Genomic DNA, 57427 nt, shown 5'->3' with positions numbered 1-57427 from the left:
TAAACTTAAACAATTAGCAATGAACAAAGGATTGGACATTGTAGAAAACACGATCACAATCAATGAATCTGGCGTTGACTTTCAAGTAGCCTACGCCAAAGATCAGAACGACGATAAATGGATACTAAGAATTCCACGGAGACCAGAGTCAATGAGACATGCTCAACAAGAGAAAAAAGCGTTAGATATCATTGGTCACCATGCTAGCTTTCAGGTTCCGGATTGGTCGATCTTCTCTGAAGATTTCATTGCTTATAAGCAACTAAGCGGTGTGCCTGCGGCGACGATTGACGTGGAGCAACATAACTATGTATGGAGTTTTGATGAAACCAATGTGCCATCAGCGTATTATCAGTCATTAGGAAAAGCACTAGCAGACTTACACTCATTACCCCACGATGAATTCAAACCTAGCGGTGTTGAAATTCTTCGTGCTAGTGACTTAAGGACTTCCATGAAACAGCGAATGGAACGCGTAAAAATTCGTTACAATGTCAATCCAACTTTATGGGATCGCTGGCAAGCATGGCTAGCCGAAGAGTCCCTTTGGCCCTCCCATGTAGGGGTAAAACACGGTGACCTACATCCAGGTCATATCCTCATTAATCAAAATCATCAAGTAACTGGTCTCATTGACTGGACAGAAGTCGGGATTGCTGATGTGTCTGTCGATTTCATGTCACATCACCTCCTTTTTGGAAAAGATGGACTATCTAAATTAATCGACGCTTATGACAATGCCGGTGGAAAAACATGGTCAAGAATGGATGAGCATATTGTGGAACTTCTAACAACAAGGGGCATCACCGTAGCTGAATACGCTGAAATTTCAGGCCTAGAAGAGATGCATGACACTGCTGCACACATGCTTGCAAGTGACATGTAATGAAACGGACTGGTCGTTAAGCAAAGGACTGGCGATCAGTCCTCTCCTTTTTAGGGACACTTCTACTGCCCCCTATTCTATCAAGATTCTTTGATCCAAAGTTACCGAGCAATTTTCGCACTACATCTGTTAACTCTGTGCTTATTAGTTGATTTCGAGACACCCACGGTTAAAACCAGTTATACCATCACCTGTCCTTCATCGGCCTTATGAAGGACATTTCCACTGCGATTTCCGCCTACTTTGTCCTTCATCGCCTTTATGAAGGACTTTCCACTGCAATTCTCACCCCTTTTTGTCCTTCATCTCCCTTATGAAGACTATTTCCACTCAGATCCGGGCACCTTTTGTCCTTCATCTTGTACGCCACTCGCATCCACACCAAAAGCGGTAACGTATGCTACCGCTCCTATTTTAATAAATTTCACTCCAATGATTTAATTACTTTTTGAAATTCTTCCTCATCTATTCCTACTGATACAATCCTATAAAATGGATACCAGTCAATTTCGGTTTTTGGAATTGCTGGAATAAACTCATAGCTTAAGTTTAATCCATTTACATGATCATTAAGCTTATATTCTCCAACAAAGTTATCAATCATTTGATACGATAAGTCAGGATTTGCTTCATAAGGATCTACACCCTTTTCGGTATATTCTAATAATCGTTCTGAATGTAAGGCCCTTGCATATTGTCGTTGACTGATTTCAACATACGAAGTGTTATCAGCATTTGAATAAGTTAGAAGAAATAAGTCACCTTCATAGATAACTTGTTCTAATTCGAATTCAGCTGGTATATAGCTCGGAACAAGTACATCATATTCTAACTCTTCCACTGCTTTTGTCATTACATCTTCATTACTGGAACAGCCCGCAATCATTATGGATAAAACCATAAACACCAACAAATGGATCCGCTTAAACTTTCTTTTCATTTCTGCTATCTCCTTTAGTAAAAAAACGTACTAAAAAGGTCAATCAACTTCTCAAACTCTATGCAACTTTACTTAATTGACCAAACCGGTTAATAAGATATTTATGCTGACAACTAATACAAATCCAGAAGAAATGAAAGAAATAAAAGCAGTTCCTTTTCGCTTCCCTTCTATTTCAACAATCCCTATAACGAAAAGCATGAGCCCTAAGAGTAATTGTGTATAAGGCATGATTCCATATTCACCCGTTATTAAACTATAAGCTGATAATATAACTACTATCATTGCTAAAATAACTCTTAATATTTTCATTAATCCCCCCCCTTTCATAATGGATGTTTTCACTTTTGCTAAAGGAACTGCCACGGAAATTGCTTCTTTCTATTCATTAAAAGAATATATTTTTAAGATACAGAATCCCGTATAGTAAGGCTCCACAAATCACGATAAACAGCCCAACCATTACAAAGCCATACACAAAACCTTTACCCATTGACAATAAATCTAAGAACATATTTTTAATCAGATCAACTATCTTAACCATCATCTTCCCCTTCTCACTATACGATTACCCACATTCTACCATAAGTTGAATGTGGCTTACTAAAGTCTATGACATTACCACAATAGAAAAAAGGCAACCCCCTACTCTCAAAAGGGTTGCCGTTCACCATTGGAACGCAGTGACAGCCTCTATAATGTATGATCCGTGATCACCTCAATACATCGATATAGAACTAACTGCATGACGTATGATTTACAGACATGGAATTCTATTTATTTCCGTTTGAAAAGCTTAGGTCATCAATCGTGGACATTACTCGTTATTGAAAGTCTTCGTTCTTTTTGTCTGTCACAAACATATGACCAGGAGCGTGTGTGATGATTCTTGGGATTTTTGTATTAACAGCAGCGGCTTGCGGGGTTACGCCGCAGGCCCAGAATACTGGCGTTTCATCTTCTTTCACCTCGACAAATTCACCGTAATCAGGGCTACTAATGTCTTCAATCCCAATAACTGCTGGATCACCGACATGAACAGGTGCACCGTGCATGTTAGGAAAACGCGAGGTTATCGCCTTGGCTCGTTCGACTTGGTTATTTTTGACCGGTCTCATGGATACAACCAATGGTCCGCTAAACTGTCCGGCTGGTTCAGTCGCGATATTTGTTCGGTACATTGCGACATTTTTATTTTCATCAATATGACGGAGCGGTATTCCTTCTTTGATTAGTGCACTTTCAAATGTGAAGCTACAGCCGAGCAAGAAGGATACAAAATCATCCTGCCAAATACGAGTGATATCGGTCATTTCTTCTACGAATTGACCATCCTCATAAATGTAATAGAGCGGAATATCTGTGCGAATATCCGAGCCTTTAGCTAGACGAGATTCGATTTGCCCAGCTTCTAACACATCAATTACCGGACAAGCTTTGTGATTACGCTGTGTATATAGCAGAAAGTCAAAGGCATATTCTTTCGGAAGAATCACTAAGTTCGCTTGAGCAAAATCGTTACAAGCACCTGTCGTGCTTTTTACGAACTCTTCGTTTCTAATTAATTCTCTTAGTTCATACGGTTTCATACTCTCACATCCTAGTTAATTGAATTTCTGATCCATATTGGGAAGAACAATGTTAGCGTCATCATACTAGACAACCCCTGCTCCTGAAGGATTTTCCCCCGTTACTTTCATAACTAATCCGCTTTTCAAAACACTAATTATCAATCTATTATTTCTCCATCAGTATTTAGTACGTACATAGGTCCACTCCTATCCTTATCCCGTACATAATACTGAGACATTTTCCCAGCCATAAGCAACGTCTTCTACTACTATTTCTCCAAACTCACTCTTCCTACGAAGGTATTCTTTCCCCCCCATCCGTTCATAAAAACCAAGCCCTGATTTATTTCGTTCCATTACCCACACGATCATTGAAGAAATGCCTTTTTCTAAAAAGTGCTTGGCAATAGCTGAAACTAGTTGTCTCCCAATACCTAACCCTCTACATTCTTGTAACAGATAAAGGGCGTACAACTCTCCGTCAAAATTTTCGTCATCAATGCTTTTACCTGATGCAAATCCAACAACCATTCCCGCATCATTCATTGCAACATAAATAAATGGTTCACTTTCGTGATTTAAAAAGTCAAGCCACCTTTGCTCGGCCCCTTCATACGATAACCTATCCAAATAATCGTCTGGTACTAAACCTTGATAAGTCGTCCTCCAACCATCAACATAAACCCTAGCTATTGATTTAATATCTTCTTCACTTGCTTTTCTAATCTTCAAACAAACCACCTCTATAGTTCTATATCAAGGTTATAACCACATTTATTGCATCATATAGGGGCTGACTCTGGCCAAATCTCTTCCGACCGAAGACTTTTCAGCTAACACTAATCTTTTACTCATCAAAACACCCTCTCAAGGATCATCTGTGCTTAACTATAACATAATTATACGATCGTCACTTCCTTTTAAAGCTACAGAAAACATGTAACTTAAGGCCAAACGACCTCGCTTCATAACCCTTTTATTTCCCAATTCAAAAATTAATTATTACAACAATTTCATGTTTACGCTTACACATATTTACGAACACTACAAATTAGGCTAATATAATTTAGCTTACATTGACTAAAGTTAAGGAGAACATCAATGGATATTATCGAACAAATTACACATTTACAATTACTTAATCAATTTTGGATCTTATTATTCTTTTTAATCCCAATGGTCCTCATCTCTAGAACAATTGTTGCAGGTACGAGGTATTCACCAATTCTAATCATTGTGATCTTTGGGCTTACGATGGGATATGTGTTAGTAAGTAGTGGTGTTGCAACACCTGGGCTTGTTGAATTCCCATTTGTTGATTTGGTCGCAAACACAACGATTATAGCATTAACCGTATCTTTCTTTGTTGGTGGACAAGAACTGCGGAAGATCCTTGGAAATAAGAACCTGGAAGTCGACGATATCGTCGCGCCTTCAGACGAAGAAACCGTTTTAGGAACGAGCAGAACACAATTTGTGTTTATTATTCGATCTTTCTTCCTTTTACTTGGTATTGAAGGATTAGCCCGCTTAATTTTAGGAACTGATTCCGGTGATTTATTCAGTAGGTATTACCCGCTCATTGCCTATATTGGTCTTGTTGGAGCTATTATTTTAATTGATAATAAAGCCAAGATATCCAATAAACATTTGTATATTAGAAAAGGACTTATTGAAATCGTAGGAATTGTCGGTGTCTTAATAATTTCATACCATATTGCCACTTGGATGAGCTCAATCATTGCATTACCACAAATTTTCTTTGCGATGATGATTGCAGCTGGATTAGGGGCGATTTGTTACAATTGGACGTTTGGACCAACGATTCGTGCCTTATTATTTGCCGGTATTCCGATTGTGTTAGCTGCTAACTTCATGATTGGTGGTTCGAGAATCGGCGATGCTTTTACAATTTCTGGTATGAATGCCGTATTAGCCTACGGATTTTTCGGTCAACTTTTATGGATGTTTGGTGGAATCGCACTCCTTATGTATTTTGCCAAGACAGCGAATACTAGGAACCTAGCCCCTGGTATGGCAGGTGCATTGTCACATTCAGGGTTAACAGGTGCTTGTACAGCAGGAGACTTCGGGAAAACCGCAGCTCAACGTGCACCAATCATGATTAACATCCCATTTTTTGGCCATATCTTTGTATTCTCAGTCCTTGCCATTAGTGCCGAACGTGGTGCCATATGGGTCGGTCCATCTACATTGATCGTAGCTATTGGAGTTATTTTAACCATTTTAGCGCTTAAAAATTTAAGACAAGCTAATGGTGACGACCGTAAAGAAGTTAAAGCTTTAATGCAGTTTTCATTCGGTTGGCAAATATGTGCCGTATTCGGCGGGTTATCGTTATTGAGTTTAAGTGCGATGTCGATCGAGTATGCGGCGATGACGCAAACATCAGCGATTTCCCATTTTGGTCTATTTGCAGCGATTCAAGGTGGCATGTTCGGTGCTGATGCTGCCTTATTGATTCCGTTCATATTCTCAATGCCATTCCTTGTTCATCCACTCGTCTTCTTTATGTATGGTAAGGCGATGGAAAATAATGGTGAAATGCCAGTAAAGCCGGTTTACATTTTAACTCTTATCGGTATACTCGGTGTCATTTACTCTTTATTTACTATATAAAGTAGCCAAAGGTGTGTAGAAAGATGATTTTTCTCTTTTTACACACCTTCTTTCATTTTAGTTAGTTGAAGGTGCGACTATCCCCAATAAAAATAGTTTGTCTATTTTTATGAAGGACTTTTCCCTTGGGATTCTCGACTACTTTGTCCTTCATCGCACCGATTAGTGAAGCTTAATTAAAGCTTATTCATAAAAGATAGCACATGATTTTTAACTTTTTCCTCTTCTTCCTCTGTCATATTTTCCAATTGAAAATGATCAACCGTCTCATCTGGTAGTAGGATCGTTGACGGTTCTTGAAGTTCTTCTTTTCGTTCATCTCCATCTTCTACATTCGTCACCTTAGACCTGTTAAATTCAGAATGGATGATTTCCGTTTTAATATACCTACCATCTAAATCATAAAAATCCTCAATGGCTTTGATATCGGTTGCTATATGATTGTTTCCTTCTTCAATCGTAGTGATCACATTTACCTTCTTAAAGCCAGTTGTCTCATAATAACCCTCATCGTTTTGTTCTGATGTTTCAGTTACAAAAACTTCAATATGCTGAAATGTCTCCGTACGACCACACGCACTTAAAAGAAAAACGATCAACACCAAAAAGGTCATCTGCATAAACTTTCTCTTCATTTCAGCTATCTCCTTTAGTGAAAAACGTACAAAAATCCAATCACCTATTTTACTTAACCAACCACATCGGTTAATAGAATAGTTATATTGACAACGAATACAAACCCAGAAGAAACGAAAGAAGTAAAAGCAGTTCCTTTTCGTTTCTCTTGTATTTCTATAATTCCTATAACTAAAAGCATGAGCCCTAAAAGTAATTGAGTATAAGGCATGATTCCATATTCACCCGTTATTAAACTATACACTGATAATATAACTACTATCACTGCTAAAACAACTCTTATATTTTCATCAACGAGCCCCACTTCATTTTGAATGTTTTCCTATTTATTTGCTTATAAAAGGAGCAACGATGGAAATTACTTCTTTCTATTCGTTAAAAGATTACATTTTTAAGATACAGAATCGCGTATAGTAAAGCTCCACAAATCACGATAAACAGCCCAACCATCACAAACCCGTACACAAAACCTTTCCCCATTGACAATAAATCTAAGAACATATTTTTAATCAGATCAACTATCTTAACCATCATCTTCCCCTTCTCACTAACGATTACCCACATTCTACCACAAGTTGAATGAAACTGACTGAAGTCTACAACATAACCACAATAAGAAAAAAGACAATCCCTGCTCTCAAAAGGATTGCCTTTCACCATTAGTACTCGAGTGATGCTCGATCATAATAAAATTAAACCGTTTTATTTTACTGCCTTTCAGCTAGTTTCCTTACCCATCCAATCCATAGCCTAGTTAATAAAGATTTAATGTTTAGACTAATAAAAGAATGATACCATCTCCATCCCCGCTTAAATTTGATTAAACCTGTTTTTCGTTCAGCATAAAGTTCAATCAAAATCATAGGAATTGTGAAATAAAATAGCTTTAAAAAGATCACCAATGGCTTGTCTTTTTCTGTTAGCTGATTATAAATAATCGTTACAACAGGATATAATAAAAAATCAAACAAAATATTTGTTTTAAACATTTTAGGCAGTAGTCGGACAGGATACTTTACTGTATTGTAAGAAACAACCACCTTATCAATGATTCCATTGGTAACTGCGTTCCAGAGAAAGACCAACAGCCAATCTTTTATTGGTGGTTTCCTCAGCATAATTGGTAACAACACGAATCCAAAAGCAAGAAGGCTTCCTAAAATACCCTTATCAATTTTATTTCTCTTCATCATACAGGCACCCCCTTTTGCTGTTAGGATGTGCTACTTATGGAAATTTTATTTGTCATGCTTCTTGGTTTCTTTAAAGTACGGAAGGCTAGCATCCGTTCATAACCCATACTATGAGCCAACTTTGGCCACACCCAATGCGAGGTGTTCCCATAGAACCTCTTCTACTTTCTCCACCAATTCATTGGGACACTCAACCACTAAAACAACCTCTGACTTTTTTCCCCTAACCACTTTCTTCCTTTTATGAATCATTTTAAAAATGATGTAATCGATGATAAATCCAATCATAAATCCACTTGCAGCACCGATTAACCCCCAATAAATTGGCCCCCACTCTAATACAAACCCAACACTTGCTCCAATAACAGAAAAGGCAGTCCCAATGGCTGCACCTTTATCAAATAGGCTAATCCCATCTGCACGGTGAAGCGTATCAAATAGCCTTCTTTCTTCGACCCGGTTGATAAGTGGGACAGCAAGGATATGCTCTTTTTTTACTCCTATTTTTTCCAATGACGTGATAGCTAGCTCCAGATACGTTGAGTGCTCAAAGGTAGAAAAGATTTGCATTTTATTTCACCTCATTTACTGATGCTGGGAACCTTACACGGAGCTGTTGATAATGGTTTTTCAAAAATTTTCTTTGTTCACTTTCATATAGCTTATTGTTTTCAACCGTATTAACATAAGAATCATATACAGCAAATCCAACATGAGAAGGTATAAACATGAACCACTGCGGATCGATCACTTGTGTGGCTTGTGCAATTTCTCCTAAAAACAGATAGTGAATCGCAACAAGGATTTGAGAAGAGTACACAAAAACAATCATAAACGCCATTGTAAAAATAGCGGTTAGTACTCGATGAATATATAGTTGCCCCAAACCAGGAGTAAAGAGTGACCATATCACTGCCATCAATGGCCTTCTTTTATCTAAATAATTGACTTCAAAAGCACCAATTGTGTATGTAGGAAAATCAGCATTCTCCCTTTCTGCCAACATGAATACTTTATTCATATCAACCGTTGTTCGATAACTATCCCATATTCCAAAGAGGTATACGGGTATATACAAAAGCAGCCACCTTGGGTCAAGAACTTCTTTTGCCATACCGATATTCCCAGTGAAAGAATAGACCATCGCATGATTTAAGTTAGCCATATTATTAACGAGAATCTCCCACAGAAAAAGGGCATAGCCCCTTAAATATTTTGATAATAAAAGATGACCAAACCCCGGGAAGGCTGCTGACCACCAAGCAATGATATATGGATTACGTAAATGTAGCTGTGTAGTACCAATGGAACTGACGTATGCTTTAAATCGACGTTCCTTATTTGTTGGGTTAAAGTTATTCATCGTGTATACCCCTCAACTTTTTTAAGTTAAGGTTAATTTTTACTATATTTGGAATTTCTATTCATAGTGAGCTCGACCACTATCATTTCTGAAGGAAGCAAGGAAGACAACTGCTTATGTACATTTAGCAACAGCAGTACCTACCATATGTAATTCTAATTTGAACATTCTCTTGATCATCAAGTCTAATCTGTTATGTCGTAAGAAGTTAGATGCTCGGTATACTTGGCGTCCTGTATATCAAAGCAATTTCTGCAATTAACTCGTCACTGATGTGCACGAGTACAGTTAATGGTTCTTCATCATCGATTGTTTGCAGAACGTCTTGTGGAAGGTCGGTTAAATTCGCTCTTACTCGTTCACTAACCGTACCTGTTATATCCGTTCCCTTGATTTCAAAATGCACCCGATCATCTCTTGTAAGCCGATATTCTTCAAGGAATGAGGAATGAAACGATACTTTTAAGTGCCCGTATGTATCCACCGCGTTATCAGTTTCGTTAAAAAATTCTATGGTAGCACCTACTCCAATACTTTCTTGTGAAGGGTCTGGCTCATATTTAGCAAACGGAAGATGAAGGTCATCCACCGATGGTCCTGGTTCTGCACATGCAGCTATCGTAGAAAGGATTACGATAAACATTGCATACTTTTTCATTAGCTTAAACAAAAACAAATTCCCCCTTTTATGACTAGGTATCTTCATTCCATTGCAACGATCGCACTTTCACTTTTGCCTTAAAGATTGCACAACAAAGTATACTCCTATAATAACTAACAAGGTAGCAATCAATAACGGCAACGTTCCTACTTCTCTTATTGCAGTACCGAAAATACCGTAGCGACCATCCCAACTTGTCTCAGCTAACGCTTGAGCATAGATAGACGCTGAAATTAAAGTGGCCCCGTAAAGAATTGCACTTACAAAGAAGAGAGATATTCCAATATGTATATTTTTCATTTCCATCAACCTCCAAATCTTCAGTATTTCCCCCATAAACGATCAACACGATAAACGGCAAGAACCACACCCACCTTTGTTAAGGTTGACATGGATAAGAAGACTAATAGATAAGAGTTTTCGTTATAATCCACACTATTGGCTCCTTCAAAATTGGTGCCCATACGTTCTACAACTGCATCTCTGCTCGTATATGGTGGGAACATGGTTGCAGATTCTTATGTTAAATTGACCTTTATTGGCTCCATCAGTCATTGAGTGGATCGCCTGCCCTAGATCTTCATTAAAGATTACTTTACTACTTTCGTACATCCAAATAAAAGCCGATAATACGGCAAGAAGGGTGATTTTTTTCATCTATGTTCTCCTATTTCTTTTCAATGAATACAATTCTTCTAATGGATATTTTTCATCGTTGGCTGCATTAGCTATTGTCGGTCATGAAACCTGTCTTGCCCCTTTTTTCCATTCATTTGGAGTTTAACACCTCATATCTACTCTTCAATGGAAATACCAATCAATAAAAAATGATCTCAGAATCCTTCACACCACATTGTTTTCCCCCCTTCCTGTGATACTAAGCCTGTTGACCTGAACGATGATTAGCTACTAAACTGCTATGATACATTTTTGTTTATTTAATCTTAAAAAAGGGCTGGGACAAAAGGTAAAAACCAACCTTTTGTTCCAGCCTCCATTACCTTATTTAGGTTAGCAAACTCCCTCTTAACCAAGCGCGTGGACGGTATGGTCCGATAGGAATTTGGATCAAGCTAGTTTTTCCTTTCGAATCGATCCTGTAGAGCTCATCACATTGGTTTACATCGAATCCTAACAACGGATGCCCCCCCATTCCTAAAGCACACGACACCAAGAGCAGCCTTTGCACGATAATGCCCGCTTCCATTTGTTGGATACGGTATCCTCTATACCCCAATATTTCTTTGAGGTGATCCTTATCTCCAACTACATGAAAACAGAGTGGAACTTGATACAAATTCACATTGGGCATGGTTAATCCAAATTGTAAAAACTCCCGGTAATCCCCCTTCGTTATTCTCCGAAGTGCATGATTGTTATTGTCATAAGAATAGGCACCATTAGGGATTCCCTCTACATTATAAAAACTGCCATATAAAGAGACACGATTCTCAACCTGATCCTGTGTATCATCAAGATCATTTTCATACGAGAAAGTAAATGTCTCTTTTAATAAAGTAGATAATTGTGTCTGACTTACTTTTCCTAAGATGAAATCGCTATCAGGAGAATACCGCTTCCTGCAAACAGATGCGAGATCGTACGAAAAACACTCCGTAAATGGCAGCAAAACCATCTCCCTAGCTAAGGATAGTTTTTTCGCACAATTATTTTTTTTTATTTTCATAAATGACTGCGTTGTGTCAAACATCGATGCTTCATTAAGTTTTCTCAGCATCGGATAATCAAACACTCTCTTTGAACGATGATAGGTATCATGTCTCAACACTGGGACTTCCGAACACAATTCAGATGCGGAAATTATTTCTTCTCTTTTTTGGTTTTTATCAACACAAGTAATGGATGGTTTTATACTTAATGCGATAGCCGCATATACACTTTCCTCTTGTTCGGATAACCCAAGCAAATGATTAATAGAGCGGTCAAGAAACTGATAGCATACCCGTGTAGAGAACCCAATCCGATTGGCCACTTCTAATGACTGCCCCATTAACACACCTGCATCTAACCCTTGGAGTCTATAGGAAAAATTATTGTATTTATAAAAATTCTTCCAAAAAACGGTTGAGACAAAAACGATGCAAAAACAATCCATAAGAGGAAGACCATTGTCAATACTTCTAGATAAGTAGAAATCGTAGTTTCCCTCTCGCAACAAAATAAGACGATGATGTGCCACATCGTAATGGTAAATCCCTTGGGGAGCGTCATCCAGCTTTACATACACATATAATTCATTAGGATACAAGGCCCCTCCTGAGGGAACAAATCTCCGTAAAGACTGAGTAAAGCTCACATTCTTTTCCATGGTCCCATCAATTAAAGTAGACTGAGCACATTGATTCAGACCGTAAACATACCATAAGAAATGACCAAGTTCTTCAAGACTAGGGTTTAGATCAACTTCTCTCTTCTTGAGTGTTAAGGGAACTTCTGCAGTAAGAGCGATCTCAGGTAAACCGCGGTACAATTTATAGGGTAGTGGCGCATCTTGCCAATCTACCTGCCAATCTGAGGGGAAGGTTTTATCCGTTTCAAAATGTAATTGATGTAGAAACGTTTCTAGCTCCAAATCTTTTACCCTCCTACTCTTCCATTACGGGAATGGATGGGGGAATTTATTAAGCTGTTCATAAGATAACGGTTTGTTCACAAATCCTAGTTTCATCGGTACCGTGAGTACCCTCTCCAACCCTTTCACACGGGTGAGGTGGTGCCCAAATGTCATTGGTAACATGCCGGGTATTAACACCTTTACACAGAATAATCCATTCCGTTTAATTACCGTTGATGTTTGGTCAACCACAATAACATCAAGGTTAAAACGCCGGAGCCTTTGAAGAACATCCAGAAGATCATCTTTTAAATCAGTATTGGCCGTTGGCTCCTTAAATTCCTCAGCAAACGTACGTAAAGGACGCTGATCATCAAATAAAAAATTAAATCGTTCCTCTGCTTCTTTGAGACCGTATAGCATACCATGGTCCTCCATCGTACGAACTGCAAACGGATCTTTAAGCATCCTTTTATATTTTTGTCGGTTTCTCTCCAATTTTTCATCATCCCTAAACATCATCCCTGCAAGCTCGTAAATCGAGCTTTTTACAGCCCTAACAGGATCAGGGTTAGCACCTGCTGCACAAATAATGTTTACGCCCTTGGACCTTCTGTTTTTGGCCACTGCCCAAACACTTGGAATCCCATGTTCCATTGTTGAATTGTAAAAATAAAGGTCATAACCGGTAACCTCAGTAATGCGGTCGACCATCAGCTGTAATTCTTTATCGTTAGCTGAACGAAGATCAAGTCGTGGAAGGGGGAGCTTTGCATACCAGGTTAATAAGAACGAATCTCGCTCAACTACCTCCATAATCGCATGGAAAATGGCTTCTTCTAAAGTTCCCCCTATTGCACATCCGTTTGATGTTTCATAGACAAAACCATCCCCACAGCCCAAACTATAGTAGGCAAGTAACTCTGGAATTAGAATAGGACGTTCTTGTAAGAACGAGTAACCCCAGACCCAATTCATCGGGTCATCAGGTTTAAATGGCTTAAACGGAAAATCAGGCTTTTCATATTGATTCGTTTCATGTAGACCAACACTTGTAGGATTTAGTGCGCTATTTTTTAAATGATGATAACTATCACGAACGACTGTCTTTTTTCCTCGAGGTTCAATTCCGCAATATCGTTCTAAACCTTCCAATATGGCAGTCAGCTCACTCATTTCATAAGAATTAGACCTCCCTGCTACTCCTTCATCTCCTCCAAACAACGGCATATTCACTAAAACATCAGCAAAAGGCAGCCTGACATCCTGCACTTTTCCATTCATGAGCCCAGTACGATAATCGAGATAATCTTTGACTAGAACTGTTTTTAATTCATCAATCGATCGAGTGCGATAACCGTTACCATTGATTTTAGGACTCGATTCTAACCGAATTTGAGCTGATTCTAATGTGTCATCGGGTAATGAACCGCAAATCGGACACGACGGGTTAGGCAGAAAAATGTGAAGAGAGTTCGATAACGTTCTCAGGTTTGTAATGGACAATTTTTCTTCTAAGTTGCTGGATTCTCCTTGAAGAATCCTCCTTACTTCATTACTTATCAAAACTGCCATTTGCGACAGACCTATTCGTGATGCCCACGCATCTTGTAGTATACCTTCTTCTGCTGGTATTCTCCCTTTTAGCTTCCACATTTCTTGTCGATCAGATCCCGCTATGATACGCCGCATATCAGCACAGTAAGAACATCCCGATGTGTTCGGGCTTACGAATGGACCGATAATTCCCTCCCCAAACGAAATGAAACCACGAAGCCATGGGATACCCGCTTCCCTACATCTTTCTTCCGCTTTTTGATGAATCGATGGATGCCAGGAATCGTGGAGCATCAGAGCTAATTCTGTTTCACCTGGAACGTCTTCTACTATACTTTGACGTTTTATATGATAGGTTTCGGATAATTGTTGATAGACAAGATCCGCTAATAAGCCCTTTCCATCCAGTAGAATTAGGGATGCCATTACGATTCCTCCTCTCGAATCTGTACACCAAACACACCTGCTAATTTCTCTTTTAAAAAGGGTTCGAACGATAAATCATAAACAAATAAGCGTTTCCCGTTTTCTTTTAAGACGTTCATGGAAGATTGTAATAGCTCGTATTGACTTAATTCATCACAAGAAGAAATGTTGAGTTTGGCTTTCTTTTTTTCAGGAAATTCGACTGTTTCCATCTCATTATCTACCTGAGAATTCACTGTGTTTTGAGTTTCCAAAAGTGCTTGCTCTAATACATTTCGTAATGCCAGCGTTGGATTTAAACCAGCCCTAGTGTACCATCGATCATTAGACCTTACTCGTATGACTGGAAAGCCTAGTAGATCCTCTCTTACATCGATGATTGGTTGACCATTTAATGTAGTCAACGCATCTAAATAAATTCTGCATTTCTTATCTTCTATTGAACCCAGCTGCCATTCAAAGAGCGTGTTAGGCTGATCAGCCTTTCTTTCCCTCAACTCTTCATCTAAATACCCTTGCAGCCCTCGACATACAGCCTCCTCAATTGTTTCCCCTGCTCCGATCCCCAATAAACCTTCTGGGATGGTCAAGTCCATATATTCATTCTCATTTTCACATCCCTCAACATCTAAATCGATCAATTGTGTAACATACATTTCAATGCCCGTCAGCCCGGCATGTCTTTTGGCTTCCTCATGTGTTAAACCAGCACAAATAACTTCCGAAAGAAGGTCTGCTGGTCCGTTAGTCAACGGGTTAACTGCTTGAACATAACACTGTGCGAGAGGAAGCTGTGTCAAATTTCGTTCGTCCCATGTATGCAAAATACCTATCTCTTCAGAGGTTAATCGACTAAAATATTCCAAGAGGGTACTCGTTGTGGTATTTCTGTTCGACTGCTGTTTAATTTTACTATTAAGGTCTTCAATCAGTCTCGGAGTTAACCTTGTTGGGGTAACCAATGGGTGTGTGATGAATGATAACCAGTTCCCTTCCAATGTTTCAAGATTAAGCAAGTAAATTTGATTACTTTGCGTTGAACCTGTAATTCCTACAGCCTTCTTAAAAAATTCAAATACGAGGACATTGGTCAGAATCGATCCGACTGTTGAAGAGGAATTGTTCGGCTGCCGTTCTACTTGAACAGCAGATTGATGAAGGCGGCGCCATGCAGACTCCCAGCATCCATCTGATTCTGGGTGAACGACTGGACCCGCGAGCCCTACTTGCTCTAGACATATGGCAGGTAGAAACAGCTTCTTTTCCTCTTTGCACACGAAGTTAAGATTCCTAAGTTCATTTACATTTCCGTTCTGCGAGACATATAGTACAACATCATAAGTCTGTACCGCTTGTTTCAAAAAACTAGTATGCTCCCCTTTTACAAAAGGGACCTCCTTTACCTCAACCTCTGAATCATCTTTCTGAGCACTTTCCACCAGTTCATAAATCCGGGGTCGATTTGTAGGCATTGGTTCCGTTACCATGTAATGGCATTTAGGGAGTCCCGATTCGATTAATGAACCCACCAATGAAACTAGAATGGGACCAGCTCCGACTGCCAGAACTTTATTCTGACGGTATTGCTGAAAGTGATACGCACCTGAATCAGAAAAACTCTCGATAAATTCAATTTGTGAAGAATACTTTTCAAGAACTGTACGATTTAATTGGTGTGATCGATCTTGACTTGTATCTCGTAAAAATCCATTCTTGTACAACGTCTCTCCAATCTCATATACTCTCTTCTTATATGAGGGAGTTAGTCCCTCAGTCAGTTCGCCCAATGTTTGCTCCCCGTTGAACATCGGCATCAGTGTTTCAATCCACTGATAGATGGTACTTCCTTTTATACGGAATGAGCTTTCATTATTTCTAAAATAAACACCACCTTCCTGATCAGGCAGATAAAATGTATCTCTTTTTACCTTCAAACGTGTGGAAGCATTAAGTTTAGTCATTCAACTCCTCCTGATTTCTAAATCGATTCAAATTATGCACTACCATTTTATGTAGTTTTCTTTGTCCATTATGATTAACTAAAAAAGTGCCCCTGCGATAAATCATGGCGGCAGGGACACTTTTTTTCATTAAATAAACTATTTTTAAAATGTCGATTACCTTCCCCCGCAGCGGTAGCAGTTATGACATCTAAAACAGTTATGACATCTAAAACAGTTAAAGCAGTTAAAGCAGTTATGACATCTAAAACAGTTAAAGCAATTGAAGCAACGAAAACCGCCACAACGATGAAAGCCTCCGCCCCCAAACGCACCAAATTGGCGTGCATTTTCACTATAAGCATCCATAGGATTTAATTCACCAACTTGGTACTGATCCATCTCCAAATTTTGCAATTGATTTTGAAAATTTTGCATTTCATCTTCCCCTTTGTATTGAATTATCAGGTTAATCCTACACCTGATGGGAGAGTTAAACGAAGTTATAATTCCGTACTCTCTTCAACAAAATATGATTACTTTTAGGTGGTTGTTACTAATTTCACTGCCTAAAATTAATTATATTTCTTCAATTCAAAGTAGACATGCAAAAATATCATTCAGACGAGACTGTATCAAAAACCTAATGCTATCGTCGCTGCATTACTCAATATAGTTGTAGTTAGATTCATCTCATTGCTTCTATTGTAATTTGATCCCTGGTGACACCAAGACTAAAATAAGTGAATACGTATATAAAGAAAAGTATGAAGAAATAGGTGAATAAAATGAATGATAGACAAAGATATAGAACGCCACCCCTATTAACACAACTACGACAACCAATCCAGCTCATGCACGTAAAATAGTAGCGAATTTTAAATATAAAGTGAGGTAATTAAATGTATTATTTTGAAGAAGATAGCAGACAAGAGCAAAGGTATCATTGGCTTTGTTTAAGGTATCCTTGGCATCCATTATGTCGGCCACTACCGCCTTTACAAACTTATCCATCTACACCACCTATACCACCTGTACAATCTCCCTTTTAAAATAAGGTAACCTGGTACCGAAACGAAAAGTAACCCCTCTAGAAATGACTTCCTAGCAAGGGGTTACCATTTTCATATATTAATTCTAGTAGAGGTAGTCAGATAGGAACGGAACTCTAGATCATATACATACCTGCGAGACCTTCTCTCGGAAGATAGCCTACTTCTCCAGTTTCAACCAGTTGTATTAAGTCATACACGTTCGTACCTGTGGCTGTCGGCCTTGCACCAACATTATATCGATGAACAATGAATGGTGTACCTTCACGAACGAGAGTAGTTGGTGAATATTCGTTTGGATTACTCATCAAATCGACCGCGAAGATGTTAACGTGAACTCTTTTTGTCCAACGTGGGATTAGTTGATGTCGTTTCAGTCCGAGCCTTGCTATCTTCGCAATAAAAGGATCGCGATCACGTGTAGCTTGTTCTAACCCAGCCCTTGTTTCAATCCCTATCCCTATTCGACCCAAGCTCAATACTGCACCAAATCGCAATGATTCGCATGGATGTTGTAAAAAGGGGAGAAGGTAGGGAACACCTCTTTCCCCTACCACTTCCCAACTGTAAGAAAGGCGTTCAAAAGAACCAATCCGCAGCGCGTCTATTAAATCTAGACATTCCTCAACAGGGAATGTCCACCTATCGACCAAGGCATCAATATCGGGAATACCACCAAATCCGAGTATCAACTCCATTCCAGGGCTGACCTGATTCGTACCATACAACCGATTGGACTTTCTTAGCCCTTCTACAGAATTTCGAGGAATTTGATTAGCGATACAGGTTAGAGTATCCCCTGGGACAACAACATAATAGTGGTTAGCTCCATATTTCCATGGCGTAATTTCTGCTATTTCCGATTCATCTTGTGGTATGACAAGTGGCAGCCCTAGCAACAGATGATTTGGATTACAGATGACATTCACCTGCATAATCGCATCGGCTGTCACTCCATATTGCCTTGCGATTGTTTGCAGATTTTCATTAGCTCTGACTTCATGTACCAGCATGATAAGACCCCCTAGTTACGTTAACTCTAAAACCTTGTATTCTTCTTTTACTTGTCTATATTTAAAGAAAACAATCATTTATATTACTTGATTAGTAACATTTATGCCACTAAGCAATAAACTTATAATAGGGAACTCACCTTAAGTAATATTCGACAGGTAAATCACCAAATTTCATACACTACATCAAAATGTCCATTACTTTATTTTTATTGATAATACCGTACATTGAAAGCAGGATAGTTTTTGGGAAGCACCTCTAAAAGTAGTTATGAATTAGGTAAAAGGAAGTGTTACTATGCATTGGTATTACCCACTTATGTATAACAGTGGTTACCCAAACACACAACCTACACCTGTAGCAGTTCCACCAATGGACTGTGGGTGTGTGAGTAGGAAGTCCCAAATACAAGGAAAAGGCGAAAGACCCGCTCCTCCTCTTCCTTATGGACCTTATACATGTAAGCAGGGGTATGTCTGGAGGGAAGCAACTCCTAATGACTTTGTATGTGTAGAACCGCAAGTTCGTGACGAGGTTGCCCGTGAAAATGCGCTGGGTCCATCTCGAGTGCAGCCAGGGGGCGGTCCTTATGGGCCAGATACGTGTAGGCAAGGCTTCGTTTGGCGCGAGACTCGACCGACTGATCATGTATGCGTCCCTCCCCAGAGTCGTGAACGCGCCCGAAGAGAAAACGCACTTGCCGCCCGTACATTAGCTTATCCACCTGCCACTCCAAACAATGGCATATCTGTCTGGGAGACGATAAGTAATAGAGAACTAAGATTAAATGTCAGGGGGACTTTTAGTCCGAACAACCAAGTCTCATTCTATGTGTGGGATGAAACAGTTTATCCTCCTCCTATTCTGACTCCTGAGCCTCTCCAATACATCACAACTTTAAAAACTGATGCCAATGGACAACTGATAAGTACTGATGGTATCCTTCAGGAGCCTGGTCAGGATCCTGGGGTCACGACATTCGCTAAGTACAGCTGCACGAACTTAAACAATCCCGTGAGAAGATATATCATTGTCCTTGATGAAGGAAGTGGTACTGTCAGTAATGCGGGAATGCCGATTACTTGGTGTGGAAACTGATTGTATTAATTTATATATATATGGATTTTTTATACAGTACATTATTTCTTTTTGAAAGTTTTCAATTTAAAAAAAGTCGAATTTCTTACGCTAAGAATTCGACTTTTTTAAGATTTGCTCGTTCCACTAAAGAACCGATTGAACAAACACGTAATGAAATTATCTTCTTTTATATCTCCTACTTCCTTTTATTTACCATGGGGTAGGTACAGGTCCCATGTACGGAAAATAAGGAGCTAACAAAAACGGTGGTCGATGTACTACTGGCCAATATCGTGGTCTTGGCCTTACAGTTGCTTGAACCATTGGTGCATATCCTGGGTACATTCCGTAACCTGGATCTGGATACAATGGCATTAATCCTGGTTGCACTACTTCGTACCCTAGTTGCTCTTGCCGTAATAGTTCATTATAAGGTACCCCTGAATACATTTTTTGTTTCCTCCATATCAATTTTTATACATAAATGCTTCTGATCTTCGATGCCATACCTATAAGCATATTTCAAAAAGAACACCAGATATAACTTGCAGGAAGAAGAATGGCGCAACAAATCCGACGACAACCCCTGGTAGTAAGAATGGAAGAATATTAAAGACAAGATCAACTTGAGGATTTCCGCCAGGACCTATATAGAAGACAATCTCCCATCCCGGTGGACATAGTCCTCTGCTTTCATCAGAAGAACGGATTGGAATTCCACTCTCCATCATCATAATTAAATGTTGTAGAGTTCTTGGTCGGGCGCGAATCACACTGTATAATAACATCGGATTGGTTTTCAACTCTCTGACGATTGCTACCACCTCTTTTGGTGGTTCTGTTGGAGGACGCCCCCCATACTTTGACGCATATGAGTGAATTAGATTCGCCGATACCGGGATAGCAGTAGTAGAAAAGCCTGCCTGTGTACCTCTAACCGGATAGAAACTACCCGACGGGAAGACATCTGACTCACTAGCAGGAATACTCTGAAAAGCAGGCTGAGAATCTCTCAAATAGATTCCACTAGAAGTTGTCGTACTTCCAGATGGCCATGGCATTTCTGGCTGAATAAACGGGCTTGCAGGTGGGAATTCTGCCATTCCTGGCGGCCACGGCATTTCTGGCTGGATATACGGGCTTGCAGGTGGGAACTCTCCAATTCCTGGTGGAAACGGCATTTCTGGCTGGACATATGGACTTACCGGTGGCAATTCTCCAATTCCTGGTGGAAACGGCATTTCTGGCTGGACATATGGACTTACCGGTGGGAATTCTCCAATTCCTGGTGGAAACGGCATTTCTGGCTGGACATATGGACTTACCGGTGGGAAACTATAAACTTCATTCTGCCGTTGATATTGAAGTTCTTTTGCATCTTGGTCCATGGTAACCTCCTTTCCTATATTGTTTAGCGAGGTATATTTTGTGCTTTCAATAGATTGACTATCATTTCTCCAATTTGTCTTCCTAGCCTTAAACCTTCATCGTTGTCAACTTTAAAATGAACGCCAGCGTATAAGCGAGATTGCGCACTCGCTTCCATGATCCTTTTAATTACAGCAGACTCTTGTGGAAAGTAATAACTTAATACTACCTCTGCACAACCTGCCAAAGAAGCATGTGCTGAAGGATAGGCCGGGAACCGAGGGGTCAGTAAAACATAAGGCAAGCTTAACCCATATTGATTTGGACGGGCTACATCCCAAAGATATTTAAAATACCAAGTAATAACAAAGGTATCATTTAAAGCAGCATAAAAGTATGCTAGTACTCTAGCAGTCTGGGGTGAATCTAGTCGATATTTTTCGGTTAAATGGTAAACTAATGGTGAAAGTCGCTTTGTCATTTCCATTGTTCCCCAATAAGTAGCAAGTTGAATTTGTTGCGGGGTTAGTGATTGTAATGTTTGCTGAACGATAAATAACTCGTTCTCCCAATTAATGTCATTAGGGTGTTTAATTCTCCAGTTAATCCGACGACCAAAAGGATCTAAAAAATGATTATTTCTATCCCTAACAAAGAAAAACATCGGTCCACCGCTTGCTTCCGGAGAACCTTTAGGGGGCATCACCTCCCCAAAGTAAGGGTGTTGTGACCACCTTCTATAAGTCATCTATAATCCCCCCTTTTCTTTAAGTTTCAACAAATAATACTCGTTAATTACCTATTTATCTAGAATCTAAAATCAGAAATCCGACTGTATACAAGAAATAAAAGTATATAGTCGGATCCCGAAAAAAATGAAGGAAGTATTAGCAGTTTACTAATGTTTAACAACTCATCTCAAGAACCTCATCTAAATCTACTGCAAAATGGTTCAACCATCCAACACCTGGAACAAAAGCCCTTCCAGCTACAGAACGCGGTCCGACAAAGCTAACAAACATCATAATTGTTCTACCATCTCTTAAGCGCATTCTCGCCCATTGATTCACACAACCTCCTCCAACTGGCGGGGGTGGTGGAGGAAGAATTGGCGGTGGAATGATTGGTGGTGGTTGAATCGCTCCTGGATCGATAAATGGTTGAAATGGACCTGGCCCCACAGGTGGTGGTAGTTGTGGTTGAACCGCTCCTGGGTCGATAAATGGTTGGAATGGACCCGGTCCCCCAGGTGGTGGTAATTGTGGTTGAACCGCTCCTGGATCAACCAAATGGGCAATACCAGGAGGCGTAGCTTGACGATATTGATTATAACTCATTTGTATACTCTCCTTTATGGTTAAATATCCTTTAATTAAATTGTCTAGATATCTCTATGGCAGTTAAAATAATTAGGTCTCCGCGAATGCCCTTACTACACGAGCCTAATTTTATAATTGAGAATTCTATTGTTTTGTACATTAAAAAGGCCTTGTTACTAGATTAGCAAACAAGCCTTCTTCACTACTCAAACCTTCTTCGTGAAAATTTTATATTTTTTAAAACTGTTGATTTAGGTGATTTACTTATACATTTTAATTATAGGTTCATATCATACATTAGTTGCATTAAGTCAAATCGTATTGGAAGGTGAGTAATGATGTATTATTATCATACGGTTCCACAACTTCATAAAAGAGTTCTTCCAGATCCTTATGCCCAAGAACGGATCATTAAAGTTACTGGAGAAGGGACAATTACAGCTCAACCCGATCAAGCACAAGTAACCATCGGAGTGATAACAAAAGGTATGAGTTTACAATCGATCCAAGCGGAAAATGATACTACGATAACAGCTATTATTAATGAGCTTACTACCCTTGGCATCCCAAAAGAAAAAATTAAAACTAGTAGTTATACAATTAATCCACAATACGACTATGTAAATGGAAAACAAATTCCTCGCGGTTATGAAGTTAGACACCTACTTCAAGTTACTATTGATGATATTAATAATACTGGTTTAATCATTGATTCCGCTGTAGCCCAAGGGGCAAACTATGTATCAAATATTGATTTTACACTTTCTAATCAAGCTACAATCTATCGTCAGTCTCTCTCATTAGCCGTTGAAGATGCTAAGGAAAAGGCAGGCGTCCTAGCTAAAGATATAGCCCCCAGCCTAGAAAAAATCCCAGTCCTGCTTAAAATAAATGAGATTTCCGTTCCTCCGAGGTTCTTACCACCACAGCCACTTGCTTATGCTGCTGTTGCTGCTGCTCCTACACCGATTGAACCCGGAGAATTAACCATTACCTCTAGAATTGAAGCTGAGTTTCGTGTCAGTTTAATCGGAGTCATGTCATAAAAAAGCTAAAAGTAAACTACGCGTTTTTTCGTTTATTATCAATCATTAAGAAAGGTGGCGAAGAAAATCCTTTACATTGTAAGGCCAGGTGACTCGATATCCGCTATTGCGCAAAAATTTGGAAGTACGATTCAAGCCATTTTATCGGCAAATGTAATATGTGACCCAAACAGAATTTTTGTTGAAACACCTTTAATAATTCCAGAAGAAGGAGTCGACGTACCTAAGGCAGGTGGCAAACCCTATTATGTTGTCCAGCCCGGTGATACGCTAGAGTGTTTAGCATCCCAATTTAACATAACGACTGAACACCTGATAAAAACAAACCAGCTATTTAATCAAGCTCTGATAATGCCAGGAACAGAATTACTAATTCTACTCGAACAACCTGAACCAAATCAACTTTATCAATTGTGGAACCGGATGGGCGGAGCTGCCACTTGCGACCTCATGAACCCGCTCCTTATTCATGGTGTTTATTATATTGGGTCTTTTTACTGGGAGTCACTGAGTGATGTTGCAATCCCTTACTTATCTCAATTAATCAAACATCCTTGCGACCCCGTACGTCAATATGCAGCAATTAGTCTCGGACGGATTGCAACTGCCAAGGCACACGATGTTCTCAACGTCGCCATACATGATCGTGATCCACATGTTTCTGAAATGGCTAGATTGGCGCTGCTTCGTACGCAGATTGTTCAGCAGTACCGTTCAAAACGATACCATGTAACGACAAATGACCATCTAATTCTCGATACTCCCGAGTCTAGTTCTGCGACTACAAAAGTACCAAAGGGAACCGCTTTAATTACTCTTCGTTGGAACATACCAAGTCCAACACAAGAAGAAGGGCCGATAGGGGATATTCAACTTTTTGATTATGTACAAATCGTACAATCAGGAAAGATTGGTTTCATGCCTCGCGTTGGTCATAATGCCATTTGGATGATATAAAAATTTAAAGTTTTAACAAGAATAGCCCTGGAAACATAGCATACAGTTTAAATGCTAGGAATCTAATATTATTTAAATATGATAAAAAGGCTACAAACAGTCGCAAATACTGTTTGTAGCCTTTTCAAATCAGTCAAATAAAAATAGATACTATGAATTTTATTAGCCTAGCATTTTTTAAGAGAAAAAACAAACATCTATATTTTGAAGTGGTAAAGGGTCATACACTAAAAGAACTAAACACTATTCTATCTATAGGCAAATTTCAAACAGCACGCCCGTGATCACTTGGAGGAAGAAGAATGGCGCAACAAACCCTACAACAAATCCTGGAAGGAAGAACGGTAAGATATTAAACACAAGATCAACTTGCGGAATTCCACCTGGTCCAATATAGAAGACAATCTCCCATCCCGGTGGGCATATTCCTCTTTCCTCCGAAGAACGCGGCGCACCGGCACCCATCATCGCATACAATTGAGTTAGACTTCTTGGACGAGCCTGCATTACACTTTGCAATAATTGCGGATTTGCCTTCAATTGTTGAACAAGTGCTACAGCTTCTTGTGGCGGCTGTGTCGGTGGACGGCCCCCATACTGTGCCGCATAAGACTGAATCATAGTAGGAGATACTCCCATTCCAGGGATCGTTGGTATTCTTCCTGGTATCTGCGGGTACATGCCTGGTTGCATACCAAATGGTGGAAGAGTTCCTGGAAAAGCTGGCCCTGTTGGGAAACTACCTGGTGTAAACCCTCCTGTTGGAAGATAACTACCTTGTTGATAGCTCCCAAATTGTTGACGTTGATCTAGACTCATCTCAAAATCGGAAACAGGCATTTCAGTTTCATATAAATGATTATCCATGTAAATCCTCCTAATTTGGTGTTAAGTTGATTTCGAGGTTATAGTATGGGTGTATACCTGAAATCGTTCCAGTATTCCCCTATTTCTTTTATGAATTCTCAAAACATTTAATTGCTTGTTGGAAATCATTGACATATTATCAGCATTCAAAAAATTATGGAAAATAAAAAAAGCCCCCTACCTATAAATAACGGGTTCAGTACAAATTCCTGACTACAGCGGATGTTGATCGGCTTAACGTTGTAACTAAATACCTAATATTAAACGAGGCTTGGACAAAAGGTTGTTTTTACCTTTTGTCCAAGCCTCGAAGCAATGAGCCGTAACCACCACTATCTTTTAAAAGCCCGGTGTGAGTGGGTTTCTCACAACGGGCATGTGGCGAGTGAAGCCATTGCCAATATTTTAACTAGTTTTGTCCCGATCTCTTTATTTAGTATTCTTAGCTTTTGATGATGTATATTGTAGAATTATTGGAAACTAAGATAGTATGTTTCCTCTCTTTTAGTTCAACTAAACCAGCTCTAATATTCCACATCAAACTGGCCAATCGGGCAAACAGAAGAACAGACTACCAAGTTTCGACTGATGAAGCGCGATCTCCCCATCCATCATTGTGTAAGTTTGTGTTGTCTGTAAACAGAGTCAGACTCTGTCCTGTCATGTTAATGTGCTCGTGTAATACAGCAACTCTAGTGCCTCTCAACGCGACTGAGGAAATTTCATCGTTCCAATTACCAAAAATACCCATTCGAACTTTTGTCAAATCCCAGTATCCACGGTTCGGGTTTAATTCTAGTCTAGAACCTTGAAAATTTATGTGTTCATAAAAATAAGTTTTTGGGGGAGCCGGGGAATGGCCACCACCAACTATTGGTGTTGGTCCACCCGGTTGGCCAGGCCCAATTGGCCCTGCTGGCACAAAAAGCGGTCCTACTGCCGGTGTACCACCAGGCTGTTGTGGTTGAGAAAGATAGTGTTGGAGATAAGGATTTATAAACGCACCTGGATGAGTTTGAACTCCTACTGCGGGAGTACCCGGTTGAGGTTGAGTAGCATACTGAATCAAACTCGGGTGAAGCGAACTAGGCCAAGCTTGCACTCCTACTGTCTGCCTCATTGTATTATATCCAAGCAATTCGTGATGCGCCAACCTTAGCCAACTTTTAAGCAACCCTTCATTATCAACGACCAACAAATGATCACCAGATGGTGGTTTAACAAAATGAAGCTCTTGCCCGTTAAATCGTGTAATGTCTTTCGGATCGTACATTGTACCATTTAAGATGAACGGTACCTTTGGAACTTTCTGGACATTCTGAGAAATAATTTCACGCGAAGTCTTGTTACGTAATTTTAAATATGAAAATGGCAACCCCTGTTGTTCAAGTTCCTCAGCCAAATCATCAACATTTGCATTACCATTAGTGATTGCAGTGAGTAGCTCCAATGATTTAATCGGTAGAGATCGATCTGAATAAGTGTTCATAAACCTTCTCCCCCAAGCGTTCTGTTTTATACTCAGGAAAAATATATTCACTAACATGGGGGGAAATTCCTTTATTTCATAGAACAAAAAAGTTCTGTGGTGGTTAGTTTTAACTTTCGAAATTAAATTTTTTATATTAAATTTCAAAATATTTTGGTAAAATAAGTTAAAACATTTACATTTCGACTACTAGGAAGTGATTTTATTGACGGTAAAAGTATTGAAAGTAATCTCGTGTGAAAATGAAAGCTGTGGTTTTAATTTTTTAATAAATGAGCGCTTTATCTTTAATGAAACTTGGATTTGTCCATCTTGTCAAAAAAATAATATACAATTAATCGGTCACATCAAATCAAATGTAGAGGTGTTAGAGGTAGAACTGTATGAATAAAAATGCCATAAAACTTTAAAAGCAAGGATCATAGACCCCTGCTTACCTAATAAATAATGCTTTTATCATTCTAGTATCCAACGAAAGCGGCACCGACAATAATCAGTAAAATAAAGAGAACAACGATTAATGCGAAACCGGCTCCATAACCGTGTCCACCTTTCTTGTAATTCATTAATGGCCAATTGAGTAAAATCACGATTGTCAATTTCCATATCCTCATCTACAGTCTTTCCACTATTATTTCACTAGTCCCTGATAAGCTTTCTGTTTGTACATCACTAGGAACGAGGTCTAGCTGGGGACTCTCTTCATTTTCGGAACGCTAAAAGTTATCTCTAAAAATTAGGATTGAGCTATTATGTAAGAGAGGTTTATTTATACATACTGGTTTTTACTATTATGCGTCTACTAGGTAAAACTTTATTATTACAGTGGACTGCCTATAATCTATTCACAATAATTTTTTTATCATACTCAGCATTAGGGGCCGTAAACGTAAGGGTTTTTCATGCAGTCATATGTATTACAATCATTGGAGGATTTTATATGTTGTTTACGTGGTGGGAAGTCAAATAACGATGATCCATAAATTCAGCTCCTTTTAGTTAATACACTTTAGCGTATGTTGTATTTACTTAACGGTTAGCTGTTTTTGGGTATATTTTTTTCTTTTATAGTGGATCACACTACTGTTAATGTTTGAGGTTGTATGTCCACTGCGAAACAGCCTCCGTAGAGTACCTGTTTCGCCTAATAAAATCGATTATTCTGCAATTTCCTCAGAAACAAAATAAATTTTCCATTCATTATCTTTTGTTCTCTCTAATATGATTTCACCTTTAAATTTTATTTCTTGGCCGCCCTTTTCTGTATATTTTAACCTATATTCCACAATCGAATAATAGGATCTAATAGCTTTAACATGTAACCTTACTGAATTTATAGTCCCCATCTGATCTATATTCTGTCTAATGTACTTCTTGCTACCATACGTCACTAATATGAAATAATCGTTTAAAACACTTATATAGGTCTCTGGATCTTGTTCATTTATTGCAGTAACCATCGTATGGATGACAGACATTATCTCTAATTCCTCTGGATTATTATTAAAGCCCGATAAGCATAATATACATGTTAAAAGAACGACTAAAAGAACTTCTTTGTCATTTGAATCACCCTTTCAGATGATTAGATTAAACAGTTAAAAACGAATTATGCTTAGAGTTTTTTATTTAAAAATATTCATAAACATAGACATTATAATGAAGAAACACCTGAATATTTATTTCCGTAAACAGCTCCCATTCGGGAAGTACATTTATTTTAGATATCTGCATATAATAGGATCGTTCTTCATTTTATCTGGATACCGGTCTCCTTTCCACCTCACCTCCCGGTTCCCAAGTTTCTAAAAATATTTCATTATTTCCTTTGTCTCCCCTTTTCAGACATATTTATACTGTTAAGGTCGGATTAATTAACTAATTTACAAACTTGTTCTGCCTTCATATTTGTATCTATGCGGTACCATACCATCAACCGAAGTAACTCCTCTGAATCCGTGGTAATGTCCTCCGCCGGAACAAAAATTGTTGGTCCTGTAACACCCCGAATACCATGTTTATGACCATTATCAAACGTGGTAAAGGTATTAAAGTTATGAATGTGCTGAACACCGCTTGGGGCGGGTTCAGTTGTTGCAACATAGCGATGATCATGACCTACATCAATGACGTAACCCCGTTAAGATCATGAGTGTGAAGGGGCTTGCCATCCCAAGTAATATAAAGGTGATATGAATGAAGAGAACTTTCACCATCAGAGAAGATTAATCCAGTGATCGGTATATGACCCATTTAGTACCATCCTTATTCTACTTTTCGTATATCCTATGCAACGAGCATACAAAAGAGTGGGTTTTCTACATCAAAAAATTATAAAGTTTTCGAAACTTAATTTATATATCTACCTAAACGTATGGTAAACCTAACTACCTTACTTAAATTTAATTGGAAGTCTAATTATAGACAAATTACCAATCATTAGCTTCTTGAATAAGGTAAAGAGATGAAATTGGTAGGGAGGCTTAAATATGGAACATACTGATCGACATTCCTCGCGACACCTTGCTTGGCACGAAACATTAGAAATTCACGAGTTGGTTGCTTTTCAATCCATAGGTCTTATCAAATTAAAAAAAGCTTTACCTGAGATAACAGACCCTCAATTAAAAAATTTGTACCAACAAACAATTAATGGCATCAGCCAAAATATTCGTGAGTTGTTACAGTTTTACCCTTTGGCACCAAGCCCGACGAGAGAAGAGGATGAACGTCATGACATGATGCCGTTTTTTGCTGGTGACTTGCTTGCGTTAGCAAAAACGTCCGTTAGAAATTATTCGATTGCTATTACTGAAACAGCAACTCCTGCCCTACGTCGGGTATTAACAAACCACTTGATGAAGGCGATTGATACCCATGCAAACGCCTTTAACTTTATGTACGAACACAGTTATTACCCTTCGTATGACTTTAAACAGCTATTAGAAAATGATATGACATTGGCTCAAAGGGCGCTATCCATGTAAAAAAGCAAAAGAGTAGCATTAGTACCTAATCACTAATGCTACTTTTTTTCCTACCATTAATAATCGTCAAAAACAATCTATTAACGAGCTCCCAGAAAAAAGCTACTGACATTTGGCTGCCACTCTAGTGAAAAGAAAAAGACGGTCTAATCGTATGAAAAAACTAGACCTAAAAGTTAGAGATATAATCTAACTTTTAGGTCTAGTTTAGATGCTGTTTAATAAGTACAGTCTATATCCATTTTCCAATAAAACGAAATTATACTCATAAAGTTTTTTTAATCAGATTTTAAATTCACACTAGTTTTATATGTATTAGAATTAGAATCTTTATGTCAAAATGTGCAATACAAGTTACTAAGCTTTTATCCAAAGCATAAATTAAATAAATTGGAAATAAAGGGGCTTTCCTATGCATAATGTTCATACACTTTGCCAACAATTCGGTCAAATCCTAAAAGCGAAACCAAAAATCACCAATGGGGTTTGCGCTGTAGAAATAGAGCGTAATCTAAATGTTACAATTCAAGGTCGTCCCAGTCGTAGTGAACTTCATGCAGAAATATCGTTTGAATCCTTAGATTATGACGGCCATGCACTTAATCTTGGTGAAACAGTCATACTCGAAGAAGAAATTCCAGCATTTACAAATATTTTAGTTAGAAATGGTTTAATCATTAGCGCACTGCATAATCATTGGCTGTTCACCGAACCAAATATTCTTTATATTCACTTTCAATCTGTTGAACCACCATTAAATTTTGCTCGTAAAGTTGCAGAAGCACTTAAGGTTCTCAAGTAACCCCTCACATACATTTCAATACTATAAAATAAGTTCACCTGCACACCTACCTATATCCACCACATAAAATTAAATAAGTAGAAAGTTTAAAAAGGGAGGAAAATTATGTATTCAAATCAACCATATTATGTTCCATACTATAATGATTTTTATCGGGCGGCACCTGATACTCAACTGTTAAATGATATCCAAAAAGCAATTAATGCCGAGTATAGTGCTGTTGCTTGTTACGAGAAATTAGCCGAAATGGCACCAACACAGGATGAAAGCGATAGAATACTTGAAATTCAAAAAGATGAAAAACGACATCTTGAGGAATTTAGTAGAATTTATACTCATTTAACAGGAAGACAGCCATCTTATCAAATCATCGAGGACTGTCCAGACGATTATAGAGCCGGCATTGAATTTGCCTTTAAAGATGAACAAGAGGCTGTAGATTTTTATTTAGATATAACAGATAAAGCGCAAGATCCTACAATAAAGGATAGGTTTCGACGCGCGGCAGGAGATGAACAAAATCACGCTGTCTGGTTTTTGTTTTTTTTTTTTCGAAAGATCCAAAGGTAATGCATACCCATAGGCAAATCGAAGACTATGGCGCTAAAGCGGCTTTAAACGCTCCTTCGTTGTCCGTACCTCAAATGTTGACTTATGCCCTTCAAGACGAATATTTGGCTCAAGCAAGATATAACAACATTATCGAAGCCTTTGGTAACATACGGACATTTGTACAAATTAGAGAAGCAGAAAAAAGGCATATTCGTGCATTATTACCACTTTTTGAACGCTATCAAATACCATTACCTGATGATATTTCACAATCGTTTGTTACAACTCCAGAAAATCTAAAGGCTGCGTATGCTGCAGGTGTTCAAGGAGAAATAGAAAACATATCGATGTACGAAAGATTTTTATCACTAAACATCCCTAATGATGTAAGAATTGTGTTTACTCAACTACGTAATGCCTCTTTAAACCATCTAGCAGTATTTGAAAGAGGGCTTGCTAGAAATTAATTTTTTGGGGCGATTTCATCGTCCCTCTTAATATAGTGTCTTTACTATCGTATAACGGTGAATGAATCTTTATCAATTGGAGAATGAATATGATCTCTATATTTATCCACATACATATTACCATTGGCAACCTCAACGATTTTTATATTTTTTGTATGCTAATGGTGTCATCTTCATTGACTCTCGGAATTTCTCAATGAAATAACTTGTACTATTAAAACCCTACTTGATACGCAACATCAGTGACATTGGATTCTGATTGTTGTAATAAAAGTAGGCTTTTTTGAATTCGATAATCAGTTACATAATTCAAAGGTGTTTTTTTAGAATTCGTTTGAAATATCGACAGCATTCAGAACGACTTAACCCGCCAGCTCGTGCAATATCGTCTAACAGAATTTTCTCAGCAAAATGTGTATGTATCCAATTTAACATTTCCTTCTGTTCGTACTCTAATTGAACACCATTAATAATTAGGTTCTTCCAAATTAATGTTGATGTAGGCTGATGTCAATTTATTAGTATGGTGGATGTTCTTTTCTCAGCTCATTGATTTTCACTCGTTAACTTGTAACAGAACAATCGTTCTTATATAATAGAAGTATACCTTTTACTGTGGAGTTGATTCGATGACGTACTTAAATGAACAAGAGCAAGCGATTGTCCATAAGTATATTTTCCTGCCACTATTAAGAAAAGTACTTGAACGCGATTTAGCATCTATTAAGCAATCAACCACGTTCAAGATTAACGAACCATATATTGAATTCATTGAAACGATCATTAAGCAAGTCACAGCTGATTTACGGAAAACAAAACAAGAGATGCACAAACACGGCATCAAAGTGCATCAAGAAAGCAGCACAGCTTTTAAGGCATTCTCAAGGGGCTATGAGAGTTCATTCAACTTCTTCCAGATGGCGATGAAAATGCATGTCGAAAACATGATGCGTGAGTATTTTTCTCACATTCAATCCAAACACACGGCGAGTTAATGGTGGAAGGCCATTTGACAATACGCCGTGCTTGCTGACGCCTTTCATGTTCAACCGATTACCTCCTTGGACGTAACAACGATCGACCCGATCCAAACATCGGTTACTATAACAAAAAGGCTTGGGTGACAAGGATATTGAAAAATTTATTGTATTCATTATAGAGCGGGACAGGAGAAGAAAAATTCATAAGGAAAAGGTCAATAAAAAGTTGTGATGTATGTTTTCGTTTGAATTTATTAGTAAAGCACCCATTAGTGAAATACAATCCTTTTTCATCTAAAAAGCCTTGATTTTTTCACTCTTTCTTTCTCCCTCAGCTGACATCCATTCTATAACTCCATAATAATCATCTATATCTGTAAGACTTATTTCTTCCCCTATAATTATAGATATTTCCTGTGTAGCACTACCAGTTTCTATATTGTTAAAATTTGATACCGAGCTAACAATTTTCATCCCTTGTAATTTAACTTTTTCATCATTAATTATTGCAATCATTTTAAATGAAATATAATCGGTTATATCCCCCTTCGCTTTATATTGTAGTTCCCCATTTCAAGCGAATATTTCGTTACCTTCAATTTTCAATTCATACCCGCTTAGGTTCCAATGTTCACTATCACCATAACGAACCGAGTTGTATCTGATACTCCTCTTTAGAAAGTTTTTCTGTTTCACAACCTGTATTTAACATTAACAATAGCGAAGTTATAACAAAGATAAAACTCCTTTTCATCAAAAAACACCACCCAAAAATACTTAATCTAAATAATCCATATCCCACTTAAACAAAAGTAAACAGGAACAATCACTTTTATGACTGTTCCTGTTGTTTCACTATTTCTACTCGTTATCATTATTTTTTAATTAGAAATGCCCATTGATTCTTCTTTTACAGTCTCGACCAATTCACCATTAGAAAATCCTTTGATCGTATAAACCGTTTTTACTTTTGGCTGTTTTACAAATGCAAACCAAATATGTCTTTCCTTGTTTTCTATTGCCTTGGCTTGAACTTCTTTTAGTACATCCTCATGTTTATATTCTACTTTGATTTCATCAATATTGCTGTTTGGATAAAACCCAAAAAGTAAAGATTTATCACCCATTTTGGGCAGAAAAATAGTAGGGATAGCATGTAATGAACTTCCTCCGCCTCTATGAAATAATGATGCTTCCCAACCCAAGAGTGTTTTTTCAATAAGCCTTGCCTCTATATCTTCTCCTTCACCAGTAATGTTAGGCACATAGAATAGCACAACGCCATTATCCACCTTCTCTTGATGAATCAATAATTGTATTCGTTCATCCTGTAATATTTCATTAAACTCTTTTTCATTATTGCATCCGGATAGAAGTAACAAAAGTATAGTACCAATAGCAAATAATTTAATTTTCATATTTCCCCTTCCGTCCCTTACATACTATGCTCTTTTCTTATCAGTCCTGCTTGTTAAATAAACCTGCCTCAATAGTTGAAGAGGCGACAGCTTTTTTTGCTATTGCATCCGTTGAACGGGCTCCAACTATATTTTTATTGGACAACCGCTCATGTTTCATTGAATATCGGCTACTCCACTCCATTACGCCGACTCCCCACTATCCCAAAACAATGACTATAACTACTCTTTCACATTAAAAAATTCTTTCACACCATCGAGTTGATGTGTTGTTAAAACAATATCCTCTGTATCTAAAACAATATACACTGGATACTCATCAATGTCTAATAATTTAGCATCTTCTGGGGGGCCTAACCTCACCGAACCCGTTTCTATTACTTCTATATCGGAAATTAAGTCCGTCACTTCATTTATTTCATCTCGCATTTCATACTGTTTGTTAACATCGTCAATAAACAAGTGTAACGTAAACTTACCCTCTTCATAGGATTTAAGTTTTTCTAATACATCCTTTTTTGTTCGTTCAACTTCTACACGTTTGATTTTGTCTGCTGTATATACTGGGAATATACTTTCTTTATCCAGAGACACATCATGAATATTCACTTCTGTACGCTCTTCTTGAAACTCCTCTTTGACCCATGCTTCAACATGTTTTAAGAAGGTTTCGTCAATGGCTACTTCTTCATCTTCTTCATTAACAATGATCGTATCATCGGTAATCTTTAGCCAATAAGCGTAAACATATTCAGTTCTAGCATTTTGTTGCTTTTCTCTTTGGTTTCTATCATCATCTACGTATACAAAAACCATTTTTTCATCATCAACTGTAGAATTCAGCCCTTGAAAATCCGGTTCTCTCATGATGTCTTTATTGTCACCAGTTCCCATACACCCAGATAACATAAATAAAATTACAAAAATAAAAATTTTCAGTTTCATTATATCAAAACCTTCCATGAACAAAAGTTTCTAAAATTTTACACACCACTAAATGAGTAAAGAAAAATTATTGCTATTCTGTTTGTTAGCACTATAAAGGATCTTGCTTCATGACAGCTCTTTTCATTAAAGCCACCCGTTACTTTAAGTAAATCACTTCACAAATATCAATAATTATAAAACAAAAAAAGGTTTGGAGTTCCCCCCAACCTATTACCCTTGTATTTTATTTATAGATGTTACCTCGAAAATCAATGTCTAATACATACAATATAACTTTTTCATCTTCCACCTTATAAATCATTCTGATACCACCAACTCTGAGTCTAAAAGTGTCGCTGTATCCTTTCATCTTTTTAATGTCATTTTCTTTTCGATTATACGGGTATTCTGCTAGCTGTAATAAAGCATTTTTTATTCTTTTTCTTGTAGGAGTGTCCTGTTTTTGAACAAACTTCTTGGCTTTGTTTGAAACTTTAATATCAAACATCTAAGTCATCCTTAAAAACATCTTCAAAAGAATGAAACTCCCCATTCATTGCCTCTTCAATTACTTTTTTCTCTTCATTAGTCGCTTCAACTTCTTCAAATTGCTCTTCATATTTAGTTAAGGTTTCAAGGATTTCTTTTACCTTTTCTAAATTTCTTTCTGAAATATTGTCAATGATTTTGTACAGGTCTTCTCTTCTTACAGCCATAACAATTCCTCCCATACGCCTATTTCTTATAATCATAATATCACATTTTAGCGGTAGTTTCTGCTTGCTATTGTCAATCCAGTCAACATAAGCATTGTTTGATTATTTTTTCTTTTGTCACAAAAGAAAGCTAACCCTTACTAAGAGTACAGTTCATCATAATTTGAATTCACAGCTATTTATCCTAGCCTTGTTAAGCATAAGCACCCGTTAGCAAAACAAGGTTACTTTTAATAATAGTTATTGTTTGGTGAAATTTAACTGAAGCTGTATAAAAGATATAATTACATAATATTTGGAATGAATACATTCATAAACAATACATAGCCGAGAGTACCAACTAATATCGAAACAAGGATTATTATAAAAGGAATTTTATAGGATTTCATAAATAAACGCCCTCCAGCCCCATAGATTTTTTTGTTGGATTCACTTTGCCCTTCATTAGTTTTATGAAAGCGATTAGATTGTTAGAGGAATGCACCCGTTAGCGAAAAAATGAAATCACACTAGGTCACTTTTGTGGCTCATAAAAATTCCTAAGAACTTCCTCTTGGCCAAGTCTTTGTGCCTTCGAGGTCTTTTCCTCATTGAAGGTCATTATAAAAGTTTCTTTTTTGTTGTCCCATTCTACAACCACTTTGAACTCATCATCTTTTGTTGCATATTCACCTGAATGACTTCTAGCATTATTCCATCCTGTGGCTTGCTGTATGTGACTACCACTACCTCCATCTCTCATATTAACACCTCCAAAAGAAGAACTAACTGGGATACCATCCTCTTCTTTCTGCTTCTTACTGATTTTTTCAAAATCACCTTTGTAAGTCAGGTTGGATAGTTGGTTCACCTGAAATGTATTCTCTCCATTATTTTGGGGCTGTTCTACATATAATGTTCCAGTCCAAGTATCGCTCTCTCCGTAGAATACTAGAGAAGATTTAACATCTATATCCTTATTTACACAACCAACTAAACCCATTGATAAGACAATAGCAACAATTGTGCATATAGTTCTAATCTTGATAATGAATCCTCCCCAAGTTTTTGTTATTTTATATCTTCTCTTATTTAACATAAGTGCTTCGTTAGGGGAACAGCGATAACCTTTTGTTCAACTATTGCTTCCCGTTAGCACAATAAGTGTGTTCCTGATCAAAGTACCATAAATAACAACTATTAAAGCAACCTGCATCATAATATTAAAACTCTCCTAAAAACGCCTGTGTTAAGTTATTCTGCCCTTTACTCCAATAAACTGTAAATAATTGGATTCTATATATATTTAAATCAGTCCTTAGGACACAAAGGACCTATAAAGTGATCGATATTAAAATAGGGTTCTGGATCCTGGTATTTAAGGATATGTCTACTTGAGCCAATATCTTTATATATTAGCCATTAAATCCTCCATAATGATAAGGGGTAGCGTCCGGAAACCGATATAGATAGCAAAAAGGCTTTAGGTTCTTCAAAACCTAAGCCAATTCATTTCCTAGTATTGATTTAACAAATCCGATATTTTATCTTTTAAAAGTGGTATTTCTTTTTCAACCACGTTCCATACAATCCCGTTATCTACTCCAAAATAATCATGAATTAGGACATCTCTTAATCCCGCCATCTCACGCCACGGTACATGGGGGTGTTGTTTTCGAAAATATTTTGATATAACGTTTTGTTGCTTCTCCGATAATTTCCAAATTACAAATGACCGCATCTTGAATTAATTTAGAACTAAAGAAATCACTTTCGCCATTTGGAATATATGACTCAATATTTTCTATGCACTCCAAAATATGAAGTAAGTAAACTTTCTCATTCTTCATAGTTGAATGGCTCCGTTTAAAACATCTTCTTTCAAACTCCAATGAATTGAATTTTCTGTTACAACATCGACACTAATATCGAGTATGTCTTCAACCTCTTGTTTAATTCGAATCAGATCAAACAAACTTCTTCCTTGCTCAAATTCAATAAGTAAATCAAGATCACTTTTAGGTCCATCTTCATGCCTTGCAACAGAACCAAAAACACGAACATTTTGGATACCATGATCTTCGGCTACTTTCAAAATTAGATCACGCTTTTCTTGAAGAACATCATATAACATAGGGAATCCCTCACATTCTTCATTAATTTTAATAATATTATATCATGTCTAAAAAAGCATCTGCACATATTTAACAATTTCTTTTCAAAGATCACCTCTGCTTATTTCAGAAACACTCACCTTTAGTTACAGTAGAAAATTCTCCTAATTATTTAATATTTACTTTTAGCTACTTCCATATTTACCGTCTCAAATATCATATTTTTAATTAAGTTCCTTCTCCTTATTAAAACCATCAAAACCGTTCGATAAATATTCAGCCGTTATATTGTTCTGATAAGGGAAGTGATAATTAACTAATTTTAAATGCTTTTGTGCCTCTATTAACCTTTCTTTATCCTCTTCGCTTAATTGACCATCATTAACCTGATAATTTGCACTGGCATCTGCCAAATTTCTAAAAATGCTATCTAAAGAGTTGTAATATCTTTCTGTTTCTTCATTAAAAGCAATCCTTATTGCATGAGTTGTATTGTGGCTCACACTAAAAATACCATATAGTCTGTCAGACACACTTTGTAGTTCGTCCCTTTTAATCATATTTGGTTCTTCTAATAGTTCATTCAGCTTATATTCAGTATCGTGTAGTATTAACAATAAGCTTTTAAAAGAAGAAGCAGCATTATCCTCGTAAAATTTGATTTCCTTATTTTGTGAATACATATTATAGCCAAGAAAAATTATAATAATTGCAGTCAAAACAACAGTCGCTTTTTTTATCATATAACACACACCTTTTATAAATAATGAAAAATTAAGTAACCTATATTATTCTAACATTCGTTATTACATCATCCATTTCCAATAAAAGGGTAGTGAAATTTTATACAGACAAATAAAAAAGCACTACCATTTTCTTATGATAATGCTCTTCGTACTTTAATTTTGTTCTCCTATTGTCTCTGTTGATTGAATGGCATTCTCAGGAAGCATCGAACCATCTTTTTCTATAATATGACCTTTGTTTAAAGCTAACTCTGCATCTCCTGAATAAATAGGTAAAGCTGCATCTCCTGAATAAATAGGTAAAGCTGCATAGTTGCTTCTCGTATTATAATCAAGTTGATCTATTTTACCTTTCTTTACTACTAGAAAAGTGTAATCATTTCCATTGGTTGTTGTAAATTCACCAGAACCTCCAATTGTATTATGCAGGGACAACGTAGCTGTAAGTTTCACAACCAAGAAACCTTCGTTTGTATGCTCAATTCCATATACACTGTACTGGTGATTGCCTGAGCGTACAATAAATATTTCGTCATCATCGGTCGTTTCAATGTATTCCACATCGCTTCTAGGATTTTCATTAAGGAAGTTGCTTATGGATTCTTCTTTGGTAGGAAAGATCTTCGTAAACAAGATCAATCAATTCATCTCGCTTATTAACAAATAAGCTATGAGCTAATTCTACTTTTTCCGAATTCACATCAATATCTTTAAAATAATTTATATTTAATGAAATTTCTTGCAATAAAATTCGCATTTCTCTATTTTTAATTGAATCTTTTTCATATAACCCTGGAGAGTCTATTAATTCTATATTGTCAAAACTCCATCGAATATCCGCTTTACTTCTATTAAGCAATAATTGAAACATTTCTCTTTCTTCTTCTGATGATATTTGTTCATATAAAGGAAGAACATTTGATATATCATTAAATATATAAGTTAATTTTATCAATTGCTGTTGATAAATAGTGTCTTGATAACTCTCAAATGAGTTTCTTTCCTTATTCCAAAAAAAAGCAAATATAAACAAACCAAGCACTAAGATAATGACTAAGAATTTTTGTTTATTAGACAACTCTCTCCCTCTCCTTTAAAAACTTATGCTGAACATTTCACCCCATTTAGGTTTTTTTTAAGAATTTCTTTCTTGAGATGAACTGCCTCGTTTATTCAATATCAAAAAGAGCTGCGGTCCACTTGAGATCTTCAACTCTTTCTCCCTTTACTTTAAGTTTACACTTTCACAAACAACCATTTTTTCGACAGGATATCAGAGTTCATAAGAAAAGACCATATCTGTTAATATGATCTTAAATAAAATGTTTGGTTAGTTTTCACCTGGAAATAGAACAGCTAATATAAAAACATCATTGTTAATCAATTTATAATATACTCTAAACCTTTTAACAACCACCCTTGTAATCCCTTTGTATTTTCCGAATTCTTCAGTGTACGTTTGTCTAATTAGTCGATTCTTTTTAATAGATCTTCCGTTTCGATGATAAACTGAGAGATAAAGTCGAGAGTCTCTTCAGGCGTGAACTTTTCACTCCTAAACTGAGTAAGTTTTTTCTTAACAGCAGGTGACCAAATAACATTTCGGTCATACATTACATAAAATCCTTTTTAGACAAAGAATTTAGTAATTCTGAAGTAGACATACCACGTCCATTTTCATACTGCCCCACACTTTCTTTTAACATGCGTTTAAGTTCAGGATTTTCTTCAGTTTCAGATTGTATAGATTTTTTATCATCATCTTCTTCTTGTAAAACAAGTGTAAATTTTCCTTTTCCAGGAATAGAAAACTGTAATACAGAGTTATCACTATTCATATTCTCAATATATTTCATAAGCTCTTCTGAAGATTGAATTTTTCCCATACTATTTTATCACCACCGTTGTTATCCTTTTTCTTATGATATCACATCCATTTATACATGTAACAAATCAAATATACTGATTGTGGTAATCACCCGTTAGCGTAAGAAGACTTTGATTATTAATTAATTGATTGATTGAATTTTCATGTTTTAAATGTTCTTCAATATCCCTAAAGATTGAGTTAAATATCCATTCTGGTGTCCTATTAACATCAGTTAAATCCATTGGGTTTCCATACCCCCACATTTTTATCATATCTTCAGTTATTACGAATCCACTAGTGTGTTCCGTCGCTTTTGGACTAGTTTCCTCATATTTCATTCCTTCAGTCCTGTATATAAAAGGTTGGACGTCAATGTTTAAAAAGAACACAGGAGTATTTATACTCATAAAAACAGATTTCCAACCTTCATGTGAAAGGTCTTCAAAATATTGCTCAGTAATAAAATAAGCATCGTATTCTTCTTGTTTCAATGAATCTGGTTCAGCCGAGTGAAAAGTAATGTTACCAAAACTTTTACTTGGTTTTTCCCCGATTACTCCAATATTTAGTAGTTGACCATCATAAGGTGCCTTCCGCTCATCAGATTCGTTAGTATTTTCATTTATCGAACAACCACTTATAAAAAACAATGTAGCCATCATAATAAATAAAATCTTCACTTCTAATTACCCCATTTCAACCTCAAGTGTATCATGTACAGTCATTTATGAAGGACATTTACACTGCGATTCTCGACTCTTTTGTCCTTCATCAGCTTTATGAAGGACTTTTCCACTTTTCTACTTGACTCACCTTAGGTCTTCTTCATAAATAACTTCACCATCGTTATTCAACCCTCGTAAAGCAATACTGAGATAGTTATCTTCCACTTCGTTCCAATGGAATAAAAACATGCGATGATCGTTTAACCGATAAGATAACGTAACAATATCTTCTGCCGGGACTTGTTCATCCCAACCATAGCCTTCTGCAACATCTAGCTCCACCTTATTTATTTCTGGGTTCGTAACAATACCATAATATCGCATCAACATGTAATCCTCATTAATGGAGGTACCACCCCAAGAATGTGTAATATCTTGGTCATCTTTATCTTTAATTTCCATTCCACCAACACCGCTACCTGGACCCCAAAAAATACCAGCATGTTTGTTAACTAAAGTAGCCGAAAACCAGTTCTTATATGTTGATAGAAAAATTTGGACATCATCTAAATCTACCTTTTCTACTACCTCTGATGGACCATAATAATAGGTTCGTTCAGATCGTTCAAATGCTGATTCTGGTGAAAATTCATAATAACTAACGTACGGGGAGTCCTTAATAACAATAAAAAATAATACGAATGCAATGGTCCATTCTATTATCGCTTTAATTTTTTCTCTATTCATTACATTCCCCCCTGATCTAATGAAAACTCGGTTTGAAACGTCCGATCATACCATTCGAAATCTACTACTATTGTTTCTACACCGGCTTCCAAAGGTTCATAATGATTGACCATGTATTGTCCCCATGTATATCCTGAAGAATAGGAGCTTGTCATTCGATAAGTATTTCCTTGTTTATCCTTTAATTCAATTGCAGACTCTGGAAATGACCATCCATTTTCATTAGCGTGCACTTCAAAAATTAACGAGGTTTTATCTGGTGCTACTACAAAATGCTTAAACAAAATCTCATCATTTTCTAAGGTTACTTTTTTATCTAAATCAATAAGTACTGCATCCCCATTATTCACTTTACTTTTAATATCCTTTGGTAAATCAATAGTTAGCCCTGAAAAAAAAGAAATCATATTCGGTATAAGTGCAATCACACAAGCGCTGATGATAAGGCGCCGGATCCATATTCCCATTACATCAACTCCAACTTCTGAAAATTTCTGCTTACTTTCTGCCTAATAAAAAAAACTCTGGGATACGCCATTTATCTTGGTACGCAAACCCCAAAAATATCATTAAGCCGATGTAAACTAGTATACCTTCTACAACTGAACAAGTACAAAACTATCCCAAAATAACCAAAATCTACGACAAACAGTAAGGTGCCTAACCCACTTAATTATAGCTCCCCGTTACTTGGTGGTATTCTTCTCCGCTCTCGCTAACCACAGATAACTCTCCCTTAATCTGATCTATACCAATTAGGATATAAGAGTTTAGCTCATCTGATTCCTTATTTTCTTCTTCAACAGTTATCGTTGTATGATTAGAAACGTCTGCGTCTATAAACTTCAAAGTTTGGTCACTCGAACCAGTTGAAACAACTACCATCTTCTTTCCTTCTGATATAGTAAAGATTCTATACCCTCGAAATTCTGATTTGTTATTTTGCAACTGCCACACATAGTTTTCTATACTTCCCACTTCACCTAACCTCTCTTTCTCCAACACCCAAGTATTTGGGCCGCAAGCACTTAACAAAGTGATCATTACAACAAACAATATGACGAGTATTTTTTCAATCACTAATTCCCCCCTCGCATTCCGACATTCCAAATATTTACAATTTTAACATCATGCTACTAATAAACTGCTTTTATTTCACTAAGCTTCCATAATAATTGAATAAAAATAAACAGGAGCAGCCACTTCTATGACTGTTCCTGTTGTTAAAGTAATACATTCGTTGAAGAAGTTTAGCCAATGATGTTATAACCGGAATCTACATAAATAATTTCACCCGTAACTCCTCTGGATAGATTACTAAGCATAGCGATTGTCATATCGCCCACCTCTTCTTGTGTTACATTTCTTTTTAGAGGTGCAGTTTCTTCGATTTTATGTAGAATTTTATTAAATGAACCCACACCCTTAGCAGCAAGGGTACGAATGGCTCCAGCAGAAATAGCATTAATACGAATATTTTCTTTTCCTAAATCTAATGTCAGGTATCTCACTGAGGATTCAAGAGCTGCTTTTGCTACCCCCATCACATTATAACCTTCGACAGCTCTTTCAGCTCCAAGGTAACTCATTGTCACGATCGAGCCACCCTCAGTCATATAAGCTTTCGCTTCTCTGGCTACAGCGATTAGAGAGTACGAACTAGTATCTTGAGCAAAAGCATACCCAGACCTAGAGGTATTTATAAAATCCCCTTTTAAATCTTCAGCATTCGCAAATGCAACTGAGTGTACAATTCCGTGGATCGTCCCAACCTTTTTTCCGATTTCTTGAAATGCACCTTCAATACTTTCATCATTATTTACATCGCATTGCACGATGAGTTCAGCTGAATAGTCATTCTCATTTAATAGCTTATTTAATTTTCCCAGTGAACGTTCTAAACGGTACGTAAAAATAAGATTAGCACCAGCTTTGTAAAGTGACCTAGCCACTCCCCAAGCCAGGCTCCGCTCATTAGCAACACCCATTATCACAATATTTTTTCCCTTTAATTGAAGTAAATCTTCCATTTTGTCCTCCTACATTCACTAAGTTTCCTTTAAAATTTACACCTACGTTTAATACCAGGTACTAATTATAGTATATCATACTTGCTTACTAAGTTAACCCGTTCATAAGCTTAATAAACTGGAACCAAGTTCCGTTATTTTAGCACCACTTGATCTAGATAAGCTCCCATTTTTTTAAAATCTGTACATTTTTATCATGTTTGATTAAAAAAGTTATCCAAATGATTATTAATCATTTCTTCACATTAGTATATATTTGCTCAAATATTCATTTTTCACTATTGTTTTCTAGGCAACCATTCTTGCTATCATGGTAGAATGAAAACACAGTAGCATTCAATCCAAAGACTAATTGGATCTTACATTTACGTTAGAAGGTGTCATTCATGCCAGATTGGTCTTATCATCCTATAAAAAAACTCTTACTAGATAAATGTAGACCGAAAACAAGCCGAGAGTTCATTCATCGATCTATGAATACCATCTCATCCATTCCTGGAGGACGAGGACTAATTGGATTCTTAGGTCATATGAAACCACCTAAGGAATTAGAGAAGGAATTGGATCAGACGAGGTTTCCTTCTCCTGTTGGCTTAAGTGGACATATTGATCCTTCCTTGTCAGGCACTAACGCCTTTCAAGAATTAGGATTCGGATTCATAGAGATTGGTCCCATTGTATTGAACAAACCGAATGACGAGAGAGAACCTATAAAAGAGGACCAGCTTATCCTATTTTCTGAACAAGAAGAGAAGGTTCCTCTCAAGCTTGCAATTAAAAAACTAACAACTCTAGATCTCCGAATTCCGATTATTGCTAGAATCGATCCGCACGTTAAGAGTAGAGAATGGGACATCATTGTACAGCACCTAACCCCGTTTATAGATGCGTTTATCGGAACACAGGAGCAGATCTCCACATGTGTTGAAAAAGATACCATGTGGTCGAACCGTTCGTTTTATGTATCGATGGACGCTAATGAACAAAATACGAATGAAGCAGATCTCGGGAATGTGCTAAAACATTCTTGCCTTGGTGGGATTGTTGTGAATGTCCCTCGCAAAAGCAAGGACGGCTATTGGCATGAGGTTGAACATGCCAATGAGATACTCGTGAACAAAGTAAAACAGTTAAAAGACCGACACCCGGAACTGCCGGTAATCACCTCTGGTGGAGTTGAAACCCCTGAGGAAGCTTATTCATTACTTCGTGCTGGAGCCGACTTGCTTATTCTTACAGATGGGTATGTCAAAGCGGGTCCTGGGTTACCAAAGCGAATTCATGAGCGTTTCATGTACGAGAACGCCTCATCTAATCATGTCCAGCGCGGGATTTGGTCCCTTCTGTTCGGCCTCTCGATCCTAGTGGGGGGAATCATTGCCTTTTATTTTTCTTTAACACGGATTATCCTGCCTTACGATGAATCATTTATTGGATTAACACGGACAGAACTCTCTCTCATTAATCCAATGATTCTACCTTTTATGTTACATGACCGGATGTCATTAGCTGGGACGATGATATCAGGTGGCATCTTGTATATTCAGGTCGCACGCCATGGAATTCAAGGCGGCCTTCATTGGGCAAAGGTTGCGTTTCATTCTGCAGCAATCATTGGATTTCTCGGGATTTTTCTATTCATCGGGTTTGGCTACTTTGACTGGTTGCATGGCTTATTTTGGCTAATCTTACTACCAATCTATTATTTCAGTTATAAGGAAGGAAAAACTGCCACGGGCTCACCCTATTCTATCCATGGACACAATGACCGAGCGTGGACTTATGGGCTGTATGGTCAGCTTATGTTTATTCTACTCGGCTCATTGATACTAATCGGCGGGATAGTGATCTCTACAATCGGGGTAACGAGCGTTTTTGTGTCAACGGATTTAACCTACTTATGTATGACACCTGACATGCTAGATCGCCTTAGCTCTACCTTGATTCCGGTGATTGCCCATGACCGGGCAGGGTTTGGTAGTGCCCTTGTCAGTGTTGGTATGCTCGTTCTCATGATTTCCTTGTGGGGCTTTAGAAAAGGGGAACGCTGGATATGGAATACCCTTGCGATCGGCGCATTACCTGCGTTTATAGCAGGGATTGGCACACACTTCTATATTGGGTATACATCCTTTATCCATTTACTTCCTGTATACGTATTAGTATTTTTGTATCTAGCAGGCTTGGTATTATCGTATCCTTTTTTAAAAAGGAAGCGTTAAAGGTCAAAATTGATCCTCTTCGAATCAACCTCTCATCTTCAATGATTCTGCCCTCTTACTTTAATCCTAAGACGGTGCGAGTAAGCCTACTTCTTTGATCATCATCATTATTGGCGCACTCCGCCCCCTTCACCACACAAGAAAAAACAGAACTTCTAATTTAGGAAGTTCTGTTTTTCTATTAATTGCACTCTAACTAAAGCCCATTAGTTGAGCAAATTTTCTCTTTATATTTCTTGCATACATAATACTGAAACATTTTCAAATACTTCATAATTTAGCAATACTCTTCTCAAAGAAAACTGCTCATTAACTCAATAAACAATAGGAGTTGCCATCGACAACTCCTTACTCCGCTTTTCCATCCGTTAATAAAAAATAAAACAAAAGTAGTACATACAAAATCAAAAATACTTTTTTCAAAGTAGCCCCTCCCGTATACATTATTCTTCTTCAAGGGGGCCTGCTCAATAGTAAAATAGCGACTGCTCTTGATCAATCGCACCGGTACAGTGAAACAAGAAGACTAGCTGTTATTGTTTTTTAACTTATTTATTTCTTTTTCTAATTCTTCAAATTTTTTAAAGATTAACTCCTCATTCTTCTTACGTTGTAATTGTCTATCTACATAAAGAAACCCTAAAAAACCACCTAAAATAGCACCAAGTGGGCCAAGTATAAAAAAACCTAAAATAGCACCGACTGTTATATAAAAAAGATATATATAGGTCATTGTATCTCTCCCCAATTCTTTGAAATCCATTTCATTTAAATAACACATTCTTCTCATCGTATATTTAATAGCTCTCATATATAACACTGTTACCAAATCTTCTTGTTTTCAAGAAAAAAAGCGACCTTCATTCAATGACCGCTCTCGTAAACAACGTTTACCTCTCATCCTTTTTCAAAGCTCGAACTTCATCTTCTAGCTTTTCTACTTTTTGTTGAAGTTCTTTTCTAGGCTTAGTAATCTTCTTTACAATATAAACCACTAGTGCAATTGCAAGTACAGTTAAGATAATAAAAATGATTATTCCTGATAAATTATAGCTTGCCAAATGACCTCTCCCCCTGTTATCTCTCTTCCAAAATTCACCTTTTTTCATTGTAGCATATTTCACTTATTACATATCCTGATCAAACAATGAATAACAATCGAACAGGAACCATCAAATCAGGACTTTTTGACCCGTTAAAAAGGGAAATAGGCGCTACTTCAGAGACTGCTGATAAAGTATAGGCAGGCCAATTCAGGAAGAGTAATGGCTCCGCACATTACATAAAGGACGCTGAAAAAGTGATTTTCACACTTTTTCAGCGCCTTCGCTACTTCATCCCTATTTCTCTTTTAAATTCATCGATCTGTTGAGATTCACGATTTTTAAATTCTTCAATTATTTCTTGCTGACGTTCATTCCAACGAGCTGGGTTATGATTTCGTTCATACTCCATTAGCTTCTCCCTCATTATCACGTGGGCATAGTTGCTAAGCATATATTCTTCCCAATACTCATCTTCAGAAATTCCTAATTGTTCGATCTCTTCTTGAATGCTGGCTTTTGCCTCTTTAGAATTTTTAGCCTCTTCGTTCTCAAGTACCTCCCTAGTTTCTTGAGACTTCTGCAAAGCTTCCTCATCAGCTTCTTCTTTGGTTAGTCCTCGTTCATCTTGTATCTTCTCTACATATTCTACATGATCCTCTATCGAAAACTCGCTATTAACCAAATGATGCTCTTGCCCATCTTGATTGACCTCGGACGAGTTTCCGCATGCTGCCAATAATAAAACAATCATTAAACTAAATGCACTAACTCTACCTTTATTGATAATCAATCTCCCCTTTTGAAACAAGTATCCGTTTAATTGTCACCTATTAATTTTAACGGACTAGTAATCAAATGGGAACCTAAATAATGGATAAAGCGTATAAAAACTATAGATCATGTTATTCTATGTTACGTAGAAATACTAGGGGGTTTTAGTATCTCATTTTCAAAATGGACCAGCTGGCAATTGATAATTGTAATATTTCTAATTGGAGTACTCGTCTTCGCAGAAAAGTTTTCAGGGCTGCTAAGTCGTCTAACCATGGTCACACCTTTCATTTCTAGTCTAGCTACTTTATTATTTATTGGAGTGATTTTAGGATGTTTCTATCTCATCTTTTTGTTTGAAGCAAAGAAAAACAGCCAATTTTTCACTTTTAAAATTTTGAAAAAAATGCCTACGGTAACCGTAGTGATTGCAGTTGTCTCATCCTTGATTTTCACCTTACTCTTTGAATTCTTTCCGCTCTTTCAATGGGTACAAGAGTGGCGGTTTTTGATTTACAGCTTTGTAGTTTATTTTCTGCTCTTGCTATTTGTTTTCATCTTTTCTCTCGTTCACAAACATAGCAATGAAGGACACCGTCATGAAAAAACAGTTCACCTTGCATTTATTTGGTCATTAGCCATACTAATCCTTGCACTATTTTTTATTCAACCGATATGATTTGCAAACAACCAGCATAAAAGGTCGGTACCCTTATGAGGATGCCGACCTTTTTCAACTTGGTTCTGCTATATTCGCAATAATAGAATGAAGCTTCTTTCCATTATTACTAATTTATTATCAACTCTCCGCTTTCTATATAGTCATGGAACAGTTGATCAATGTGGTCGTTAATTTGTTGACCCCACGCCTCTCCATCATCTCCTTCAGCAGGTGTACCAAAATTTTTTTCAATATATTTATTCATATAGGCTTGTGATCGATATGCCTTTTCCTCCCAAACTTCATAATAATCTTCCGGAGATACGCCAAGTAATGATGCTTGTTCCTCATAAAATTGTTTATCTTCAAGTTTTTGATACCTTTCACTCACCCCCGAACCAGGAAATAGGAGCCGTTTATTTTCTTCAACTTCTTCATCAGAAACAACGATACCCATATCTTGTGCTTCTAAAATAACAATTTCTTGTTTCAAGTAACCAATAACCGTATCTTCAATATTTGCTGTTAAAGAGTATTGCCATAGTATATCTTCATATGTAATCTCTTCCCCATTTAGGATTGCAGCAGTATCTTCTTTTTCATAACCTTGGTCTGCACAAGCGGCAATAAACATTAAACTTACTGATATAAATAACACTTTGATCTTCAAATTTTCACCTCTGTATTCATTAGGTCTCATTAGAGAGTGCAGGGCCTGTGTAAAGGATTGCGCCCGTTTTTTAAAGTGGAAACTTCTTTTTATAATAAACTATTATTAGTCAAATAAATAATGTTAACGGCGGTTCCATCAGAATTCATTACCAATCTTTCAGAACAAGCTAAAGACTTCTGGTTAAACAAAGTCGATTTTGTCTTAAAATATGAACAAGCGATGGGGCCTAACATGTCTTGGATATCAACAGTATACTCATAAGTAGCCTAAACAAGGCAAAAAAAGCATGGTTCACAGATGAAATCCATGCTTTTTTGTTAAACTCACCGAAACTCTGCCCAATGTTTGCCCGATCATACCTATTGTTCATTCTTCCTTCTTCTTTTCCTCCCAAAGCTGTATACGCTCTTCATGACTAACCTCTTTATGTACTTGATGGATCATCCATACATAACCAAAAGTGTCCATGAATATGGCGTTCGATACCCCGTAGTCAGGAAGCTCAGTCACCGGCTGCACCTCTGTACAACCAACATCCATCGCATTTGCATAGGTCTCCTTAATGTCTGGGACAGTAACATTAACCCAACTCGTTTTAGGGTCGTCAGGATTGGGTGCAATTAAATGGAAATCTGGGTTCTCATCTAACATATGAAAGCGAACGTTATATAGTAGAAAAACTGCCTCATTTTCACCACGAGGAAAGTTCGAAACCTCGACACGCTCAATATCAAATATATTTTCGTATAATTCCAATGCTTTTAAGCTATCTTTCACAACCATATCAAGTTCTACTCCAACCATTATGGACACACTCCCTTTTACAAAGTTAATTTTTATTCTTTATCTCACCATTTTCCCCAGTTTACCCATTAAAGTATACCATTGAATCCCATCATTTTGTCTTTCATCCGCTTTATGAAGGACAATTCCCAGCCTTTTCTCCCTCACTTTGTCCTTCATCCGCAAATACAACAAATATTTATGCAATTAAAAAGCCCCTCTAATTGGGAAATCAATTAGACGGACTGCTCGAACGAACGATTCAATTAATAATACTTATAGAGTCTGTTCAAAAAGGGGTTGTTCTTCCTTTTTTGAACAGACTCACACTTATAAAATATGCTCATCAATTGTTTCTACGAGTTGTACAATCTCAGGTTTACTTACTTGAGCATTTGCACCGACTTTTTCCCCTTTGTGGAACAAATCTCCCGTAATGAGAGACGAAAAGATAATCACAGGAAGGTCCTTTAAAACGGAGTGCTCTTTAATTTTCAACGTTAAATGATGACCATCCATTTTCGGCATCTCAATATCTGTTAAAACTAAATGGATATCACTTGTTAATTCCTTGTTTTCTTCGTCGACGCATTCAGTTAAATAATCCCATGCCCCTTTTCCATCATCAAAAAAGCGAATATTTTCATAACCAGCTTCAGCTAGCGTATCTTCCAATAGCTTACGTAGTATCGGTGAATCCTCTGCTACGACGATATTTTTATTCGATCGTTCTCGTTTCCCCAACACCTTAAGACTATCGACGTTAACCCCTGATTCCGGACTAATATCCACAACAATCTTTTCATAATCAAGTAGTAAGCTCATTCCCTCATCCATCTTTACAATCCCAATCGTGTGTGCGTTCACACCTTGAGAAAGCTCACTAGGCTTTTCGATTTGCTCCCAAGAAATTCGATGAATTCTTGATACACTATGTACATGAAAGGCTACTTTCATTTGATTTAGCTCTGCAATAATAAATTTATCTTGCTCTTGATGCTCAGATGGTGGTAAACCTAACACCTTTGCCAAGTTAATAACCGGAATCACATCCTCACGAAGACGAATCACTCCTTCAACGTTCTCATGACCATTCGGTGTTTCCGTTACTGGGACAGGGTTAAGAATTTCTCTTACTTTTAATACGTTAATCCCAAACGTACCTGAACCAACTGTAAACATGACAATCTCTAATTCATTTGTCCCACTCTCTAGTAAAATCCCATCTTTTTCGTTATTATCAAACATCTTTCATTGCCCCCATTTCTCATTCCTACGTCCCCGTATGTAGTTTATTTCTCTCTATGTATATGATGAAAGTCTCATAGACACCAAGCCGTATATGAGTAAATTTTAGCATGATTTAACGGTTTTGAATAGCACATCTTAAGCTCAATCGATGACAAAATCACTAGCCATACGTCATCCACACACTGTAGCATGGTATTCCCCTCGAAGGAAAACATCAGTACCTGCGCTCTATAACAGCAGAAAAGCTTGCTCAACAAACGAGCAAGCCTTCTTCAATCAATCATTAGTTTACTAGTTCTTCGATTGAATCAATTTCAACATACGCTGGTACAACTAGTCCAGTTTGCGCACCTTCTAAGTTTACACCTAAGTCTACAAATTCACCTTCATGATCATCCATAAAGTGTTGGTGCGTTAATGGTAACCAAGCAGCAACAATCGCATCAGCACTTCCACCAGCTACTGCTTGGAACATACCGTTTGCTTGAAGTGGGCTAATTTCAACATCATAGCCAATATCTTCTAGGACATTTGCAATCATATGAGTTGAAGCAATTTCAGAATCCCAAGCAACAAGAGCTAATGTGATTGATTCACCATCAACCGTGCCTACGCCATCTGTCCACTCAGCTACTTTATCTTCGTTGTTTTCAATCCATTCAGCTGCTGCTTCGTCAGGGTCTTGACCTTCATTTACAGCAATCATAATTTCACCCATATCTTCTGGTGTCCAGTAGAAATTATCTAGGACTTGATAAGCTTCTGGTAAATCTTCCTCTAAGCCTAAACGTACAATCGTATGAATATTCTCTGCTTCACCAAATACACCTTTTGGATCTTCTAAGAATTTTAAATCATACTTTGAAAACTTCCAGTGTGGTGTCCAACCAGGTACAACAATAGCTTCTTCATTTTCAATCGCAGTCCCTAATGCCGCTGTCATCGCTGCATCTGAGCTTGGCTGAACGTTAAAGCCTTCTAATTCATACTCTTCAATTGCTCGTTCAGTAGCTTCCATAACCCCTGCACTTGGATCAATCCCTGTAATTGTAAAATCAAGTTCTTCAGCAATCGAAACGCCATCTGCCTCTTCGACTACGTCTTCCCCTTCTGTTCCTTCTGCTTCATTTTCTGTTGCTGCATCCTCGTCGCTACCACAACCCGCTGCAATTAATGTTAATGATAGACCAGCAAGTAGTCCAAGTCTCTTAAACTTCTTCATGATTGACCCTCTCCTTTTTATCTCTAATTTATCTATGTGTACTCTATGTAAGAGTGAACACCCTCTTTTGTCTTATGCTGCTCCTCGTTGGCGGTTAAAGCTTTGCGTAATACGATCTAGGATAATCGCTAAAATAACTAAAGCAATCCCAGCTTCAAAACCACCGCCTGCATCATTTCGTCCAACCGCATAAAAGACTTCAACTCCTAGGCCGTTAGCACCAATCATCGATGCGATAACCACCATCGATAAGGCTAGCATAATGCTCTGGTTCACGCCAGCCATAATCGTTGTCTTAGCCATTGGAAGCTGAACTTTAAATAGTTTTTGCCCCGCAGTTGAACCAAAGGCTTCAGCAGCCTCAATGAGTTCCATTGACACTTGACGAATCCCTAAATTCGTTAAGCGAACTGTAGGTGGCATTGCAAAAATAACTGAAGCAATAACCCCTGGTACCATACCGATCCCGAAGAAAACAACAGCCGGGATTAAGTAAACAAAGGCCGGCATCGTCTGCATGAAATCAAGTACAGGCGTAAGAGTGCTTTCTAATGCCTTACTTTTTGACATCCAGATGCCTAGCGGAATCCCCACAATAACTGAAATCAATGCTGCCGTTAAGACAAGGGACAATGTAAGGATCATATCATCCCAATAGCCTAAGTTGTCAATCAAAAACAATCCAAAAAGGATAAACAGCGGCAAACCAGCCTTCTTTTGATTTATAAAGAACGCAAGGGCGGCTAATAGTACAATAAACAAAATAGATGGAACAGCTCCTAACACCACTTGCAACAAATCAACGATAAATCCTATAAAACTCTCAATTCCCTTAAAGATAAAATCAGCATTGTGAAGCCAATCGACAAAAGCATCAATACCTTCAGCTAACGGAAGTCTCGGTAATAGATCCATCTAGATTCACCTCACTTCCAGATATTGCAGCCAGTACGGCTCCACGTACGATAATCCCTTTTAATTTATTTCCTTCAGTTACCGCTACTGGTACCGGACTCGTTGAAATCATATCTAGCAAATCATGTAGCGGTGTATCAGGTGATACGTGCGGAACGTTTTTATCGACAATCTCTAGCAAACTCGTTTTATTTTCTTTCACAGCTTTCGAGACTTCATCCGCATGAACAACACCGATTAATTCCTTGCTTCTCGTCGTCACGTAGATACTTGAAATCCCTGTATCTCTCATTCGTTGCAAGGCCACTCGTGGTCCGTCTTTTTCCCCATTGACAGTCTCCGGACGTTTCATCACGTGCTGTGCAGTGAATACTTTTGAACGATCAACATCCTCGACGAATTTTTCAACGTATTCATTTTCCGGATTCATTAAAATCTCTTCAGGTGTCCCAATTTGAACGATTGCTCCGTCTTTCATAATCGTTATCCGGTCACCAATCCGTAAGGCCTCATCCAAATCATGGGTAATGAAGATAATCGTCTTTTTCATCGATTCCTGTAAATCTAGCAATTCATCTTGCATATCTTTACGAATCAATGGATCTAACGCCGAAAATGCTTCATCCATTAATAAAATATCCGGATCATTGGCGAGCGCTCTCGCTAACCCAACACGCTGCTGCATCCCACCAGACAGTTCGCTTGGAAATTTATCCTCGTACCCCTTTAAACCAACAAGCTCTAGTGACGATTGCGCCTTTTCCCGACGGTCTTGTTTCGGTACACCTTGAACTTCTAATCCATATTCGACATTTTCTAAGATTGTGCGAAAAGGGAACAAGCCAAACTTCTGGAACACCATACTCATTTTTTTACGCCTTACTTCTCGTAATGTTTGTTCATCCATCGTTGCGAGGTCTTCCTCATCAACCCAAATATTCCCTGTGGTTGGCTCAATCAGTCGGTTCAACAATCGAACAAGAGTGGACTTACCACTTCCAGAAAGTCCCATAATCACAAAGATTTCACTTTCTTCGACTTCAAAAGATGCTTGGTTAACACCTACAGTCATTCCCGTTTCTGCTAAAATCTCACTTTTTGTCTTATTTTTCTCCAACAATTCAAGTGCTCGTTTTGGCTTTTTACCAAAAACTTTTGTTATTCCTTCTACTTTAATCTTAGGCACTCAGTTACACCTCTTTTTTCTCTCGCTTTTCTTTTAGAATCTGCTCAAAAAGGGTGACTTTTCCTTTTTTGAACAAACTCGTAGCAATGAGCGAAGCCACTACAGCTCTTAAGCCTTCTAGGAGTGGTTTTCTCCTAGAGGTGAGTAGCGTACGGAGCCATTGCCATTTGTTTAATCACGTTTATCGCAACATCACCTTGTTAACTATACCTTTATTACAGTTTCCCTTCAACACCAAGATTAGCCAATTTACGGCAAATATTGAATGTACAGTTTTTTCTTTGCGAACTGTACACAATAAATTCATCAAATTACTTCGTTTTTCTCTCTTTTTCACTAAAAGTTCGGTCTTTTCTGCATAATCTAGCTTTGTTACGATGATTTTAGGAAATGAATAAGGAGGCTGCCAATGAACAACCATGACTCTCCAAACAGTAATTGGAGCGAGCTTAATGAAGCACGTAACCGCTTTATTTCAGAAATAGCACAGAATATGCACTTATACGGAATTTCCCAATCAGTGGGGCGATTATATGGTACCGTGTTCTTTGCGGAAAAGCCAATGACCCTTGATCAAATGAGTGAAGCTCTTGGTATGAGTAAAACGAGCATGAGCACAGGAATTCGCGAACTATCGAAATCAAAAATGGTTGAGCGTGTCTGGGAAAAAGGGGTTAGAAAAGACCTCTATCAAGCTGAACAAGATTGGTACAAATCGTTTTCAGCGGTGTTTATTAACCGTTGGCGAAAAGCGACAGAGTTAAACAAAGAAGCGATTCAAGATACAAAACAAATGCTCGATGAACTCTATGACACGACCACTGACTCTCACCTACAAACACATATTAACCGTGACCTTGAAAAGCTCGACCAAGCCGAAGCGTATTACCAGTGGCTTGATGAAGTGATTTCACTGTTTGAAAGCGGTGAAATCTTTTCTATCGTCCCGAAGAAATAGTCCACCACCAAGTGGCTCCCTAGATAAAACAAAAAATCTGGTCGGCTCTTAACGGGTTACTTGTGAGGGGCAAAACAGAGAAACAGAGACAAAGCCACATACTTTGATAACCCAGATCACACTATAAATCAAAGTGAAAAAGGCACGAAGCATATGTTTCGTGCCTTTGAGTATTTCCATTGCGATTCTGGCCTCTTTTGTCCTTCATTAGTTTTAACATAAATATCCAAGTTCTTCTTTTTCACATTGAAAAAAACCTGGTCTTTTATGACCAGGTTTTATGGCATTCTTATTAAATATAAATTTCAACTTCGCCTTCTTCTCTTAATTCATCAACATAGGCTGCAATACGTTCATGAGAACGCTCATCTTTAATTTGTTGCTCAAGTTGTGGTTGATACTCGTCAAATTCAGGTACTTCATCGCCATGAGCAGCAACTAGTTCGTCGTAAGCATCTCTAATTTCTTCTTCCGATACTGTCACATCTCCAGCAATTTCTTCTTCAAACTGTAGTCTCTTCAACTGATTAGTAATATCTTCGCGTAGCTCATCCATTGTGATGTTCTCTTGTTCAAGAGCTTCATTTAACTCTTCTTCTGTTTCAAACTGCGCCGTTACTTGATTTAATTGAGTTTCTACTTCTTCTTCATCAACTTCAATCCCTTGCTCATTTGCTGCTTGTACAAGTAGACGGTCCGCGATTAGACTATCTAATGCCTGCTGATGAATCATTTGTGTCATTTGTCCATCTTCATCTTGTGCTTCAAGATCAAGGCCTTGCATTTGATAAACCATCATAAACTGTTGAATTTGCGCCTGATAAATTTCGTTTGTTATATCTTCACCATTTACCGTAGCAATTGTTTCTGGTAAATCCTCTGTGTTTAGATCACTTGCTTGTTCATCTGTTTGTTCAACTTCCTCGTTGGCTGGAGCGTCTGTTTCTTCTGGTGCTTCATTACCCCCACAAGCTGTTAATGCGACAGCCAATAAACCTGTTGCAGTCAATCCTAATACTTTTTTAAACAATGAAATTCTCCTTTCTAATCATCAAACTAGTGGCTATTGTACCATACCCAAAACAGAGAATCATGTACAAGGTCGTAAAACAGCTTATATTTCAAAACATCACACTCACATTTTGACCGATCGAAAATACAAGAAAGCCTGTCACACTGGGAATGGATTGAAATGAAAAAGACTGCATATGAGAGTCTTTAAAAAAATGTGAAAAAGTATGGGTGAAACGAATCATTTCAAATGATTCCCAATTATAGTTCATCGTTCTTTGTTAAAAATAAGCCTAATCGTTCATTTAGCGATGTATGGTGCATCACGATCAACAACAACATAAAGGAGTGTAATCCGATGGCGAAACGAAAAAAACAAAAGCAAAACGCAGCAACAACGGAAAGCCGTAGTGTTAATCCGCTAGGAAACTCACCAGACACCGAATTCTCAGGTGAAGTCTATAGTAAAGGTCAGCATGCAGCTAAAAAAGAGAATACGAAATAAAGTTTTTTCAGCTTGAAGAGGGAAAAGTTTATTCACAAGCTAAATAACAGGATAGTTAACATATTAAAGGCAGGGACAAAAGGTAAAAACCAACCTTTTGATCCTGCCTCTTATTCATATTTTTTCCTTATTGAACGTAATCCTTCGGTGAAGAAACGGCTATACCAAACAAAATAGTCACTGGCATTGTGAAGGACTTTTCCACCGGCATTCTCGCCCCTTTTGTCCTTCATGCTTTTCATGTGTTTTTTTCAGCTACCCTTCAATTAAACGACCGTGTCTTTCCGTGTCTACATCACGTGCTCATTATTATGGCTATTTTTAAAACGCTGTAGTGTGAAGCTATGCAAAAAGCCTCCTGCATACAAAGGTACAGGAGGCTTTTCCATTAACAGCAGTCACTGCCTGATTCGTCAACCAATGCCAAACCAGGCCCTTCCGTTGTTTCTTGAAATTCAAGAGTAACGGTTTCGATGTGTGGAGCAACGTTTGCGTCAATGGCTACTTTGATGCCATTAATGGTTTCTATCGTATCGGTCTCTTCTGGCTCATCCAGAGCCAGTCCTAATTTTGGACCACCTCAGCCCATACCAGCAAAGACAACCCGAATATTACTTGCTCCATTTTCTTGCATCGCACGTTC

General features: G+C 37.6%; 69 protein-coding genes and 2 pseudogenes (2 of these 71 cut by a window edge). 13 read left to right on the top strand and 58 right to left on the bottom strand.

Going from position 1 to position 57427, the window contains the following annotated elements:
- Positions 1-886, top strand: the 3' portion of a protein-coding gene (locus KH400_RS12950) for a macrolide 2'-phosphotransferase (RefSeq protein ID WP_217225135.1). Its footprint begins 11 nt before the window's first position; 886 of the gene's 897 nt are visible here — the last part of the coding sequence; its start codon lies beyond the left edge, outside the window; the stop codon is at positions 884-886.
- 424 nt (positions 887-1310) lie between these two features.
- On the opposite strand, the gene KH400_RS12945 is transcribed toward KH400_RS12950, so the two are convergent.
- The 4 genes from KH400_RS12945 to KH400_RS12930 all read right to left on the bottom strand — a co-directional run bounded on the left by KH400_RS12945 (position 1311) and on the right by KH400_RS12930 (position 4138).
- On the bottom strand, positions 1311-1826 hold the full coding sequence (locus tag KH400_RS12945) for a hypothetical protein (RefSeq protein ID WP_217225134.1): 516 nt from the start codon (positions 1824-1826) through the stop codon (positions 1311-1313).
- Positions 1827-1898: 72 nt separating this feature from the next.
- On the bottom strand, positions 1899-2138 hold the full coding sequence (locus KH400_RS12940; RefSeq protein WP_217225133.1) for a YczI family protein: 240 nt from the start codon (positions 2136-2138) through the stop codon (positions 1899-1901).
- 512 nt (positions 2139-2650) lie between these two features.
- Positions 2651-3415 (bottom strand): putative hydro-lyase, encoded by a 765-nt coding sequence (locus KH400_RS12935; RefSeq protein ID WP_217225132.1) that lies wholly within the window; start codon positions 3413-3415, stop codon positions 2651-2653.
- Between the two features lie 195 nt (positions 3416-3610).
- Positions 3611-4138 carry a GNAT family N-acetyltransferase gene (locus KH400_RS12930; RefSeq protein ID WP_312889165.1) on the bottom strand — a complete coding sequence of 176 codons (528 nt, stop codon included), beginning with the start codon at positions 4136-4138 and terminating at the stop codon, positions 3611-3613.
- Between the two features lie 360 nt (positions 4139-4498).
- Here KH400_RS12930 and KH400_RS12925 point away from each other — a divergent pair, with 360 nt between their 5' ends.
- On the top strand, positions 4499-6037 hold the full coding sequence (locus tag KH400_RS12925) for a hypothetical protein (protein WP_217225128.1): 1539 nt from the start codon (positions 4499-4501) through the stop codon (positions 6035-6037).
- A gap of 176 nt (positions 6038-6213) precedes the next feature.
- On the opposite strand, the gene KH400_RS12920 is transcribed toward KH400_RS12925, so the two are convergent.
- The 14 genes from KH400_RS12920 to KH400_RS12855 form a co-directional block, all read right to left on the bottom strand.
- Entirely contained in the window at positions 6214-6672 is a 459-nt protein-coding gene (locus KH400_RS12920) for a hypothetical protein (protein WP_217225126.1), read from the bottom strand.
- 53 nt (positions 6673-6725) lie between these two features.
- Positions 6726-6977: a DUF3953 domain-containing protein gene (locus tag KH400_RS26410; RefSeq protein ID WP_217225124.1), complete on the bottom strand. Its 252-nt coding sequence runs from the start codon at positions 6975-6977 to the stop codon at positions 6726-6728.
- Positions 6978-7048: 71 nt separating this feature from the next.
- The gene (locus KH400_RS12910) at positions 7049-7207 is read right to left on the bottom strand and encodes a hypothetical protein (RefSeq protein ID WP_217225193.1); all 159 of its coding nucleotides are present in this window, start codon (positions 7205-7207) and stop codon (positions 7049-7051) included.
- A gap of 173 nt (positions 7208-7380) precedes the next feature.
- Complete coding sequence (locus KH400_RS12905) at positions 7381-7866, bottom strand: CBO0543 family protein (RefSeq protein ID WP_312889164.1); 486 nt, start codon at positions 7864-7866, stop codon at positions 7381-7383.
- Positions 7867-7974: 108 nt separating this feature from the next.
- Complete coding sequence (locus tag KH400_RS12900; RefSeq protein ID WP_217225122.1) at positions 7975-8436, bottom strand: hypothetical protein; 462 nt, start codon at positions 8434-8436, stop codon at positions 7975-7977.
- A 1-nt stretch (position 8437) separates the two neighbouring features.
- On the bottom strand, positions 8438-9229 hold the full coding sequence (locus tag KH400_RS12895) for a hypothetical protein (RefSeq protein WP_217225121.1): 792 nt from the start codon (positions 9227-9229) through the stop codon (positions 8438-8440).
- A gap of 208 nt (positions 9230-9437) precedes the next feature.
- Positions 9438-9899 carry a hypothetical protein gene (locus KH400_RS12890; RefSeq protein WP_217225120.1) on the bottom strand — a complete coding sequence of 154 codons (462 nt, stop codon included), beginning with the start codon at positions 9897-9899 and terminating at the stop codon, positions 9438-9440.
- 57 nt (positions 9900-9956) lie between these two features.
- Positions 9957-10190, bottom strand: a complete 234-nt coding sequence (locus KH400_RS12885; protein ID WP_217225119.1) for a phosphatase — start codon at positions 10188-10190, stop codon at positions 9957-9959.
- A 706-nt stretch (positions 10191-10896) separates the two neighbouring features.
- Entirely contained in the window at positions 10897-12483 is a 1587-nt protein-coding gene (locus KH400_RS12880; protein WP_217225118.1) for a SagB family peptide dehydrogenase, read from the bottom strand.
- A 24-nt stretch (positions 12484-12507) separates the two neighbouring features.
- Positions 12508-14448 carry a TOMM precursor leader peptide-binding protein gene (locus KH400_RS12875; RefSeq protein WP_217225117.1) on the bottom strand — a complete coding sequence of 647 codons (1941 nt, stop codon included), beginning with the start codon at positions 14446-14448 and terminating at the stop codon, positions 12508-12510.
- Entirely contained in the window at positions 14448-16409 is a 1962-nt protein-coding gene (locus tag KH400_RS12870; protein WP_217225116.1) for a putative thiazole-containing bacteriocin maturation protein, read from the bottom strand. The genes KH400_RS12875 and KH400_RS12870 overlap by 1 nt, the downstream gene beginning before the upstream one ends.
- 156 nt (positions 16410-16565) lie before the next feature.
- Entirely contained in the window at positions 16566-16790 is a 225-nt protein-coding gene (locus KH400_RS12865) for a hypothetical protein (protein ID WP_369009379.1), read from the bottom strand.
- 450 nt (positions 16791-17240) lie between these two features.
- Positions 17241-17402, bottom strand: coding sequence for a hypothetical protein (locus KH400_RS12860; protein ID WP_217225114.1), 162 nt, complete (start codon positions 17400-17402; stop codon positions 17241-17243).
- A 154-nt stretch (positions 17403-17556) separates the two neighbouring features.
- Positions 17557-18453: a LysM peptidoglycan-binding domain-containing protein gene (locus KH400_RS12855; protein ID WP_217225113.1), complete on the bottom strand. Its 897-nt coding sequence runs from the start codon at positions 18451-18453 to the stop codon at positions 17557-17559.
- A 298-nt stretch (positions 18454-18751) separates the two neighbouring features.
- On the opposite strand from KH400_RS12855, the gene KH400_RS12850 reads away from it, so the two are divergent.
- Complete coding sequence (locus KH400_RS12850) at positions 18752-19552, top strand: hypothetical protein (protein WP_217225112.1); 801 nt, start codon at positions 18752-18754, stop codon at positions 19550-19552.
- Positions 19553-19744: 192 nt separating this feature from the next.
- On the opposite strand, the gene KH400_RS12845 is transcribed toward KH400_RS12850, so the two are convergent.
- From KH400_RS12845 to KH400_RS12830, 4 genes are all read right to left on the bottom strand, one after another.
- Positions 19745-19984 carry a hypothetical protein gene (locus KH400_RS12845; RefSeq protein WP_217225111.1) on the bottom strand — a complete coding sequence of 80 codons (240 nt, stop codon included), beginning with the start codon at positions 19982-19984 and terminating at the stop codon, positions 19745-19747.
- Between the two features lie 59 nt (positions 19985-20043).
- Complete coding sequence (locus KH400_RS12840; protein WP_217225109.1) at positions 20044-20922, bottom strand: hypothetical protein; 879 nt, start codon at positions 20920-20922, stop codon at positions 20044-20046.
- Positions 20923-20945: 23 nt separating this feature from the next.
- Entirely contained in the window at positions 20946-21650 is a 705-nt protein-coding gene (locus tag KH400_RS12835) for a vanadium-dependent haloperoxidase (protein ID WP_217225108.1), read from the bottom strand.
- Positions 21651-21807: 157 nt separating this feature from the next.
- Positions 21808-22239 (bottom strand): hypothetical protein, encoded by a 432-nt coding sequence (locus KH400_RS12830; RefSeq protein ID WP_246589548.1) that lies wholly within the window; start codon positions 22237-22239, stop codon positions 21808-21810.
- Positions 22240-22556: 317 nt separating this feature from the next.
- On the opposite strand from KH400_RS12830, the gene KH400_RS12825 reads away from it, so the two are divergent.
- Both KH400_RS12825 and KH400_RS12820 read left to right on the top strand, forming a co-directional pair.
- Positions 22557-23267, top strand: a complete 711-nt coding sequence (locus KH400_RS12825) for an SIMPL domain-containing protein (protein WP_217225107.1) — start codon at positions 22557-22559, stop codon at positions 23265-23267.
- A 54-nt stretch (positions 23268-23321) separates the two neighbouring features.
- Positions 23322-24224: a LysM peptidoglycan-binding domain-containing protein gene (locus KH400_RS12820; protein ID WP_217225106.1), complete on the top strand. Its 903-nt coding sequence runs from the start codon at positions 23322-23324 to the stop codon at positions 24222-24224.
- 252 nt (positions 24225-24476) lie between these two features.
- On the opposite strand, the gene KH400_RS12815 is transcribed toward KH400_RS12820, so the two are convergent.
- The 6 genes from KH400_RS12815 to KH400_RS26400 form a co-directional block, all read right to left on the bottom strand.
- Positions 24477-25091 carry a hypothetical protein gene (locus tag KH400_RS12815; protein ID WP_217225105.1) on the bottom strand — a complete coding sequence of 205 codons (615 nt, stop codon included), beginning with the start codon at positions 25089-25091 and terminating at the stop codon, positions 24477-24479.
- A gap of 571 nt (positions 25092-25662) precedes the next feature.
- Entirely contained in the window at positions 25663-26580 is a 918-nt protein-coding gene (locus KH400_RS12810; RefSeq protein WP_217225104.1) for a peptidase inhibitor family I36 protein, read from the bottom strand.
- 461 nt (positions 26581-27041) lie between these two features.
- The gene (locus tag KH400_RS12805; protein ID WP_217225183.1) at positions 27042-27146 is read right to left on the bottom strand and encodes a YjcZ family sporulation protein; all 105 of its coding nucleotides are present in this window, start codon (positions 27144-27146) and stop codon (positions 27042-27044) included.
- Positions 27147-27737: 591 nt separating this feature from the next.
- Entirely contained in the window at positions 27738-28058 is a 321-nt protein-coding gene (locus tag KH400_RS12800; RefSeq protein WP_217225103.1) for a hypothetical protein, read from the bottom strand.
- A gap of 392 nt (positions 28059-28450) precedes the next feature.
- Entirely contained in the window at positions 28451-28642 is a 192-nt protein-coding gene (locus KH400_RS26405) for a hypothetical protein (RefSeq protein WP_312889170.1), read from the bottom strand.
- Positions 28643-28698: 56 nt separating this feature from the next.
- Positions 28699-28833, bottom strand: coding sequence for a hypothetical protein (locus KH400_RS26400; RefSeq protein WP_312889162.1), 135 nt, complete (start codon positions 28831-28833; stop codon positions 28699-28701).
- Between the two features lie 236 nt (positions 28834-29069).
- Between KH400_RS26400 and KH400_RS12790 the strand changes: the two genes are divergently transcribed.
- The 4 genes from KH400_RS12790 to KH400_RS24090 all read left to right on the top strand — a co-directional run bounded on the left by KH400_RS12790 (position 29070) and on the right by KH400_RS24090 (position 31388).
- A complete protein-coding gene (locus KH400_RS12790; protein ID WP_217225101.1) occupies positions 29070-29567 on the top strand; it encodes a spore coat protein in 498 nt (165 codons plus the stop codon).
- A 412-nt stretch (positions 29568-29979) separates the two neighbouring features.
- Positions 29980-30369, top strand: coding sequence for a DUF1259 domain-containing protein (locus KH400_RS12785; RefSeq protein ID WP_217225099.1), 390 nt, complete (start codon positions 29980-29982; stop codon positions 30367-30369).
- Between the two features lie 105 nt (positions 30370-30474).
- The gene (locus KH400_RS24095) at positions 30475-30939 is read left to right on the top strand and encodes a ferritin-like domain-containing protein (protein WP_246589547.1); all 465 of its coding nucleotides are present in this window, start codon (positions 30475-30477) and stop codon (positions 30937-30939) included.
- Entirely contained in the window at positions 30939-31388 is a 450-nt protein-coding gene (locus tag KH400_RS24090) for a ferritin-like domain-containing protein (protein ID WP_246589546.1), read from the top strand. The genes KH400_RS24095 and KH400_RS24090 overlap by 1 nt, the downstream gene beginning before the upstream one ends.
- A gap of 132 nt (positions 31389-31520) precedes the next feature.
- On the opposite strand, the pseudogene KH400_RS24085 reads toward KH400_RS24090, so the two are convergent.
- A pseudogene (locus KH400_RS24085) lies at positions 31521-31883 on the bottom strand (helix-turn-helix transcriptional regulator); the annotation flags it as partial.
- A gap of 134 nt (positions 31884-32017) precedes the next feature.
- Between KH400_RS24085 and KH400_RS12775 the strand changes: the two are divergent.
- Positions 32018-32383, top strand: a complete 366-nt coding sequence (locus tag KH400_RS12775) for a YhjD family protein (RefSeq protein WP_217225097.1) — start codon at positions 32018-32020, stop codon at positions 32381-32383.
- A 279-nt stretch (positions 32384-32662) separates the two neighbouring features.
- Here the strand turns inward: KH400_RS12775 and KH400_RS12770 are convergent, their stop codons facing one another.
- From KH400_RS12770 to fabI, 18 genes and pseudogenes are all read right to left on the bottom strand, one after another.
- Entirely contained in the window at positions 32663-32884 is a 222-nt protein-coding gene (locus KH400_RS12770; protein WP_217225096.1) for a hypothetical protein, read from the bottom strand.
- Positions 32885-33249: 365 nt separating this feature from the next.
- Positions 33250-33786 carry a hypothetical protein gene (locus KH400_RS12765; RefSeq protein ID WP_217225095.1) on the bottom strand — a complete coding sequence of 179 codons (537 nt, stop codon included), beginning with the start codon at positions 33784-33786 and terminating at the stop codon, positions 33250-33252.
- Positions 33787-33826: 40 nt separating this feature from the next.
- Positions 33827-33970, bottom strand: a complete 144-nt coding sequence (locus tag KH400_RS12760) for a hypothetical protein (protein WP_217225094.1) — start codon at positions 33968-33970, stop codon at positions 33827-33829.
- A 38-nt stretch (positions 33971-34008) separates the two neighbouring features.
- Positions 34009-34731, bottom strand: a complete 723-nt coding sequence (locus KH400_RS12755; protein WP_217225093.1) for a hypothetical protein — start codon at positions 34729-34731, stop codon at positions 34009-34011.
- 226 nt (positions 34732-34957) lie between these two features.
- Entirely contained in the window at positions 34958-35221 is a 264-nt protein-coding gene (locus KH400_RS12750; RefSeq protein WP_217225092.1) for a type II toxin-antitoxin system RelE family toxin, read from the bottom strand.
- A complete protein-coding gene (locus KH400_RS12745; protein ID WP_217225091.1) occupies positions 35214-35429 on the bottom strand; it encodes a hypothetical protein in 216 nt (71 codons plus the stop codon). Before KH400_RS12745 ends, KH400_RS12750 begins: the two co-directional genes overlap by 8 nt.
- A gap of 514 nt (positions 35430-35943) precedes the next feature.
- Complete coding sequence (locus KH400_RS12740) at positions 35944-36507, bottom strand: hypothetical protein (RefSeq protein WP_217225089.1); 564 nt, start codon at positions 36505-36507, stop codon at positions 35944-35946.
- A gap of 417 nt (positions 36508-36924) precedes the next feature.
- Positions 36925-37258: pseudogene (locus tag KH400_RS27430) on the bottom strand (HepT-like ribonuclease domain-containing protein).
- A complete protein-coding gene (locus tag KH400_RS12725; protein WP_217225083.1) occupies positions 37255-37542 on the bottom strand; it encodes a nucleotidyltransferase family protein in 288 nt (95 codons plus the stop codon). Before KH400_RS12725 ends, KH400_RS27430 begins: the two are co-directional and overlap by 4 nt.
- Before the next feature lie 204 nt (positions 37543-37746).
- On the bottom strand, positions 37747-38265 hold the full coding sequence (locus KH400_RS12720; protein WP_217225081.1) for a hypothetical protein: 519 nt from the start codon (positions 38263-38265) through the stop codon (positions 37747-37749).
- Between the two features lie 156 nt (positions 38266-38421).
- Positions 38422-38829: a hypothetical protein gene (locus tag KH400_RS12715; RefSeq protein WP_217225079.1), complete on the bottom strand. Its 408-nt coding sequence runs from the start codon at positions 38827-38829 to the stop codon at positions 38422-38424.
- A gap of 19 nt (positions 38830-38848) precedes the next feature.
- Positions 38849-39346 (bottom strand): hypothetical protein, encoded by a 498-nt coding sequence (locus KH400_RS12710; RefSeq protein WP_217225078.1) that lies wholly within the window; start codon positions 39344-39346, stop codon positions 38849-38851.
- Between the two features lie 535 nt (positions 39347-39881).
- The gene (locus KH400_RS12705; protein WP_217225077.1) at positions 39882-40154 is read right to left on the bottom strand and encodes a hypothetical protein; all 273 of its coding nucleotides are present in this window, start codon (positions 40152-40154) and stop codon (positions 39882-39884) included.
- Positions 40155-40221: 67 nt separating this feature from the next.
- A complete protein-coding gene (locus KH400_RS12700; RefSeq protein WP_217225076.1) occupies positions 40222-40818 on the bottom strand; it encodes a hypothetical protein in 597 nt (198 codons plus the stop codon).
- A gap of 129 nt (positions 40819-40947) precedes the next feature.
- On the bottom strand, positions 40948-41550 hold the full coding sequence (locus KH400_RS12695; RefSeq protein WP_217225075.1) for a hypothetical protein: 603 nt from the start codon (positions 41548-41550) through the stop codon (positions 40948-40950).
- Positions 41550-42017, bottom strand: coding sequence for a hypothetical protein (locus KH400_RS12690; RefSeq protein WP_217225074.1), 468 nt, complete (start codon positions 42015-42017; stop codon positions 41550-41552). The genes KH400_RS12695 and KH400_RS12690 overlap by 1 nt, the downstream gene beginning before the upstream one ends.
- 202 nt (positions 42018-42219) lie before the next feature.
- Complete coding sequence (locus KH400_RS12685; protein WP_312889159.1) at positions 42220-42630, bottom strand: hypothetical protein; 411 nt, start codon at positions 42628-42630, stop codon at positions 42220-42222.
- A gap of 170 nt (positions 42631-42800) precedes the next feature.
- Entirely contained in the window at positions 42801-43580 is a 780-nt protein-coding gene (gene fabI, locus KH400_RS12680; RefSeq protein ID WP_217225071.1) for an enoyl-ACP reductase FabI, read from the bottom strand.
- 530 nt (positions 43581-44110) lie between these two features.
- Between fabI and KH400_RS12675 the strand changes: the two genes are divergently transcribed.
- Positions 44111-45802, top strand: coding sequence for a dihydroorotate dehydrogenase (locus KH400_RS12675; protein WP_246589545.1), 1692 nt, complete (start codon positions 44111-44113; stop codon positions 45800-45802).
- Between the two features lie 526 nt (positions 45803-46328).
- Here KH400_RS12675 and KH400_RS12670 read toward each other — a convergent pair.
- From KH400_RS12670 to KH400_RS12630, 9 genes are all read right to left on the bottom strand, one after another.
- The gene (locus KH400_RS12670; protein ID WP_217225067.1) at positions 46329-46613 is read right to left on the bottom strand and encodes a DUF456 domain-containing protein; all 285 of its coding nucleotides are present in this window, start codon (positions 46611-46613) and stop codon (positions 46329-46331) included.
- 79 nt (positions 46614-46692) lie between these two features.
- Positions 46693-46926 (bottom strand): hypothetical protein, encoded by a 234-nt coding sequence (locus tag KH400_RS12665; protein ID WP_217225065.1) that lies wholly within the window; start codon positions 46924-46926, stop codon positions 46693-46695.
- Between the two features lie 205 nt (positions 46927-47131).
- On the bottom strand, positions 47132-47638 hold the full coding sequence (locus tag KH400_RS12660) for a hypothetical protein (protein ID WP_246589544.1): 507 nt from the start codon (positions 47636-47638) through the stop codon (positions 47132-47134).
- Positions 47639-48407: 769 nt separating this feature from the next.
- A complete protein-coding gene (locus KH400_RS12655) occupies positions 48408-48950 on the bottom strand; it encodes a hypothetical protein (RefSeq protein ID WP_217225063.1) in 543 nt (180 codons plus the stop codon).
- A gap of 369 nt (positions 48951-49319) precedes the next feature.
- Complete coding sequence (locus KH400_RS12650) at positions 49320-49757, bottom strand: VOC family protein (RefSeq protein ID WP_217225062.1); 438 nt, start codon at positions 49755-49757, stop codon at positions 49320-49322.
- A 309-nt stretch (positions 49758-50066) separates the two neighbouring features.
- Positions 50067-50984 (bottom strand): chemotaxis protein, encoded by a 918-nt coding sequence (locus KH400_RS12645; RefSeq protein ID WP_217225061.1) that lies wholly within the window; start codon positions 50982-50984, stop codon positions 50067-50069.
- A 286-nt stretch (positions 50985-51270) separates the two neighbouring features.
- Complete coding sequence (locus KH400_RS12640) at positions 51271-52209, bottom strand: glycine betaine ABC transporter substrate-binding protein (RefSeq protein ID WP_217225060.1); 939 nt, start codon at positions 52207-52209, stop codon at positions 51271-51273.
- Positions 52210-52281: 72 nt separating this feature from the next.
- A complete protein-coding gene (locus tag KH400_RS12635; RefSeq protein ID WP_217225059.1) occupies positions 52282-53124 on the bottom strand; it encodes an ABC transporter permease in 843 nt (280 codons plus the stop codon).
- Complete coding sequence (locus tag KH400_RS12630) at positions 53093-54310, bottom strand: quaternary amine ABC transporter ATP-binding protein (RefSeq protein WP_217225058.1); 1218 nt, start codon at positions 54308-54310, stop codon at positions 53093-53095. Before KH400_RS12630 ends, KH400_RS12635 begins: the two co-directional genes overlap by 32 nt.
- A 409-nt stretch (positions 54311-54719) precedes the next feature.
- On the opposite strand from KH400_RS12630, the gene KH400_RS12625 reads away from it, so the two are divergent.
- On the top strand, positions 54720-55268 hold the full coding sequence (locus tag KH400_RS12625; protein ID WP_217225056.1) for a GbsR/MarR family transcriptional regulator: 549 nt from the start codon (positions 54720-54722) through the stop codon (positions 55266-55268).
- 292 nt (positions 55269-55560) lie between these two features.
- On the opposite strand, the gene KH400_RS12620 is transcribed toward KH400_RS12625, so the two are convergent.
- Entirely contained in the window at positions 55561-56298 is a 738-nt protein-coding gene (locus KH400_RS12620; RefSeq protein WP_217225055.1) for a SurA N-terminal domain-containing protein, read from the bottom strand.
- 339 nt (positions 56299-56637) lie between these two features.
- Between KH400_RS12620 and KH400_RS12615 the strand changes: the two genes are divergently transcribed.
- Complete coding sequence (locus KH400_RS12615) at positions 56638-56784, top strand: small, acid-soluble spore protein L (RefSeq protein WP_217225054.1); 147 nt, start codon at positions 56638-56640, stop codon at positions 56782-56784.
- 388 nt (positions 56785-57172) lie between these two features.
- Here KH400_RS12615 and KH400_RS27425 read toward each other — a convergent pair whose 3' ends face one another.
- Positions 57173-57427: the 3' portion of an iron-sulfur cluster biosynthesis family protein gene (locus KH400_RS27425; protein WP_217225053.1), read on the bottom strand. It continues 33 nt past the right edge of the window; only the last 255 of its 288 coding nucleotides appear in the window; its start codon lies beyond the right edge, outside the window; it ends in the stop codon at positions 57173-57175.

The sequence above is a fragment of the Desertibacillus haloalkaliphilus genome, assembly GCF_019039105.1.
Classification (GTDB): Bacteria; Bacillota; Bacilli; order Bacillales; family KJ1-10-99; genus Desertibacillus; species Desertibacillus haloalkaliphilus.
The sequence above is the reverse complement of the archived record's forward strand: the minus strand, read 5'-3'. Positions and strand labels throughout refer to the sequence as shown.

Bases quoted from the DNA above. Each gene is read 5' to 3' on its own strand.
- KH400_RS12765 (WP_217225095.1), bottom strand. From the start codon at position 33,786: ATGAAAATTAAATTATTTGCTATTGGTACTATACTTTTGTTACTTCTA.
- KH400_RS12615 (WP_217225054.1), top strand. From the start codon at position 56,638: ATGGCGAAACGAAAAAAACAAAAGCAAAACGCAGCAACAACGGAAAGC.
- KH400_RS12900 (WP_217225122.1), bottom strand. From the start codon at position 8,436: ATGCAAATCTTTTCTACCTTTGAGCACTCAACGTATCTGGAGCTAGCT.
- KH400_RS12810 (WP_217225104.1), bottom strand. From the start codon at position 26,580: ATGAACACTTATTCAGATCGATCTCTACCGATTAAATCATTGGAGCTA.
- KH400_RS12635 (WP_217225059.1), bottom strand. From the start codon at position 53,124: ATGGATCTATTACCGAGACTTCCGTTAGCTGAAGGTATTGATGCTTTT.
- KH400_RS24095 (WP_246589547.1), top strand. From the start codon at position 30,475: ATGTATTCAAATCAACCATATTATGTTCCATACTATAATGATTTTTAT.
- KH400_RS12770 (WP_217225096.1), bottom strand. From the start codon at position 32,884: ATGATTGCAATAATTAATGATGAAAAAGTTAAATTACAAGGGATGAAA.
- KH400_RS12695 (WP_217225075.1), bottom strand. From the start codon at position 41,550: ATGAATAGAGAAAAAATTAAAGCGATAATAGAATGGACCATTGCATTC.
- KH400_RS12705 (WP_217225077.1), bottom strand. From the start codon at position 40,154: ATGGGAAAAATTCAATCTTCAGAAGAGCTTATGAAATATATTGAGAAT.
- KH400_RS12640 (WP_217225060.1), bottom strand. From the start codon at position 52,209: ATGAAGAAGTTTAAGAGACTTGGACTACTTGCTGGTCTATCATTAACA.
- KH400_RS26400 (WP_312889162.1), bottom strand. From the start codon at position 28,833: ATGGGTCATATACCGATCACTGGATTAATCTTCTCTGATGGTGAAAGT.
- KH400_RS12650 (WP_217225062.1), bottom strand. From the start codon at position 49,757: ATGGTTGGAGTAGAACTTGATATGGTTGTGAAAGATAGCTTAAAAGCA.
- KH400_RS24090 (WP_246589546.1), top strand. From the start codon at position 30,939: ATGCATACCCATAGGCAAATCGAAGACTATGGCGCTAAAGCGGCTTTA.
- KH400_RS12750 (WP_217225092.1), bottom strand. From the start codon at position 35,221: ATGTTTGATATTAAAGTTTCAAACAAAGCCAAGAAGTTTGTTCAAAAA.
- KH400_RS12920 (WP_217225126.1), bottom strand. From the start codon at position 6,672: ATGAAGAGAAAGTTTATGCAGATGACCTTTTTGGTGTTGATCGTTTTT.
- KH400_RS12645 (WP_217225061.1), bottom strand. From the start codon at position 50,984: ATGTTTGATAATAACGAAAAAGATGGGATTTTACTAGAGAGTGGGACA.
- KH400_RS12815 (WP_217225105.1), bottom strand. From the start codon at position 25,091: ATGGATAATCATTTATATGAAACTGAAATGCCTGTTTCCGATTTTGAG.
- KH400_RS12935 (WP_217225132.1), bottom strand. From the start codon at position 3,415: ATGAAACCGTATGAACTAAGAGAATTAATTAGAAACGAAGAGTTCGTA.
- KH400_RS12760 (WP_217225094.1), bottom strand. From the start codon at position 33,970: ATGGAGTGGAGTAGCCGATATTCAATGAAACATGAGCGGTTGTCCAAT.
- KH400_RS12690 (WP_217225074.1), bottom strand. From the start codon at position 42,017: ATGGGAATATGGATCCGGCGCCTTATCATCAGCGCTTGTGTGATTGCA.
- KH400_RS12805 (WP_217225183.1), bottom strand. From the start codon at position 27,146: ATGAATTACAAGAAAGGTGGACACGGTTATGGAGCCGGTTTCGCATTA.
- KH400_RS12720 (WP_217225081.1), bottom strand. From the start codon at position 38,265: ATGATAAAAAAAGCGACTGTTGTTTTGACTGCAATTATTATAATTTTT.
- KH400_RS12785 (WP_217225099.1), top strand. From the start codon at position 29,980: ATGCATAATGTTCATACACTTTGCCAACAATTCGGTCAAATCCTAAAA.
- KH400_RS12675 (WP_246589545.1), top strand. From the start codon at position 44,111: ATGAAACCACCTAAGGAATTAGAGAAGGAATTGGATCAGACGAGGTTT.
- KH400_RS12845 (WP_217225111.1), bottom strand. From the start codon at position 19,984: ATGTATTCAGGGGTACCTTATAATGAACTATTACGGCAAGAGCAACTA.
- KH400_RS12625 (WP_217225056.1), top strand. From the start codon at position 54,720: ATGAACAACCATGACTCTCCAAACAGTAATTGGAGCGAGCTTAATGAA.
- KH400_RS12895 (WP_217225121.1), bottom strand. From the start codon at position 9,229: ATGAATAACTTTAACCCAACAAATAAGGAACGTCGATTTAAAGCATAC.
- KH400_RS12865 (WP_369009379.1), bottom strand. From the start codon at position 16,790: ATGGATCAGTACCAAGTTGGTGAATTAAATCCTATGGATGCTTATAGT.
- KH400_RS12755 (WP_217225093.1), bottom strand. From the start codon at position 34,731: ATGAAACTGAAAATTTTTATTTTTGTAATTTTATTTATGTTATCTGGG.
- KH400_RS12945 (WP_217225134.1), bottom strand. From the start codon at position 1,826: ATGAAAAGAAAGTTTAAGCGGATCCATTTGTTGGTGTTTATGGTTTTA.
- KH400_RS12745 (WP_217225091.1), bottom strand. From the start codon at position 35,429: ATGGCTGTAAGAAGAGAAGACCTGTACAAAATCATTGACAATATTTCA.
- KH400_RS12670 (WP_217225067.1), bottom strand. From the start codon at position 46,613: ATGAGAGCTATTAAATATACGATGAGAAGAATGTGTTATTTAAATGAA.
- KH400_RS12860 (WP_217225114.1), bottom strand. From the start codon at position 17,402: ATGGATAAGTTTGTAAAGGCGGTAGTGGCCGACATAATGGATGCCAAG.
- KH400_RS12725 (WP_217225083.1), bottom strand. From the start codon at position 37,542: ATGTTATATGATGTTCTTCAAGAAAAGCGTGATCTAATTTTGAAAGTA.
- KH400_RS12870 (WP_217225116.1), bottom strand. From the start codon at position 16,409: ATGACTAAACTTAATGCTTCCACACGTTTGAAGGTAAAAAGAGATACA.
- fabI (WP_217225071.1), bottom strand. From the start codon at position 43,580: ATGGAAGATTTACTTCAATTAAAGGGAAAAAATATTGTGATAATGGGT.
- KH400_RS12925 (WP_217225128.1), top strand. From the start codon at position 4,499: ATGGATATTATCGAACAAATTACACATTTACAATTACTTAATCAATTT.
- KH400_RS12855 (WP_217225113.1), bottom strand. From the start codon at position 18,453: ATGCTGGTACATGAAGTCAGAGCTAATGAAAATCTGCAAACAATCGCA.
- KH400_RS12850 (WP_217225112.1), top strand. From the start codon at position 18,752: ATGCATTGGTATTACCCACTTATGTATAACAGTGGTTACCCAAACACA.
- KH400_RS12940 (WP_217225133.1), bottom strand. From the start codon at position 2,138: ATGAAAATATTAAGAGTTATTTTAGCAATGATAGTAGTTATATTATCA.
- KH400_RS12740 (WP_217225089.1), bottom strand. From the start codon at position 36,507: ATGTTAAATAAGAGAAGATATAAAATAACAAAAACTTGGGGAGGATTC.
- KH400_RS12840 (WP_217225109.1), bottom strand. From the start codon at position 20,922: ATGGACCAAGATGCAAAAGAACTTCAATATCAACGGCAGAATGAAGTT.
- KH400_RS12830 (WP_246589548.1), bottom strand. From the start codon at position 22,239: ATGAGTTATAATCAATATCGTCAAGCTACGCCTCCTGGTATTGCCCAT.
- KH400_RS12790 (WP_217225101.1), top strand. From the start codon at position 29,070: ATGGAACATACTGATCGACATTCCTCGCGACACCTTGCTTGGCACGAA.
- KH400_RS12825 (WP_217225107.1), top strand. From the start codon at position 22,557: ATGATGTATTATTATCATACGGTTCCACAACTTCATAAAAGAGTTCTT.
- KH400_RS12910 (WP_217225193.1), bottom strand. From the start codon at position 7,207: ATGATGGTTAAGATAGTTGATCTGATTAAAAATATGTTCTTAGATTTA.
- KH400_RS12835 (WP_217225108.1), bottom strand. From the start codon at position 21,650: ATGACTTATAGAAGGTGGTCACAACACCCTTACTTTGGGGAGGTGATG.
- KH400_RS12875 (WP_217225117.1), bottom strand. From the start codon at position 14,448: ATGGCATCCCTAATTCTACTGGATGGAAAGGGCTTATTAGCGGATCTT.
- KH400_RS12800 (WP_217225103.1), bottom strand. From the start codon at position 28,058: ATGTCTGTCATCCATACGATGGTTACTGCAATAAATGAACAAGATCCA.
- KH400_RS12905 (WP_312889164.1), bottom strand. From the start codon at position 7,866: ATGATGAAGAGAAATAAAATTGATAAGGGTATTTTAGGAAGCCTTCTT.
- KH400_RS12885 (WP_217225119.1), bottom strand. From the start codon at position 10,190: ATGAAAAATATACATATTGGAATATCTCTCTTCTTTGTAAGTGCAATT.
- KH400_RS12775 (WP_217225097.1), top strand. From the start codon at position 32,018: ATGACGTACTTAAATGAACAAGAGCAAGCGATTGTCCATAAGTATATT.